Genomic DNA, 57671 nt, shown 5'->3' with positions numbered 1-57671 from the left:
ATTCCGATGCTGGAATTGGGCTTTTGGGAGAGCGCCTTGGTAGGGTGCTCACTCATGTCAATTACATCGTCGGCATTTACCAACTCAATACTGGTAAGTGCGCGGGCGTTGTGTTTTTCAAGCAGTGACTCTACAATGGTCTGCTTCCCGATCAACACAATAGCCACATCCTCCGGCAATTCAGCAGCGGCCTGAATTACTCCTTCCACAATTGCTTCGGGGGCAAAATCGCCACCCATTGCGTCCACTGCAATTTTCATTGACTCGGTTTGTTCAATACTTCCCTGTTCGTCGGGGTTGTAAATTAAGGGCCTGTCAGTAGGCAATTATAGCCTATAATCAATTGATAGTAAACGACTAGCGCTTCCTGGCAATGCCTGACACAAATTGCCTGCCTACTTATCTATGCGTAAAAATAGGCAGGTGACAGGCAATAAAAAAGTATTTCGCGTTCATCTTCGGAAAGACGTCGGCGAAATACTCTTCATAAATGGTCAAGATTTAAGCCGTTTTGGCGTAATTCTCGACAATCATTTGTCCTTTATAGAACAGATTGCCTTCAAAAACGTGAGCGTGGTGGCGCTGATGCACTTCGCCAGTTTGAGCGTCGGTCGAGAGCGCTACTGGCGTGGCAACGTAGTGTGTTCTGCGCTTATCGCGTCGGGTGCTTGAGTGGCGTCGTTTGGGGTGTGCCATTGTCTTGTTTTACAGTTTGAAGTTCGCAGTTTGAGGCTCGTAGTTCAGAGGATACCTTAAAAACTACTCACCTGGTACCAGTTTAGTTATCGTTTAATTTTCGTAGAGCTGCCCAGCGAGGGTCAATATCCTGCTGTTGTTCATCTACGTCGTCAGCTTCGGCATCCGTGCGGTAAATTACTTTACCATTCTGATCGTCATCGTCTGAATCCTCTTCGGTCCGGAAACGCGGATGCAGGCGTTTCATAGGAAGAGACAGGCTAATGAACTCAAAGATGTAACGGGCTACGTTAATTGTGGCCGTATGTCGCTCAATAAGTTCAATCTCGTCGGTCAGCTCTTCGTTATGATCACCAAATTTCAGCAGCATGGTATGCCGTATGTCCACTGGCTCATCATAGTCGTCGAGGCAGCGGTCGCAGACTTGCCCGACGGTGCCTTTGATCTGAAAATCGAGCCGAATCATGGTTTCCGATTTGTCCAGCAGCAAATGCGTATGTACATTTCCTTTCTCGATCAAATCCTGATCCAGCGCAGCAAAAAACGCATCGTCCGACGTGAAGTCGTATTCGTGTCGTTTGTTGTCCAGACCGACAATATGAATGTCGTATGCGCGTAATGCGTTCACCTTTCGTGTCTCCTCTCCAAAAATAGGAGCGCAAAGGTACGAAATATTTGTGAATCAGGAAAGTGAATAGCGAAAAAAAGCTGTGAGACAATCGACTTGCGGGTGGGTTCGTAACAGAATGCGCTACAGCAAGGAAGCGAAAAGACGAATGGCTACGATGATCTGTGTTTCGTTTGTGTTAATGAACTCGGCTGCTACTCATGGTTACGATTACTTCTCTGGCCGTTCTGGTGCGTATACTTGCCAATCCACTTTCGAACGTGTTTCAAAAGCAGTTGACACAACGTGCCACCGACCCTTTGTTCGTTATCTCGGCTACGTATGGCTTCCTGTCGTTAGTTTGCCTGTGTTTCTGGTCTCAGCTACGCTTTCAGGGTCTATCTTCTGAGTTTTGGTTGAATATGTTGTTCACCAGCGTATTGGCTGTGTTTGGCAATGTGTTTCTGGTAAAGGCCCTGCAAATTGGCGACTTGTCTGTTCTGGGGCCGATCAATGCCTATAAATCGGTGGTTGGGTTGATAGCAGGCGTATTTTTATTGCAGGAAATTCCAGGTTGGTGGGGATTGGCAGGCATCGTACTCATCATTACCGGGAGTTATATCGTACTGGCTGACAAACAGGAGCGTAGAGGGTTTTCGTGGCAGATGTTTCAACGTCCTGAAGTGAAATTACGACTCGCGGCACTGGTTTTTTCCGCTATCGATGGCGTATTTTTAAAGAGAGCTATTTTAGTATCAACGCCTACCATCGCGTTTTTTTACTGGTGCCTGTTAGGCTTTGGCTGTACGTTGGTCTGGATTGTGCTAACCATGCGAAAGCAGTGGCAGGAGCAGGTGAAGCTGCTGGCGAATCAACGGTTTATTTTTATGGCGCTATGCCTTTCGGTTGGGCTTACCCAGGTTGCGAGTAATATAGCGCTGGCTAGCATGCCTGTGGGCTATGCATTAGCCCTGTTTCAAACGTCGGCCCTGTTAAGCGTGTTGTTCGGCTACCAGTTTTTTCGCGAGCAGGGGATTGCTCGTAAACTGATCGGAGCCGGAGTTATGGTAACAGGGGCTATATTGATTACCATTCTAGGATAATACTTGATTGGTCATGGTATTGGACTGCGACAGCCCAGGAGCGGTTAAACATCCTACCTTAAACCAGGTTAACGTTACTAAACTGTATGAACTACCTATGGCACACTACCAACTTGTTGAAAAACACGCTATCGAGCATCACAACGAATACTATGAGGTTCGTCCGACCCAAACCGATAATGAGCCTAAAAGCTTGTTCTTTACCACAAACGAAGAAAATCTGGAAGAAGTAGCAGCAGCTATTGTCAGCGAACATATGCCAGGTGTGAAGCACTGGGCAGTAATCCCTCACCGAAAGGATAGTTAATAAATTAGTAACTAAATCGATGAATTATGCTGTTTAAAGGGGCATAGGCAAAATTTTAAAGAAGTTTTAAACAAATTTCATTGATTCTAGTTACGTCTGATCGTATCTTCACTTAACGAATGATACGGTCAGAAGTAGGCCGTCGTCTACCGTAACTTGGATCGATGAGGATTGGCCGAATTCTGCTTGCAGCGAGCATTTTACTCCACTTTTGTAATCACGTAGCCACCGCTCAGGAGCTTACCCCTGCTCAGGCCCGGGCTGATATTTCGTATTTAAAACATAAACTCGACGGCCTGCATCCGGGAATGGGGTTTTACACATCGCAGACCCGGATGGAGCAACTCTACGACTCGTTGTACAATAGGCTGACGGCCCCGATGAGTTATCTGTCGTTTTATCATCACGTAAGCCCGTTAGTCGCTGCTCTGAAAGATGGGCATACCAATCTGAATCACCGTCGGAACTACATTGGTAAGCAAACCCGCTATTTACCATTTTACATTCGGCCCGTCGATAATCGGTATTTTATCAGTCATAATGTCTCCTCGGATACGTCGCTTCAGCGGGGAACCGAATTGCTGATGATCAATGGACGGGCAGTGGCTGATCTGCATCATGAACTGATGGAGGCCGATCGCTCGGGCTCTGATGGCGATAATCTGACGGGACGCCGATTCTGGAGCACAGTGCAGTTTGCCGATTACTATGCAGCCTGGTTTGGCTCGGCCGATTCGGTTCGGATTACCTATCGGCTGGCTACGGATACGTTGACTCGAGAGGAGCGAATCGCCTGTTTGTCGCTGCAGGATTTTCGGCGGACGATCCAGCGCCGGTATGGTGTCGATATTGATCGACGCCCGAATCTTTCCGTCAACGTTGTGGATACCCTCACCCGTACGGCTGTATTGCGCGTTTCCTCATTCATGGGGTTAAAGAAGAAAGATCCGTTTCAATTGGCATTCAAGCGACGACTGAAGCGAGCTTTCAAACAGATTAAGGAAGAGAATATCAAAAACCTGGTTGTGGATATGCAGGGCAACGGTGGCGGCATCGTACTTAACTCAGCCCGATTGCTACGCTACTGGATGCCTAAATCGTTCCGAATGATGGAACACGAGGATATGAAACGGGCTGTCAGAGCCGAACTGGTAACCCCCTGGAACCCTTTTTCGGCCCTTAATTTCAGTTTACAATACAGATCAGAAAAAGGGGGGGGATTTACGAGTCGCTCGTTCCGGCATAAATACCGCCCACGGCATAAAGATGCGTTTACGGGGAATTTGTATTTTCTGTTGAACGGGGCCTCTTTTTCCGCCACAACTACTGTACTGGCCAAAACGCTCGATGCGGGTATGGGTACGTTTGTTGGCGAACCCAGCGGGAGCGCGTACTGGGGCGATTTTGCCGGGCATTTTAAAACGATTGTACTGCCCAATTCACGGATTCAGGTTCGTATTCCACTCAAAAAGCTAACCCATGCTGTGAATGCCGACCGATCAAACGGGTTTACGGTAGAGCCCGACTTCACGGTTTCGCGCAGTTACAACGATTTAATGAACAACCGGGATTATATTCTGGACTATACCCTCCAACTGATTCGACAGGGCGTAGTGGCGCGTAGACCCGTTCAAACGCAGCCGCTCCAAGTGTCAGCATTGCAGGAATAATGGATTTCACGAAGTCAATGGCGAACTGATTATTGGCTATTCGCTGTTGACGGGGTAACTGATAACGAATGTTCTGTGTATTGTATCGTCGACGTTGAAACAACTGGGGGTATAAATGGCCCTACTCGTCTTACTGAAATTGCCATCTTTCGTCACGACGGCCAGCAGGTTGTTGATTCGTTTCATTCACTTCTGAATCCGGGTTGCCCCATTCCGCCATTTATTCAGTATCTGACGGGTATTTCAGATGAAATGGTTCAGGAGGCCCCAACGTTTGCCGATATTGCTGAGTCGGTATTGCGAATTACCGAGGACGCCATTTTTGTGGCTCACAACGTTAGTTTCGACTTTAACTTCGTCAAAAAAGAGTTAAACTGGCTGGGGTACGATTACTATCGGCGTACACTCTGTACGGTCCGTACCAGTCGGAAAGTGATTCCCGGCTATCCTTCCTATAGTCTCGGAAAGCTCTGTAAGTCGCTGGGTATTCCGTTGCATGGACGGCACCGGGCACAAGGCGATGCCGCGGCTACCGTTCTTTTATTCGAGATGCTGCTTCAGTATGATTCGCGTGGAGTGATTCCCCGTGTAGCACCCCCTATGGAGTTTCCTAACTAATTGGCATGGGGCTGTTTCATCAGCACTTTGTAAATAGGCTGATGGCCGAACGGGTCGGTCGGAATTTCGATAGTAACTTTTACACCAAAACCTGGCTTGCTTTCCCAGGTAATGCGTCCTCCAAGTAAAGCCACCCGCGATTCGATATTTCCCATGCCCAGGCCAGATGCTTTGCCGCGTATCTGATCGTAGTTAAAGCCCAAGCCGTCGTCCTGATAAACCAGGTTTAGCTGATCTTGTTGAGGTTCTAGGTGTAAACCGATGCGTCGGGGACTAGCATGCTTAAGCGAATTGCTAACCAGTTCCTGCGTGATTCGGTAAAGCATTACTTCGGTTTCGGCAGGGAGCCGATTATTGTTTTCCAGGGTTTCGCCCCCATCGAATTGAGCAATGATACCGCCACTGGCACCAATTCGGGAGAACAACTCATCGACAGCCGCCACGTAGCCATGTCGTTCCAGTGTCTGTGGGTTCAACTTTCGGAGCAGATTCCGTACATCACTGATCGTATCGTTAATTAACTGGTTCACCGTCGATTTGAGGGAAACTATTTTTGGGGTTTCACCGGCCTGCTGGGTAAGTTGATTGGTATACAGTTTGATGGTTGCCAGGCGTGTGCCGATCTCATCGTGTAAGTCACGGGCAATGTCTTTTTTAACCTGCTCCTGAATATCGTAGGCTAGCCGCAGTCGATCAATCTGCTGTTGGCGGATACTGTTCTCCCGACGGCGTATCCAGAACCAAACCACAACCACCAATAATAAAACGACACTTAGTACAAATGGGATTGTTTTCCAGAAGGGGGGCTCGATGTAGATAACTAATTTCCGAATCCGATGGCTCCAGTGTCCATCCTGATTGGCTGCCTTAACCTGAAAGGTATAATTGCCAGGGGGTAAGTTGGCATAACGTACGTAGTTCCGCTCTCCGGCCATAACCCAGTGATCGTCGTAGCCTGTAAGTTGGTACTGGTACGTATTATGACCGTTGCTAAAAAAGTCAAGAGCCGCAAATTCAAGGGCTAATGTATTCTGGGAGTGATCCAGATGGATTTCTTTCGTTTCGCCAACATAGGTCTCGGACCGATACGGTTGTTCGTTGATACTAAGCGAGTAGATATATACGAATGGATTGAAGGTACTGCTTCGAAAAGCATCGGGCCGGAAACGGTTGAACCCATTGACACCCCCAAAATAAAGCTCACCATTGGCCGCCCGCATAAAAGCATTGCCATTGAACTCATATCCCTGGAGCCCATCTTTCGGGGTAAAGTTTTTGATAACCTGCGTTTCGGGGGCCAGCCTTGAAATGCCTCGGTTCGTGCTCATCCAGAGGTTGTGCTGAACATCGCTAATTGTGCCATAGACAAATGAGTTGGCCAAGCCCTGTTGTTCGGTATAAAGTCGAAATAGACTGGTATTAGCCTTCAGGGCTACTAACCCCCGGTCGCACGAAAGCCAGATTGTTTGCAGGCTGGCATCGGGTCGAATATGTAGAACCATAAACCCTTTCAGACCAGAGCGAAGGAAGTGCCAGTTGAGGGGTTTGTGGCCCGCTGGCTGATCGAGTTGATAGCAGTAATAGCCGTTTAGATAGGTACCGACCCAGAGTTGATGCGCTTGGGTATCGTACCAGATACTGAATATATTCTGGCCATCCAGTACGGGGGCTTTTGACCAGTTGTGTGTTATGGTGTTCAGCAAATAGAGGCCATCTTCTGTACCTGCCAGTAGCAAGCTATCGCTGATACTGACCATATTGCGCACATAATTACTGCCAACAAGGTGGGTCGAGTTCGAAAAAGGAATTGATGTAAACGTTCTGGCTTTCGAGTCAAATGCCAGTACGCCACCAACATGCCCTACCCAGATACGGCGTTGTGGATCACGGTATAAACTTTTAGGGACAATCGGAGGGCGCCCATCCTGGGCTGACGGTGACGTAAAATAGCGTTCGGTTATTTGGTTGGTACGTGGGTCGAGTACGTTGATGCCTGCCTGGGTGAGTACCCATAGCCGATCGAAACGTTCCTCCAGAAAGCCCCGAATGGTATAATTGGTCAGTTTCTGACTGGCAGGCAACCCATCATTGGCCGGGCTCTTCACAAAACCGCCAAACAAAAAAGCGTCGGGCACAATGCGGGCCACACCGTCGGGGTCTGTATTGGCCCAAACGATCCCCGTGTTATCTACGTATACCTTGCTGATTCTAAACTCGCTCAACTGACGGGTTGCTTTCAGAAAATCGGTTACCTGTCCAAACAAGCGGGAACGCTTATCAAAATACAAAACACCATCCTGCTGTGTGCCGAGCCAAAGGCGGCCACGGTCGTCGGCGGCCAGACTATGGATTGAACTAATCGGATGATTGCCGACCACATCATACGTTTGAAAAGTGCCTTTCCGGTAATTGAACCGAATCAGGCCTTTTGGGGTACCAAGCCAGGCGATGCTATCTTCAATAAAAAAGGACGAAACCGCCTGGGCTGATCCTGCCAGATTGTGGGGATGGTTGCTAAAATAACGGGATAGTTTATGCGTTTGGGGATCATAGCGTTGAATGCCCGTAGAGCCATGCAGCCAGATGTCGCCCGCAGGCGTCTTAACCGCAGAGCTTTGCAGATCGTACTCGTGGGTCGGGTGCAGATTGGCCGCTAATATGGTTTTGCGCAACGTCCGGTAATTAAACTGTACCAGTCCTTCTGCATCGCTCAGATAAATTAGATTGGTCTGGTCAATAGCAAAAGGCATGGTGCGGCTTGTGAGTCGAGAACGCCCTGGCTTTGAGCCGTTTACAAAAAAGCAATCGAAACGGTCATGCCGGCGGTCGTAGCGGTTCAGCCCTACTTCTGTACCTATCCATAGGTTCCCATCGGTATCTTCTACAATGCCAAATATGTTAATTCCCCGAATGGTGCCCGGCTGTACGATACCATCTTTTGTCAGGGCAGGCCGATAGGTTTGAAAATGATGGCCATCGTAGCGGTTCAACCCATCCTGGGTGCCGAACCACAGAAAGCCGCGGCTGTCTTTGTGCAGGTAATAAACTGAACCCTGGGTAAGTCCGTCACTAACGCCAATATGATCGACCCGAAAAACAGGTGTACCTGTCAATTGCGCCCAAGCAGGCCGAAACCACACGCTCCAGAAAAGCACAACTATGTACAGATAGCCAGAGCGTATCATCGAGACAAAGAATGGTGGTTGAGGAAGCCTTTGTAAATGAGCTATTTATTTGGTAAATATCCAAGTTTATGAGCTAATAAATACAGTTGAGGTGCACTAATGTTGACATAAGCTATAAATAGGAAACCTTTTGTAAAACAGAGTAAATACCAAACAATTGGTGTTTCTGCGATTTCAAGTCGAAATTCGTAGCCTATTACGATTCTTACCACTTATCATCAGCCAAACCATGCGTTATTTGGGGGTTATTCATGTATGTTTTATGCTAAGTTCACTGGGAGTACAGGGGCAGGCCACGCAGCCGCTTACCTATCCGCACGCCCGTAAGACCGATCAGGTCGATTCGTATCATGGTACACAGGTAGCCGATCCGTACCGTTGGCTCGAAGACGACCGCTCGGCTGAAACGGCCGAATGGGTCAAAGCCGAAAATAAGGTTACATTCGATTATCTGGCGCAGATACCCTATCGCAAACAGCTCCAGAATCGGCTGGAACAGGTCTATAATTACCCGAAGTATTCGGCACCGAGCCGGAAAGGTGAGTGGTTCTATTTCTCGAAAAATGATGGACTGCAAAACCAGGCGGTTCTGTATCGTCAAAAAGGGCTCGATGGTAAACCCGAACTGGTCCTGGACCCGAACAAACTGTCGACCGATGGGACTACCCGGCTGGGCGCTTTCTCGTTATCAAAAGATGGTAAGTACGCCGTAGTCGGCCTGTCGAAAGGCGGTTCCGACTGGCAGGAGTACCAGATTATGGACCTCGCTACAAAGCAATACTTACCCGAAAAAATTGAATGGGTGAAGGTATCAGGAGCGGCCTGGCAGGGTGACGGGTTTTACTATAGTCGATACCCTAAACCCGAAGGGAGCGCGTTGGCTGCTAAAAACGAAAACCATCAGGTATTTTATCATAAACTCAATACCCCACAGTCGGCCGACAAGCTGGTATATGAAGATGCCAAAAATCCGCAACGGTTCCACATTCTGCGGACTACGGATGATGAACGATTTGCCCTATTATCGGTAAGCGACCGGGGCAAAGGGAAAGACGGGAATGCGCTCTTTTTTCTGGATGCTAAAGCCGGGAGTAAGACTTTCGCACCTGTAGTGGCCGATATTACCGATTTTAGTTATGATGTGGTGGATAATGATGGCGATCGGTTGTTGATCCTGACCAACGATAAAGCCCCAAACAGCAAAGTCGTTGCCTTCGATACCAGGAAAAAAACGCTTGCTGACCTTATCCCCGAAAAGCCCGAACCGATTGCCGAAGGAAGTGTACAGGCCGCTGGTGGCAAACTGTTTGTAGAATACAGTAAAGACGTTGTCTCAAAAATTGACGTATACGATTATGCTGGCAAATGGGAAAGCGAAGTAAAGTTACCGGCTTTAGGGTCGGCAGGTGGATTTGGGGGTGAGAAAGACGACAAATTCGTATTCTACACCTTCACCTCGTTCACATTCCCACCTACCATTTATCGGTACGACATTGCCACACGGAAAAGTACCGTTTTCAGAGCGCCCGAAGTTGATTTTAAACCCGATGCTTACGAAACAAAACAGGTGTTTTACACCAGTAAAGATGGTACCAAAGTGCCCATGTTCCTTACCTATCGGAAGGGGCTGAAACTGGACGGCACAAACCCAACCCTGCTTTACGGATATGGCGGGTTTAATGTCAGCTTACCACCTTCCTTCAGTCCATTTCGGATTCCCTTTCTCGAACAGGGTGGAGTATATGCTCAGGCCAACCTGCGTGGGGGCAGCGAATATGGCGAAAAATGGCATGAGCAGGGAATGAAGCTGAAAAAGCAGAATGTGTTCGACGATTTTATTGCTGCAGCCGAATACCTCATTGCCCAGAAATACACCAGCCCGGCTAAGCTGGCTATTCAGGGTGGTTCGAATGGGGGCTTGCTGGTGGGGGCCGTTATGAATCAACGTCCCGAACTGTTTCGGGTTGCCATTCCGCAGGTAGGGGTGATGGACATGCTACGGTTCCATAAATTCACCATCGGCTGGAACTGGATTGCCGACTATGGCAGCAGCGATAATCCCGACGAGTTTAAGGCTTTGTATGCCTATTCGCCCATTCAGAACATCAAGCCCGGCCTGAATTATCCCGCCACGCTGATCACAACAGCCGATCACGACGACCGGGTTGTACCCGCGCATTCGTTCAAGTATGCGGCTACGCTTCAGGAGGTGTATAAAGGAAACAATCCTGTTTTGATTCGGATCGACACGAACTCAGGTCACGGAGCGAGTAATACGAAAAAGAACATCGAAATGACGGCTGATATCTACTCGTTTATTTTCTGGAATATGGGGATCGCCAGCCTGAAAGAAGTTGCTGGTAAGTAGGTTTTATATAGCCTTTTGTAGAAAATGAGATATTTTTGATGATTTTTTTATCAAAAATATCTCATTTTTGTTTCAAAATATATCAAATACGTATGTATAGGCGAGCTATTTATGATGAGCTGGAAGAGCATCTTACACGCAAACAGGTGACGGTTATTACGGGCATGCGCCGGGTTGGTAAATCAACGGCGGCCAAGTATCTGATGGCGCAGGTGAATCATGAAAACAAAGTATATCTCGACTTTGAGAAGGCAAACAATCGATTCATTTTTAATCAGTCGTCATATACGGATATTGAAATCAACCTTCAGGTAGAAGGCATTGACTTTACAAAACCTTCGGTTATTGTTTTAGATGAGATTCAGTTAGTGCCTAATAGCACCAGTGTTATAAAATATCTATATGATACGTATGCTGTTAAATTTATTGTAACGGGTTCCAGCTCGTTTTATCTACGAAATCATTTTACGGAGAGCCTGGCGGGGCGAAAGACTATTTTTGAAATGGCTCCATTGTCATTTGCTGAATTTCTTCAATTCCATGAAATCGATTCGAGCCGAGTCAGTCCGTTCGCACGTAAGCTTTATCAACCCGCATTTTACGACAGATACCATGCCCTATACGAGCAATACATTCGGTATGGTGGGTTTCCGGAAGTAGTATTGACGGATACTGAAAAAGAGAAGCAGCGATACCTTGACGATATCGTTAATGCGCATATCGAATTGGATATTCGGTTGCTATCAGACTTTTCAGTGAGCGATGACCTGTTCAAATTGATGAGGCTACTGGCAAATCGTGTAGGGAGTAAGCTTGATTACAGTAAGATCAGCTCCCTACTCGGGATAAGTCGGTTTAAGGTAAAAGATTATATCTCGCTGTTACAATACACCTATTTTGTTCGTATTGTTGAATCATACACGAGCAATCCAGATCGTGCTATTGCTCATCAGCCTAAATTATATATCAGTGACAGTGGTTTACTGAATCGACTGGCCCAGGTAAGTAGCGGTACACTCTTCGAAAACACAATAGCCGTGCAGTTAGGTCAATTGGGCTCCCTACAATATTACCAGACCGGTCGGTCAGGTTCTGAAATAGATTTTATTCTAAATGGGAATCAGGCTTTGGAAGTAAAGGAGACACCAACAGAACAGGATTTGCTAGCATTACAATACCGGGCTCAACTGGCAAACGTACCGACAACTTCGCTGATTGGCCGATATATACCTGCGTCAGGTTTTAGAGAGTTTATATGGGGAGGAAACCTATATTAGCTCAGGTTACGGAGCGAGTAATACGAAAAAGAACATCGAAATGACGGCCGACATTTATTCCTTTATTCTCTGGAATATGGGTATTGCCAGCCTCAAAGAAGTGGCTGGTAAATAGTATTTGAAAACAGAAAGGCACAAAAAAAGGCAACCGTATTCGGTTGCCTTTTTTTGTGAAAAATTGGTTTACAGGCCGAAGGTGATACCCAGCATAAGCGGGGCAATACCTGTTCCTAATTCACCGAATGCACCTACTTTCTCGCTGAAGAAGTAACGGCCACCCAGGTGAATTGGCAGATAAATACCACTACCAAATGTGTTAAAGCCGCTACCGAAACTTGAGCTATAAGTTACGCTCTCATAACCTAAACCGATACCTGCATACAGATCAGCTTTGTCTGTACTTAAGTTCAGCAATTCGTTGAAGTGATACGAGCCCCGAGCTGCAAAATATAGGTAGTTGATTTTATCGTTGTAACCGAGGTAACCATAGTTAAAGCTACGATAAGCTACTTGGCCACCAACCGTGATGTTTGGCGCAACACCGAAGTCGGCAGAGGCACCAAAAGCGATACCACCTACGCTAGCATAGCCACCTACACCAATGCCAAGGTTAATCAATTTGGTTCCTTTGTCAATTTTATATTGAGCAAATGATTGGGTGCCGACTAACAGACCAAGAACCAGTAAAATAGAAAAGTGGATTTTTTTCATTTGACGAAACTGATTTGTGTTAAAATTTTAGACAAAGTAAAAGCGAATCTGTGGGCCTCACAAACGCCAAAACAGACCACTTATTATTCGGTCAATATTGACTTTGTGACAAACATAGCAAACAAGGATTTATAACCTATAGCGATTTGTGAAATAAATTGTTTAAATACCTAGCCTTCAATAGGTTGCTCTTAAGTAAGTCTAAGTCTAGTACGCTGAATAAATAAAAAGCTCCTCAAATTGAGGAGCTTAACTAATAAAATTTTAATGGTGCCTACTACGAATGATTTAAATCAGGTTTTAATTTTTCTTTAAAAACTTTCCTGAATTTATCTACTTTCGGAGCTACCACAAAAGCGCAGTAACCCTGATTTGGATTATTGGCAAAATAGCTTTGGTGATACGCTTCGGCTTCATAAAAGGTGCTGACCGGGCTGATTTCCGTAACAATGGGACTATCATAGGCTCCCGACTTATCCAGCTCGGCTTTGGCCGTTTCGGCGAGTTGTTTCTGTTCATCGTTGTGGTAGAAAATGACCGATCGGTATTGCGTACCGATGTCATTACCCTGTCGATTCAGCGATGTTGGGTCGTGGCTCCGGAAAAAGGCTTCCAGCAATTCCTGATACGTAATTTGTGTAGGGTCATACGTCACCTCTACACATTCAGCATGACCAGTTGTACCCGTACAAACCTCTTTATAGGTCGGGTTCTCCTTGTGGCCACCTTCGTAACCCGATACAGCCGAAATAACTCCTCTAAGTGATTCGTAAACGGCTTCGGTACACCAGAAACAGCCCGTGCCAAAGGTCGCTTTTGCCAAAGCGCCTGATTCATTTGTTGCCATATAATTTGTTTCGACAAACCTGTTGAGTTCCTGAAACCTTATAGGTTTTATTCGGTTAATTTGCCTAATGACTTAACAGAACTTCGCAACGTAAAGTTTACCCTTCATTACCGTGACTGATTTCAACACTGACCGCTTCCGTTACGACGGAGAGAAGTCCTTAAAAATTAAAAAAGCACCTACCAAAGTTGATGATCTTTATGAAGATGATGCCCATTACGAAGCTATACTTCGGCAGCAGGCGGCAGAAATCGACAAGTGGCAGGAGCGGATGTTTGCGCATAACCGATACGGGTTGCTGACGGTGTTTCAGGCATTGGATGCCGCCGGAAAAGACGGTACCATTCAACATGTATTTACCGGAACCAATCCGGCAGGGGTACGGGTGTACTCTTTCAAACGCCCGACGGACCAGGAATTGGATCATGATTTTCTGTGGCGAAGCTGGCGCGAACTCCCCGAACGGGGTACGATCGGTATATTTAATCGTTCATACTACGAAGAGGTCTTGGTCGTGAAAGTCCATCCAGAGATTCTTACCCAAAGCCAGCGCCTTCCCGAAAAAACAACAGAAGATCTGGATAAGCTATTTAAACATCGTTATGAAGCCATTCGGGATATGGAAACATTCCTGCACCGTAATGGTTTTCCGACTGTTAAATTCTACCTGCACGTTTCTAAGCAGGAGCAGGCCGATCGGTTGATTGCCCGGATTGAGGATGTCGAAAAAAACTGGAAATTCGAGGAGGGCGATGTAAAAGAAAGGGATTTCTGGGACGACTATCAGGAGGCCTACGAAACCTGTATCAACGAAACGGCTACCGACAAAGCGCCCTGGTACGTGATTCCGGCCGATGACAAGAAAAATATGAGGCTACTGGTCGGCCGAATTATTATCGACGAGTTGAAAAAGTTGCCCATTGAAAACCCTGAACCTGACGAAAAGCGATTTAAGGAATTACAGAAGCTGATTTCTGTGATTAAGGCTCAGTAACTGCCGGGGGCCAGTTGGCAGATTGGCCCCCGAGCAGTTGGCTCCATTCTGGTTTTTCCGGTTACTGTATGGCTGTTTATTGGTTTTGTCCTGTGTGGAAGGCCGTTCAGCCTCGTTTTTAGCAGGTTTATCTAATTTTAGCTGAGCTCTAGGTTAGGAGCGATACCTTTGCGTTCTGATTCGAACAACCTGACGTATCCATCCCATCGGATACCCATTATCGATAACGCAATGAAACACAGCTTACCCGTTTGGCTATGCTGCCTTCTTCTCTGGTTGCTTCCCGAGCAATTCAGTAAGGCCCAGGCCCCATCCACAATAAATAATCTTGGAAATGCCTCCGAAAAGCCAGCTCGAACGGCAGGCTTAACCATCAGTGGGTATATAAAAGATGCTGCCAATGGCGAAGGTCTTATTGGGGTATCCGTGTATGTGAAAGAAACCAGTACGGGGGCCGTAACGAACAGTTATGGCTTCTATGCCATTACTCTGCCACCTGGTGGTTATAATTTGGTGATCAGCTACATTGGATACGCCAAGCAGACCCGAACGGTTGAGCTTACGGATAAAAACGTACGGCTCGACCTCGAACTAAAACAGGAAGGCAAAGACCTTCAGGAAGTGGTCGTTTCGGCCAATCGGGAAGATGACAACGTCAAAAACATCGAGATGAGTGTCAACCGGATCGATGTGAAAACCTTGCAGCGTATTCCCGCACTACTTGGTGAGGTCGATGTGATTCGGAGCATTCAATTGCTACCAGGGGTGACAACCGTTGGCGAAGGCGCAACGGGCTTCAACGTTCGGGGGGGGAGTATCGACCAGAATCTGGTACTGCTCGACGAAGCACCCGTTTATAACTCCTCTCACCTGTTTGGCTTCTTTTCGGTATTCAATCCCGATGCCGTCAAGGATGTAAAGCTCATCAAAGGCGGTATTCCTTCCAACTACGGCGGGCGGATCGCGTCGATTCTGGATGTTCGATTAAAAGAAGGTAATGCCAAAAAGCCTGAACTGAATGGGGGCATTGGGCTGATATTCAGTCGCCTGTCGTACGAGCGGCCTTTATTTAAAGGCAAAGGATCGTTCATTGTGGCGGCTCGTCGTTCGTATGCCGATATTCTGGCTCAGCCCTTCCTAAACAGTGATCTGAAAGGAGCCAAGTTCTACTTTTACGATCTGACGGCGAAAGGGAATTATCGGATCAACGACAAAAATACCGTATTCCTGTCGGGCTATTTAGGACGGGATGTGTTTGGGTCGGATTTTGGGTTCAACTGGGGGAATGCCACGGTATCGGCCCGCTGGAACCATATTTTTAGTGAACGGTTATTCCTGAATACGACAGCCTATTATAGCAATTACGATTATTCGCTGAATACCGACTTAAAGCAGAAGAATCCCAATGATTTCTTCCGTACCGATTCGCGCATTGTCGATTATAGCATTAAACCCGATTTTTCGCTGGCGCTGGGCAAAAATCTGATTACGTTTGGTGGGCAAGCCATTGTGCATGATTTTCAGCCGGGTACGGCTACGGCTGCCAGCGCCGGGGCTGTCCGCTCGTTCGGTATAGAGAATAAACATGCGCTCGAAACGGCAGTATATATTGGGAACGAGCAACAGGTTACTCCTCAGCTTCAGTTACAGTATGGTCTTCGTTACTCCCTATTCAACTATACCGGGCCGGGTGAAGCGTATACATTCCAGACCGACGTGCCGCTGGGTACCCGACGGGAAGTGCTCACAACCGTAGCCTATAAAGGGGGGAGTACGATTCAAACCTATGGCAACTGGGAACCCCGTTTGGCAGCTAAGTATGAACTGTCGGGCAATAGCTCTCTCAAACTTAGTTACAATCGGCTGGCGCAGTATATTCACCTGATTTCGAACACAACAGCTTCTACTCCGCTCGACATCTGGACACCATCGACCAATAACATAAAACCGCAGATTGCCGATCAGGTTGCAGCGGGCTATTTCAAGAATTTCGGTCGTAGTGGCCGGGAGTTCGAAGCATCGGTAGAGGTGTATTACAAATGGTTGCAGAATCAGATCGATTATATCGACGGAGCCAGCCTGATTTTGAACAAGTACCTCGAAGGCGATTTGCTCAATGGAAAAGGGCGGGCATATGGAGCCGAATTTTTCGTAAAACGAAACACGGGGGTGGTGAATGGCTGGATCAGTTATACACTGGCTAAAACTGAACGGCAGGTAGCTGGCATTAACAACGGCGATTGGTACCCAACCCGTTTCGATAAACGCCATACACTGACGTCGGTACTGCTTTTCGATCCGCCACAAGCCAAGCGTTGGAATTTCTCAGCTACGTTTACGCTGGCTAGTGGTACACCCGGTACCTTTCCAACAAATCGCTTCGAATATGAAGGGTTCGTAGCGCCGATCATCAATGGGCGCAATAATTACCGGATTCCGGCCTATCATCGGCTTGATCTGGCTGCTACCCTACAGGGACGTAAACGGCCGGGTAAACGCAAGGAAGACAACTGGGTGTTCTCTGTATACAACGTATATGCCCGTAAAAATCCGTTTTCGGTGTACTTCCAGCCCAACGCCGATAATCCGCGTGTGACCGAAGCCATTAAGTATTCGGTTTTTGCGACCATTATCCCATCGGTAACCTACAATTTCAAGTTCTAAAACAACAAAGCTGTAGCCAAACGCCATCTCAAAAGGGCCATTACTACAATGAAACGACTTTCAATTTTATTCGCTTTACTGGGTACTGTTGTGCTGCTTGACAGTTGCACAACGGTCATTGATGCTAAACTGGATACGGGGCCAACGCAGCTTTCGGTCGATGCTGTACTGACCGATCAGCCAGGGGCTCAAACCATTCGACTTACGCAGACAGCCGCGTATTTTAATAACAGTACACCACCAGCCGCGACCAGTGCTACCGTTACGGTTACGGACAATGCCGGAAAGAGTTATACGTTTTTGGACCCTGATAATGACGGCTACTATGTTTGGCAGCCGACAGGCAATGATACCCTGGGGCATATTGGACGAACCTATCAGCTTAGCATTGGATTTCAGGGTGAAACCTATCGGGCTGTGTCAAAGATGAACCGGGTGCCACCCATTGATTCACTCATTTTTGTGAAACGAAAACTAAATCCTTTTTCGAAAAATGAAGGGTATCGGGCCGAATTTTACGCCGTGGATATTCCTAACCAGACGGATTACTATCGGGTACGTTTTTTCCGAAATGGCGAGTTGCAGAACAAGCCCAACAACATTGTTACGTCGCAGGATGGAGGATTTCGTAGTGGTACTTCCGTCACCGACGGACTGATGTTTATTGTGCCCATCCGGCGGTCCATCAATGTCGATAGTTTGTATGCGATGAACGATGTGGTGAAAGTGGAGTTGCAATCGCTTACATCGGAGGCTTTCGACTTCTGGCAGCAATTTCGAACACAGATTACCAATGGGGGCTTGTTTGCGACGCCACCAGCCAATATTCCTACCAACATCAGCAACACCAACCCATCGGGACGAGGAGCTGTGGGGTTTTTTATCACATCGGCCGTTCGGAGCCGGACAGCTACAGTAAATCAAACCAATATCCGGGTTCGGGAGGATTGATTCCAGGTCACTCTGACGGCAACGGCCGACCGTCTCAATCCCGCTCCTCAATGGGGCGGGGTTTTTCGTATCTGATGCTTTCTCTCCGTGAACTATTCCGCCATAAGATAAGCTGCTTACGCTTTCTTTGGGGGAAATGGGGCGGCAAACACAAAAGTGGCCTGTGAAGTCACAGGCCACGGAGAAGCTATTTTTTTGTCTCTACTTTTTTTCGATCTGTTCGCCGGGGAGTAGCCAGACCCCCCGAGCCGATTGCCCATAGAAAGTAGTGCCGAATGGAATTTCCTGCCGGCGCGTTTTGCCATTTTTCAGCCGAAGCGATACCGCTGTGGTTTTGGCATCGACGGGCGTAAATGTTTGGGGCTGCTGAATGGAAAATAGCCGTAATGGCCCCCGATTCTCTGTAATGGCAATCCGGCAATGTCCCTGTGCATCAGGTAGGTTCACCAACGCTCTGGCATTGCCCGGAACGTAGAAGCCGCTTTGAGCAATAGTGACCGGTTGGAAACCGCCCTTTCCATCACCTTTCAGGACAAGCCCATTAAAAGCGTCCATCCGACCAGCTACCAGATCGCTACCGTGTTCATTCCCGACCAATACGGCATCCAGATTGCCATCACCATCGACATCCTGAGCCAGCATACCGAAAACAGGAGCTGCCTGAGCCATAACGGGTAAGGGCCTAACCTCAAACTTTCCGTTGCCTTTATTTTCGATATAGCTGGTTGACAGGTAGTTTGCCGAAAGCTTTAAGGCCTGATTGCGTTCTTCGTCGGTCAGAATCTGATTAATGGTTGCTTCGCCAAAGGGGGCGTATTTGATGTAGCGTTTTTTGATACCGATCATCTGCTTCACCATATCGTCCCAGCCAAAATAGGGGTATTCTTCATACTGACCTTTGGCATTTTTGAAGTACACGGTTGGAAAAGCGTCGTAAAAACCATTGTTATCGAAGTCGCCCGCATAAATCCGAGTAGGTCGATCGGGTGTGGCGCGGAGCAGGTTGTTCAACCCCAGGTTCCCGGCCAGATAATCGATGTCGCCATCGTTGTCGAAATCGCCAGGCGTTAACGAGTTCCAGAAGCCTGACTTATCGCTTAACCCGCTGTTGTCTAGGGGCTTAAGCATCCCTTTTTCATTGTGCAGCATGGTAAGGGGAGCCCACTCACTGGCCAACAGCAAATCGACATAGCCATCCTTGTCATAATCGGTCCAGAGCGCATCGCAGGTCAGGCTTTGCTTCGTGAGTACCGGGGCAATCTGGGCTGTCGCATCCGTAAAATGCGGTTTGTCTTTTGTACTGCCATCGTTTCGGAGTAGGTAACTACGTACGCCCATTGGGTATTTGTAAGGCTCCACACGGCCCCCTACAAACAGATCGAGGTCGCCATCGCGGTCAAAATCAGCGGCTTTAACGCACGAACTGTTCAGCCAGAAATTAGGTAATGCATTGGCATCCAACGTGAAATTGCCTTTGCCATCATTAACATAGAGGTGATGGTGAAGCGCTTCTTCCAACTGATTTTGACCAACCTCCGGGCTTCCACTGGCTGCGTACAGATCGAGGTCACCATCTGCATCCGCGTCGAAGAGGAGTATACCGGCATCCTCCGATAATTTGGTTGGAAACGATTTGCGTGTGAAATGACCATTGGCCTGCTGAAGCAGTAAGTCGGTCGAAAATTTGGAGCTGCCGCCCACTACCATATCCATAAACCCGTCGCCATTTACATCGCCAACGGCCAACGCCGGGCCATACTCGGTCAGTTTATGCAGCAGGGTTTTCTGGAGGTTGAAGTCGATAATGTCGGTTTCTTCATGCCGATAGGTAATGCCGAGTGAAGACGTTACATCGGTCATCAATGGGTTTACCACAGACTTTGGCTCCGTAACTGAGGGGCCAGGTTGGGCGTTAGCTGCTTTCAGGACCAATGTCTGGTCAGCATTTACGGATGGGATAATCTGCACTCGGCCACCCGGCCAGGTCACTTTCAGGTTTTTGATGGTTTTCTCCTTCCCCAAACCAAAATGAGCAATCGGATCTACACTCGACAGGAAACCGCGATACAGCGTATGCTCATAAAACTCTTTTCGACCATCGGGAAGGTCGTACTCGACCAGAGCACCCAAGCCCATACGATTGGCACCATCGCCCTCAAACTGAATGCGGAGATAATGGGCATTTTCGGGCTTACGGTCGTTCAGGTTATTGCGATAAACAAAAGCTTCGTCGTTGATATTATTGATTACGTAATCGAGGTCGCCATCGCCGTCGAAATCGGCATAAGCTGCTCCGTTCGAGAAACTGGGTTCGGCCATGCCCCAGAGGTTGGTCACGTTCTCGAAAGCGGGCGTTCCTGAGCTGCCCCGATTGCGAAACGCATAGTTGCTCACCTTTACCTGGGGAATTTTATCGGTTAATTCTTTCCGTAATGCATCACTCAGGTAGGTATTGACGGAGCTATAATAAACGGTAAAGTCGCGGTCGGTAACGTCGCGGGGAAATCCGTTGGTAACGAGCAGATCACGGTAGCCGTCGTGGTCCAGATCGACCAGTAGGGGCGACCAGCTCCACTCGGTTTCGGCCACCCCCGCCAGCATACTGATCTCGCTGAAAACCGGCATGTTGGCATGAGTTTTTGAAGTATCTGTAGGCCGAACGCCCTGATTGAGCTGAAGCGTATTACGAGCGTATTGGTGCTCATACCCCAGGCGGTCCCACTCCTGATAAGCAAAATAACTGCTGGGACCCATCAGGCTCTTTTTGCGAAGGTTATCTTCGGGTAGCATATCCATGCATATAATGTCGGCCAGACCGTCGCCATTGATGTCGGCCACATCATTGCCCATTGCTGATGAACTGGTATGCTTAAACGAGTCGTGGGAGCGATTCGTAAACGTACCATCATGGTTGTTGATGTAGAGGACATCGTTGCTCGCGAAGTCGTTGGTAACGTAAATATCTTTCCAGCCATCGCGGTTAATATCACATATATTTAGCCCCAGACCAAAGCCTTCAGCGACAACGCCCGCTTGTTTGGTAACGTCGGTAAAGTAGGCATGGCCCCGCTTCGCGTCGAAATCATTGCGGTACAGTCGGTCCGTATTGGGCGAGGTTCCGTCGTCGATGCGGACTTTCAGATAACCCGGATTTTTGGGGTCGGCAATCTGATCGACCAGTACAAACAGGTCTAAATCGCCATCGTTGTCATAATCGAAAAAGGCCGAGTGAGTTGAGTAGGTCGTATCAGCAATCCCATAATCAACGGCCATTTCCCGAAATTTTGGGTTGCCATCGGTGTCGTTCCCCTGATTGACATACAGCAGATTGGCCCGTTGAGCGCCTTTCTTATGGAGTGTATTGGATACGTATACGTCGAGTTTACCATCGGCGTTTATATCGACTACCGACACCCCCGAGCACCAGCGGCCGCCACCACTTACTCCTGCCGATTCCGTTGCGTCTTTGAAATGAAGGTTACCGCCACCCGTTTCGGTTTCGTTGATATACAGTCGGTTGGATACCTGATTCCCGGCGAAGAAAACATCAGGCTTCTGGTCGCCGTTGAAATCACCGACCCCTACGCCCCCGCCATTGTAGATATATTGATAATTGAGGATGTTGAGTGTATCGCTATCGGTAATCGTGTTGGCAAATGAGATGCCGGTATCGGATGAGTCGAGCCGCTCAAACAAGGGTTTTTCACGGCAGGAACAAAGAGCGAACAGACAGATTACGGGCAGTAACCAGGCCCCACGGAAAAAACAGAATTTCATGGATAAGTACACGCCGTTTTGGGTGGCAGAGGAAACAAATTATCTTCAAATTTACCTATAAAAGCACCGATTAGTACACTATAGGGATTTTTACTGAAAATTTAACGACTTACTAAAACTTTAGAATTTAGTTGGAATGACAAAAAGGCTCCATTTATACTTCTTTATAGAATCTTGGACAATTTTTAAAACCTATTTTCTGCCATTTGGGTCAGAGTTGCTCTTCTCCTGGAAATACCTGTTCAGATTCGCTGGGTAATTTGGGTGTCTTAGGCGTTTGCTTTCTAATACGGGCCAGTACCGGTTGAAAGGTATCGCGCTCAATCACCGCAATTACTCCTAAAAACAGCCCAAACAGTCCAATATGGACAGGCACCGATACCCATAAATTAGCAATTGGAAATTGCCAGGACAGGTAAATCAATAGACCGGCCCCCACTATATAGCCCAACGCAGAGCCTACCTGATAGGGAACAGGGTAATACTTCTCGCCCAGCAAGTAGCAGATCGCCATCATGACGAAGCTGGAAACCAGAAAGGCTACCGCACAACCCATATACCCCATCACGGGAATTAGAAGAATATTGCCCAGGATTGTTATGGCAGCGCCCGTAATAGTAATAATGGTACCAAACTTTGTTTTATCGCTGAGCTTAAACCAGAAAGATATATTATAATAGACACCCATAAATAAATAGGCGAGTAATAATATAGGCACAATATCCAGACCGACGCGATATCGCTTGGAAACTAATAACCCTAGTAGATCAAGATTTAGACTTACACCTACCCAGATCAAAACACATACAATTAGAAACCATTTGGTTGCTATAGCTAACAGATCAGGTGCATTTTTATCTTCTGCTTTTGAAAAGAAAAATGGGTCGGCTGCGAACTTAAACGAATTTATAGCCAGCGCCATAAATACAGATAGTTTATAACAATTACCGTATATCCCTAGCACATCAGCAGAGCTTAGGCTGGTATAGAACCCTTCTGGTAAAAAATGTCGTAGAAAAATTCGGTCGGTTGTGTTATTGATCAAACCTGCCAAATTGGTGAGCATTAATGGAAATGCATACACCAACAAGGCTTTAATCTCCTGTTGGTTAATTCGAAATTGAAAGTCTCTGAACGTATTTCGAATAAGTACAAAATAAGAAGCATTAGCTAGCAAATTTGCTAGAAAGATATAACCAGGGCCAATGGCTGGATTGTAAATGAGTCTAACGGCTGGTTGTAGAAACTGGGCATATTTACCAGCCGAAATGTCTCTGCAAACAATCAAAAAGAAAACATTAAGGAGAACGACAAGCCCTATGTTGATAAGTTTGGCTAGTACAAAGTGACGAGCTTTGTTCTCTACCCGTAGCCGGGCAAATGGGATAGCGACTATAGCATCAATAGCAATCAGTAAGGCTACCCATATGATAGATGACTGTTGGCCTGGATAATTCAGCCAAACGACCAATTGAGGAGTTAAACCTATAATTAATGCAGATGCAAGCGTGCTAATAATGACAACAATGCTAAGGGTGTCATTAAAAATTCGCTGGCGTTCTGCTTGATTATCTTTAGCACGGGCAGCAAAACGAAAAAAAGCAGTTTCTAGGCCTAATGTGTATAAGGTAAGTAGGACGGCTACATAGCTGTACAATTCGACGTTAGATGATAATTCACCTGGCTTCTTGAATACATAGGTGTGTAAAGGAACTAAAGCAAAATAGATTAGTCGCCCTAGAATAGTACTAACACCATAAAGTGCCGTATCGCTCGCTAATTTTTTAAATGTGCTCATGTATCGAAAGAACGCTGGAATGTGTGGACTTAGTCGCCAACCTACTCCAGAGTTTGCCTTGCCGACTGCAAAGTTAAGAGCTTTGGTTATCTTTGTGGCTCAGGCCGAAACAGGCTCCCGGCTGTTTCGGATTACTTGCCATTTAGCTACTGAAACAGCCGGAGCCTGTTTCGGCCATATTCATGTCTCTGAAAATCTCCTCTGCTTTAATCTCCGTTTATTATAAAGACGGTTTAGAGCCTTTAGTTCGGTTATTGCACCAGCAAAACGTCAAACTGTATTCGACGGGTGGTACACAGGCATTCATTGAACAACTGGGAATTCCGGTTACGGCCGTTGAAGACCTTACAGGTTATCCATCTATTTTTGGCGGTCGGGTAAAAACATTGCATCCTGCCGTAATGGGAGGCATTCTGTACCGGCGCGACGTGCCCGAAGATCTGGCCCAGGCCGAACGGCACCGGATTCCGCCGATTGATCTGGTTGTCGTAGACCTGTATCCGTTTGAAGAAACCGTGGCTTCGGGAGCATCGGATGAAGACATCATCGAGAAAATAGATATTGGTGGTATCTCGCTGATTCGGGCGGCCGCTAAAAATTACAACGATGTACTGATCGTGTCGTCGCGGAGCCAGTATGCCGGAGTGGTTGAACTGCTGACCGAAAAATCGGGAACTACTGCGTTAACAGATCGGCGTCGGTATGCGGGCGAAGCCTTTGCCGTTACGTCGCATTATGATACGGCCATCCAGGCGTATTTTGCCGGTGAACAGCCGCAGGGAACGGGTTACGAAGGGGCTATTTATGACTTCAAGGCATTGCCTGCCAATCACCTTCGCTATGGCGAAAACCCGCATCAGCAGGCCAGTTTCTATGGTGATCTGGACGCTATGTTCGATAAGCTGCATGGTAAGGAATTGTCGTACAACAACCTGGTCGATGTAGATGCCTGCGTTGGCCTGATCGACGAATTTCCGGCGACCGACAGTTCAGCGGCTTTTGCCATTATCAAGCATACCAACGCCTGTGGGATTGCTACGGCACCTACAGCTAAAGAAGCGTATCTGAACGCGCTGGCTTGTGACCCGGTATCGGCCTTCGGGGGTGTTGTGATTACAAACGTTCCCGTCGATCTGGCTACGGCCGAGGAGTTGAATAAGCTCTTCATGGAGATTTTGATCGCGCCCGACTATGCACCCGAAGCCTTACAACTGTTGAAATCGAAGAAGAACCGTATTCTGCTGAAGCGGAATGCAGTTGAACTGCCGCCGGTGATGTTCAAAACCATTCTGAACGGGGTGCTGGAACAGGATAAAGATAATGTAGCTGAAACCGCCAGCCAGTTTAAGACCGTTACGGAAAAGGCTCCTACCGAAAGCGAAGTTCGTGCGCTGGAGTTTGCCCTGAAAGTGTGTAAACATACCAAGTCGAACACAATTGTGCTGGCGAAGGAAGGCCAATTGCTGGCAAGTGGTGTAGGGCAAACCTCGCGGGTAGACGCGCTTCGGCAAGCTATTGAAAAAGCACATTCGTTTGGCTTCGACCTGAACGGGTCTGTAATGGCTTCGGATGCCTTTTTCCCATTCCCCGACTGCGTAGAAATTGCCAGCAAGGCTGGAGTGACTGCCGTTGTACAGCCCGGAGGTTCTATTCGGGATCAGGATTCAATCGATTATTGTAATCAGCACGGTCTGGCGATGGTCACGACGGGTGTGCGCCATTTTAAACACTAAATCAGAACCGGGATTTATTTGATTTAACTGACCGACTTCTATTAGGCTTTCAAAGAAAGCTGGCAATTGCAAATCAAAGTCAGTCAGTTAAATCAAATAAATCCCGGTTCAGAAACTATGCGACTACTTTACACAATCTGGTGCGCTATTTGGTTCGTGGCATTGTACCTCGTACTGTTTCCGTTTCAGTTTGTGTTTCTGCAACGGGAAAACTGGAAGCCACTTGCTCATAAAGTCAATTATGTCTGGGGCATGTTGTTTTTCATCGGGGCTGGTATGCCTGTGCGTGTCGAAAGGCGGTTTCGGCCCGACCCTAAAAAGGTCTATGTGTTTTGTGCGAACCATTTTTCGTACCTCGACATTGCGGCAATGGGCGTGATTGTCAGAAACTACTACGCCTTTGTAGGTAAAAGCGAGGTGAAACATATTCCGTTGCTGGGCTATATGTTTGCCAAACTGCACGTACAAGTCGATCGCAGTCAGCCGAATAGCCGGGCCTACTCGCTGGCAAAGTCGATACGAACGCTGGCGTCAGGGCGAAGTATTATGATTTTTCCGGAAGGGGGGATCAAGGCCACTGAGCCACCGCAAATGGTGCCCTTTCGGGATGGTGCGTTTACAATGGCGATTCAGCAGCAGGTGCCTATTGTGCCGGTGACCCTGTTGAATAATGATCAGATTTTGCCCGATAGAAGCCCAATTCGCTTTCATTGGCATCCCTTACGGGCTGTCATCCATCCGCCCATCGAAACAAAAGGCATGACTCAGGACGACCTGGAGCGGCTCAAAGAAGAAACGTATAAAATTATTGACGCAGAATTAAATAAAGAGCGAAAGAGCGAAAGAGTGAAAGAGTGAGAACTGACCAGCCTGACTCACTCTTTCGCTCTTTCGCTCTTTCGCTCTTTCACTCGTTCACTCTTTGATTATGAAAGTAGATCAGGAAACACTCTACAAAATAGCTCATCTGGCGCGTCTGGAAGTTCGGCCAGAGGAGGAAGCGGAGTTATTGAACAGCCTGAATGGCGTATTGACCTGGATGGAGCAACTGAATGAAGTTGACACGACGGGTGTGGAACCCCTAACGCATATTTCGGATGAAACCAATGTTCTCCGCGACGACGTAGTGGGTAATCACCTCCCCCGCGAACAGGCTCTCGCCAACGCCCCTCAGCACGACGAGCAATTCTTCGAAGTACCGAAAGTGCTCTGAACCGGGATTTTTATGATTTGATTGACCGACTATGATTTTATTCACGCGTTTCGAAGAAACGAAATGCAAAATCAAAGTCAGTCAGTTAAATCATAAAAATCCTGGTTCAGAATCAGGCTAGTACTGGTTTAATTACTTTCCCGGCTACATCGGTCAGGCGGAAGGGGCGGCCCTGAAACTGATAGGTTAATTTGGTGTGATCGAAACCAAGCAGGTGTAGGATCGTAGCCTGAAGGTCGTGAATGTGAGTTTTATCTTTCACGCCATAATAGCCAATGTCGTCAGTTTCGCCGTACGAAAATCCTTGTTTTACGCCACCCCCGGCCATCCAGACCGTAAACGCTTCGAGGTGATGGTCGCGGCCCATAAACGGTAGCGTTTGTCCATCCCGGTTTTCCTGCATGGGTGTTCGGCCAAATTCTCCGCCCCAAACCACCAGGGTATCGTCTAACAGCCCACGCTGTTTAAGGTCTTTCAGAAGGGCAGCTACTGCCTGGTCCGATTCCTTGCATTTGTTTCGAAGTCCGATTTCGATGGCTCCGTCGGCACTGGTGCCATGCGTATCCCAGCCCCAGTCGAATAACTGAATAAACCGTACCCCTCGTTCGGCAAGCCGACGGGCCAGCAGGCAGTTGCGGGCAAATGAACCTTTGGCTGGATCGACGCCGTAGCTGTCCAGAATGTACTGGGGCTCGCTTTTAATATCCATCGCATCGGGAACCGACATCTGCATACGGAAAGCGAGTTCGTACTGCGCAATGCGAGTCAGGATTTCAGGGTCTTTTACGTCATTATACTGTTGCTGATTGATCTGGCTGATGGCGTCGATGGTTTGCTTGCGGATGTTCCGATCCATGCCATTGGGGTTCGACGCATAGAGTACCGGGTCGCCATCGGTTCGGCACTGAACACCCTGATAAACCGTTGGCAGGAAGCCGCTCCCCCAGACCGATTTACCCGCGTCGGGTTGTTTGCCACCAGATGCCAGTACGATATATCCCGGTAGATTATCATTCTCCGTACCTAATCCGTAGGTCACCCACGAACCCAGGCTCGGACGACCCAGCCGGGCACTGCCTGTATGCATGAGCAGTTGGGCAGGAGCATGGTTGAACTGATCGGTATACATGGCTTTCAGAAACGAAACCTCATCGACAACCCCCTGCAAATGGGGTAGATAATCCGATAGCCACGCTCCCGACTGACCATATTGCGCAAATTTTCCCTGTGGCCCTAGCATTTTCGGTGTTCCCCGGATAAAGGCAAATTTCTTGCCTTCGAGTAATGCCTGAGGACAGTCCTTCCCATTGTATTTGGCAAGTTCTGGCTTGTAGTCGAATAGCTCCAGTTGGCTCGGTGAACCCGCCATGTGGATATAAATGACCCGTTGGGCCTTAGGCAAATACTGAGAGGGATGCGGTGCGGTTGGTTCCGAACTTAGCGAGGCTGCGCCAACGTCGTTATTCTTCGACGACTCTTTACTGAAAAAGCCGCAACTACCCAAAATGGAACTTAGGGCCATCGCACCAAGCCCTGTAGAGCAGGTATGTAAAAAGTGCCGTCGGGTTTCACTTTCGGCAGCTGCCTGTTGGAGTTCGTTTCGTAGCTTGTTCATATCGGTTGACCCCACCCCTGGCCCCTCCCCTGATTTCAGGGGAGGGGGATTGGAAGAGTACTTCAGTTGCTAAAATAAGACTTGATTTTAATGAGTACAGATTCTACATCTGTCTCAATTTCTTCGTTGCTAATCCGAAGAGTTGTGATTCGTAAATGAGCTAACGTGCGATCTCGTTCCTGATCATTAATTATGTTTTCAGGAGTGTTATGAATACTTCCATCGACTTCAATTGCTAATCGCTCAGCAGGACAATAGAAATCGAGTATATACGCACCTATGCTATGCTGACGACGAAATTTTCGTCCTTCTAATTGACTCCCGCGTAGCCTTTCCCAGAGTAATGTTTCGGATGATGTAGGACTTTTGCGCAGCTCGCGCCGAAATTCCTCCATCACTTTTCGATTATGAATGAATTGGCTCATTATAAACACCAGTAGAAATTAGCCCCTCCCCTGAAATCAGGGGAGGGGTTGGGGTGGGGTTTATGCTATTCTTTTGTAATCACCTCATCCAGATTCAGTAAGGTATTGGCCGTAACCGTCAAGGCCGCCAATTGCGGTGAGACGGTCGAGCAGTCCAGGCCGGGACGATCCAGTAAGTTTTCGGCCTGACCGGGCTGTTTTTGGTAATAGTGTTCTGTGGTTGTATACAGATTGACCAGAACCGCCAGTTTTTTAGGCGACAAATCACGGAGCATAACCCGCCGGAAACCCGCCTGAATCTGCTGGCTCGGCGACGAGCCGTGCTGACGCATATAATCGGCTAAGTGCTGGGCAGCCTCTATATAAACCGGGTCGTTCAGGGTTACCAAAGCCTGTAGGGGCGTGTTGGTGCGAAGGCGACGAAGCTGGCAGAATTCGCGGCTGGGGCTGTCGAACGTGACCATCGATGGATACGGCGCTGTTCGTTTCCAATAGGTATACAAGGCCCGGCGGTGCAGGTCTTCGCCCGTACTTTGTTTCCAGGTATCGCCGTCGTAAGGTGATTGCCAGATGCCATCGGGTTGAACGGGCATCACGCTGGGACCATATAATTTGTGACTAAGTAAGCCACTAACCGCTAAGGCTTGATCGTGTACCGCTTCCGCAGAAAGCCTGACCCGTGGCCCGCGAGCCAGAAGTTTATTGTATGGATCTTTTGCCAGCAGTTCGGGTGAGGCTGTAGATTGTTGCCGATACGTAGCGGACATTACCATTTTTTTGAGCAACTTCTTGACGCTCCAATGGTCGGTATCCATGAACTCGGCTGCCAGATAATCGAGCAGTTCGCGGTGCGTAGGCGGAATGCCCTGCGTACCCATATCCTCAACGGTTTCTACGATTCCCGTACCGAATAGTTGTTCCCAAAACCGATTGACGGCGACTCGGGCCGTCAGTGGCTGCTCACGACTAACCATCCAGCGAGCTAGTCCCAGCCGATTTTTGGGCAGGCTATCGGCCATATTGGGCAACGATTTCGGAACGTCGGGTGTTACCAGCTTTCCTTTCACCAGCCAGTTTCCCCGTTCAAATACATGCGTTTCGCGGAACAGGTCACCAGAGCCGTCGAGCATAATTGGTGTCTGTTCAGCATCCGCATTTAGCAGGTCGGTCAGGAGTTTATCCTGGTCACCCGTTGCATTTTGAGGCTGACCGGGCAGAACAGGCGCAAAGGCAACCCATTTTATCTGTACCCACTCCTTCGGCTTTTTGGTGCTGTTTAATGACAGGTACAAGTTGTGGCGTCCCTGAATAGCGGGGAGCGGAATCATCTGCACCGTGTCTTTACCCGGTTTCGGGGTTGGAATCGTTGCCAGAACGGGGCCATCCAGTCGGTCCTGATGAACAGTAACCGTCGCATTTTCGGCCTTCGTACCCCAGCGAATCAGCATTCGTGGTCGGCCGGTGAGCGTAACATTTTTGATGCGGCAGGAGCCTTTATCCTGAAATCCAAAATACTTGGCATCCAATAAGGACGCATTGACGTATTGGTCGAAATCGTGTGAATTGATTTTCGGTTCAATGGTCCGAATCAGATGCGTGACCTGCTCGACTGTAGCCTGCGCCTGACGTGGATTGGCTACCGAGCGCCGAATGAATTGCTGGAGTGTGACAAGTTTGGTCGAATCGGCGGGTTTAAGAAAGCGAAGCGTAGGCGTGTCGCTGGTTACGTCTTCGTCGCGGGTATTGTTGAAGAAAGCCAGGTATTTGTAGTACTCCTCATTCGTAAATGGGTCGTAAGGGTGGCTATGGCATTGTACGCAGCCAAAGGTGGTTCCCTGAAATACATCCCAGGTGGTGTTGACCCGGTCAATGACCGCGGCCGTCCGAAATTCCTCATCCTGCGTGCCCCCCTCGTCGTTGGTCATCGTATTCCGATGGAAACCAGTGGCTACAAATTTATCGTCGTTGGCAGGATCGCCGTTGCGATTCGGCAGTAAATCGCCCGCGAGTTGTTCAACCGTGAACTGGTCGAAGGGCTTATCGGCATTAAATGCTTTGATGAGCCAGTCCCGGTATCGCCAGATTTTTCGACCGGGGTCACGCTCATACCCTTTTGTATCGGCATAACGGGCCAGATCGAGCCACATACCCGTCCAGCGTTCGCCATAGGCAGGTGATTTCAGCAGTCGGTCTACCACTTTTTCAAACGCATTGGACGATGGGTCATTCACAAAGTCCGCTACTTCTTTCTCGGTTGGTGGTAAACCCGTCAGGTCAAGTGATACCCGCCGGATAAGCGTAGGTCGGTCGGCTTCAGGAGAGGGCTTTAGCTCGTTCTCATTTAGTTTGGCGAGAACAAAGTGGTCAATTTCGTTTTTGGCCCAATCGGTTTCATCGTTGGCGGTAATACCCAGTCGACTCAGGAAGGTGCCAATTTGGGGTACGTCGGGTTTCTGAACAGGCTGATAGGCCCAGTGGTCGCCCCATTCGGCACCCTGATCGATCCAGTTACGAAGCAATTCGATTTCATCAGGTTTCAGAGCGGGATGGTCGAGCGGCATTCGCTCATCGGGATCGGTTAGGGTAAGCCGCCGAATCATTTCACTGGCATCGGCATCGCCCGGAATAATAGCGGGTTTGCCCGATTTGGCCGGGGCCAGCGCTTCCTGCTTGAACAGAAGAGAAAAGCCCGACGCTTTTTTGACACCACCGTGGCAGGCAATGCAGTTTTTATTGAGCAAGGGTTTAACCTGCGTGTTATAGTCGACCCGTTTCTCAAAAATGCCCAGAAATGACGATAGCGTGAAGGCTAATCCAGTTCCTACCAAGCTAACAAGTATCCATTGCGTTTTCATAAATCGATACGGACAAACATCACTTCATCCTAAAAGCAAGTGATTCGCTATTTGTACTATGAAAATCGCTGATTGCTATAATTTTAACGTAGAAGAGTGATAGAAAAGTTTTCGGCAGGCTTCACCAGACGAACATGACTGCTACGAATACAGCCTATTTGTCTTGTAAAGCCTGCCGAACATTACCGGACTCGTATATCGACTTGCGCTGTATCGTCTTCGCCGTTGGCTGTGCCATTGTTGGAGGTTGAGTCGGGATCGGCAACGCTGGATGCGGTCAGTTGAGCTTTGCAAGTGCCGATTCCTGAAGCGGTGGCTCGTGACCGGAAGATAAGCGTAACACTACTGCCAGCCGCCAGACTGCTTACACCACTAACCAGATTACCACCCGACGCGCCAAAGTCATCGCCTGAAATAAACGCCTGACCGGTTGGCAGCGTAGCCGCTACACTTAGGCCTGTAGCCGATAAGCCACCTGCATTGGAAATAGTCAGTGAATAACTGATAATATCATTGATAGAGGGGGTTCGGGTATTGGTGACTAGTCGAATACTAATATCGGCTTTATTGGGATCGGGCGCGGGCTGGTTACTAACAACGGGTGGTAGTGGAACCTGGTTTGGATTGGGTGAGGTAAAAAAGCCTGCCCCTGATTGAGCCGTTCGGAAATCTACCAGAGCCGCGTCGTCCTGTCCATCGCCCGTGCCCGAGTTGGGCTGACTGTCTGGGTCAGAGCTGGTTGCCTGAGCGATCTCGGCTGCATTCTGGTAGCTTCCCAGGGCGGTTGGCTGTGCAACAAAACGCATGGTCTGGGTTGACCCCGTTGCCAGATTAATGGCTGAACTGGTCAGGATGCCACTACTAACAGAAAAATCGGCAGACGAAACAAATGCCAGATTGGTAGGAAGCCGGTTCCTGACCACAATATTGGTAGCCTGCCCCGGTCCATCATTACGAACCGTCAGGCTGAAGGTGACAGGGCTGCTAAGTGCCGGGGTTCGGGAGCTAAGGGCCATACTCAGACTGACATCAGCCTGCGTTTGGGTTGTAATTTGAAAAACATTGGAAGGCACTGCCGGGATGCCAGGTGAGGTGGCCACTACCCGAATCCGGTAATAACCGCTTGTCAGTGAACTGGGTAAGGTGACCTGTATTGGACTGGTGGTTCCGCTGCCCAGGGCGCTTTTATACTGCCCCAGCGAATCAAGAAGTTGTACCTGCCATTGATTGCCATTATTAAAAGTACCTAATGTGGCAAACGATACACTGATACTCGCGCCCGGTAACACGGTGCTGGCCAGATTACCCGTTGCGGCAAACTGAGTAGGGGTAATGGGCTGTGCATTCTGGAAAAAAGAATTGCTCAGACTATTATTCCAGTTCCGCGCCAGGTGCGACAGACCCATGTTGGTCGGGATCGATCCCGTATTCAGGTAGTACTGAGGATTGGGAGAGGGGCGCTGGATATTCCGAAAATGGCCGCCATTTTCCCCGGCATTTCGTAGCGGAATGGTATCGGTAAGTGGGCCCTGAAATATATTCAGGCCGGGGGTATTGATGACCTGTAGTTGTTTGTCGATAACCGGCTGACGAACGGGGTTGACGGGATCACCATCGAACGAAACCCGGGCTACCATCCAGGCAATATTACGATTGGCGAAATCCTGTCGTGATTTCTGAATCAGGTTGGTCAGGTTGGTAGCATAAGCTGGAATACTACCCGTGTTGGCATCACCGTATTCGGCTTCGCCCTGATGCCAGAGGATGGCCCGTACACCCGCCATCGACAGGTAATAGTTCATCACGTTCTTCAGATTGGTGTACGGTTGCAGATTGGGCCAGTTTTCGACGCACCAGTACCGATTACAGGCCGGAATGCCATTGGCACTATTGATCCAGTTTTCGACGGTGGAGCTATCCCAGCCCGTTATGTAGAAGGCTACTGGCACGTTGTATCGATTCACGATGTAGTCGCCCAGTTCGCCCCAGCACCACGAACTTTCGGCCATTGGAAAGATGCGCCTTCCGGCCGTGAGTGGTTTGTAGACAGGTACGGGAAGGGGATCGCCCGACGAATACAGCGCCTGCGCACCCGGCGGATAGTAATGGTTGATGGAATCGATGGTGCTTACCCGGTCGGTAAACGAGCCTAGATCATTATCGCCGATGCCTAGTCCGCGCGAATTAGACTGCCCTGCCGAAACAAAAATCTCACCGATGCCTACAGGTTGTATACTGGTTTGATTGATAACCGCATTATTCACAATAGTGCGGACGGTTAGGTTGTACCAACCGCCCGCACCTGTGATGTAGCCTAAGAAAATATTATTGGTTGGGCTGGTTTGTATCGTTTGCCAGCCTGTTGCGGTTCCCTGTCCAGTCACCACGGGGGTGAGCTGGGCCTCCACCCGATCAACTGTGCCTGTAAATCGACCCGCTATATACAGTCGCCCATTGCCATCCAGCCCTCGTTGTACTACAAATCGCGCCATAGGATGCGAAATCTGGAGTTGGGCAAGAGCCAGCAATGGACAAAACGCGAGGAAAAGAAACCATTTTATAAATGATAACATGAACGATTGATCCGATAATCTGGCAAAGATACAGACAAGTCGGCTTATCGTTAGTTATTCATACCGCTATAATCAGTAATTCACCGCTGTCGAATACGCCGTTATACTTTTCCCCGCAAATACTCTGCCGTATAATTACCGTCCGTGAGCTTTACCATCTCTTCGGGAGTTCCGGTAAAAGTCACATAGCCGCCCGTTTCGCCCCCTTCGGGCCCTAAATCAATGATATGGTCGGCATTTTTGATGACTTCCATGTTATGCTCGATGATAATAACCGAATCACCCTGATCGACCAGTGCATTGATCGCCGAAAGTAATTTGCGAATATCATGAAAATGCAGCCCTGTAGTCGGCTCATCGAAGATGAAAAGGGTGCCGCCTTTGTTCGGATTTCCCTTCCCCAAAAACGATGCCAGTTTCACCCGTTGAGCTTCGCCACCCGACAGGGTATTGGCCGACTGTCCAAGCCCAATGTAGCCCAGGCCCACATCCTGCAACGGCTGCAATTTATCGGCCATTTTGGGGTCAACCTCCCGGAAGAACGCAACGGCTTCGTCGACAGTCATATCCAGAATGTCCGATACGTTTTTGTCGCGCAGCGTCACTTCCAATACTTCCTGCTTGAACCGCTTACCACCACAGCCTTCGCATTTGAGATAAATATCGGCCATGAACTGCATCTCGATTTTTACCTCTCCTTCGCCCTGACAAACTTCGCAGCGCCCGCCATCGACGTTGAAAGAGAAGTGGCTGGGCTTGTAACCCCGCGATTTTGATACGGGCTGATCGGCCATTACGGTCCGCAGGTAATCGTAGGCTTTGATGTACGTGACGGGGTTAGATCGACTCGACTTACCGATTGGATTCTGGTCGATCATTTCAATGGATGTAATCCGGTTCAATGAGCCTGTCAGCGATTCGTATTTGCCCGCTTCTTCGGCGGCTTCGCCTTTTTCACGCATCAGGGCCGGGTAAAGCACTTTTCGGATCAGTGTACTCTTGCCAGAACCCGATACCCCCGTTACCACCGTCAGTGTATTTAGCGGAAAACGCACATCCACATTTTTAAGATTGTTTTCGCGGGCACCTTTCAGTTCAATAAAGTTGGTGGCTTTCCGGCGAAAGGGAGGCACGGGCACAGTTTCCAGCCCGGTCAGAAAGTCGATCGTGTGGGAGGGCATAGGGGATGAGGCATAGGGGTTAGGAGGTGTTGGTTCACTAGCCCCATGCCCTTTGCCCTCGGCTCCATGCTCCTTAATTTCATCCCAGGTTCCCTGAAATACCAGATGCCCACCCAGCGAACCAGCATCGGGGCCAATGTCGATAAGTTGGTCGGCGGCTCGCATGACTTCTTCTTCGTGCTCTACCACGATTACTGTATTCCCCATATCCCGCAGCGACTCCAGCACACTAACCAGTCGTTTGGTATCGCGGGGGTGAAGCCCGATACTGGGTTCGTCCAGAATATACATCGACCCGACCAGGGCTGATCCGAGCGATGTAGCCAGTTTAATGCGCTGATATTCACCGCCCGACAGTGTATTCGTCAGGCGATTCAGGGTTAGATACCCCAGGCCGACCCGCTCCATGTAGTCCAGTCGGTTTCGAATCTCGATCAGAATCCGGTTGGCCACCTGTTGCTGTTGAGCCGGTAGCTCAAGGTTGTGGAAAAATTCGGTAACCTGTGTAATCGACATCAGGACAAGATCGGTGATCGACTTGCCGCCTACTTTTACATAGCTTGCATCTTTCCGTAACCGCGATCCCCGACATTCAGGACAGTTTGTTTTACCCCGATAACGCGACAGCATGACCCGATACTGCACTTTGAAGGTCTGGCTTTCGACATAATTGAAAAAGGCATTCAACCCATCGAAGTAGTTGTTGCCCGTCCAGAGAAGTTCCTGTTCGGCAGGTGTCAGGTCTTTATACGGGCGGTGGATCGGAAAGTCGAAGCGAATACCATTTTTGAGGAGGGGTCGCAAAAACTCCTCGCTCATTTTTTCGCTCCGCCAGGGGGCAATGGCGCCTTCAAAGACAGACAGGTTTTTATCCGGAATAACCAGGTCAGGGTCGATGCCTAGTACTTTCCCGAATCCATCGCACCGTCGGCAGGCGCCGTAAGGGTTATTGAAGGTGAACAGGTTGACACTAGGCTCCTCGAACGCAAGGCCATCCAGCTCAAATTTATCGGAAAAGGTACGCGATTCCTGCCCGACAATATCCACCCGACAGGTGCCTTCCCCTTCATTAAAAGCCGTTTGTACCGAATCGGAGAAACGATACAGGTTATCTTCGTCGGGTTTGCCATCCGCATCGTACAGCACCGTACCCCGGTCAACGAGAATTTCCAAACCCGTATCAGGAGTGAGTAGTGAGGAGGAAGTCGTATGGTCGCTGCGAACGCTAACCTGGCTGGCTCCTTGCTCAGCACTATTCTCCAAAACATCTTCAATCTGCAACACCTGGCCGTCGGCAACGATCCGGGTATAGCCTTTCTGAAGCAGGATATTCAGTTCATAGGCTAGCGTGCGCCCTTCGCGTATGCGTAGGGGAGCCATGATCATGATGCGCTGTCCTTCTTCGAAGCTATGGATGTAGTTAACGACATCCGTAACGGTATCTTTCCGTACTTCATGGCCCGATACGGGCGAATACGTAATACCCGCCCGGGCAAACAGTAGTTTGAGATAATCGTATATTTCGGTGGAGGTGCCTACCGTAGAACGGGGGTTACGGGTCGATACTTTTTGCTCGATGGCAATAGCTGGCGATACACCCTTGATGTATTCGACCTCGGGTTTTTCCATCCGACCCAGAAATTGCCGGGCATAGCTGCTCAGGCTTTCGACATACATTCGCTGCCCTTCGGCAAAGAGGGTATCGAATGCCAGCGATGATTTGCCCGAACCCGACAGGCCCGTTAGCACCACTAGTTTGTTGCGCGGTATGGCAACGTCAATTCCTTTTAGATTATGTACTTTCGCCCCTTTAATGATAATAAACTGTTTGGGGTCGAGCTGGTCAACGGAGCGTAAGCGTCCGGTTTCCGGAGTTTGAGTCATCCTAAGCTTATGAGGTAGAACATGGGCTGGTGTCCGTCCGATCAAATCGCGTTCGGGTCCTGGCTAAATTCTGTGAAACGCTATCTATTTTTAACGGTTTATTTGAAAATATGGTTTCTCAGAATTGCCTTTCCTGGCAGTTTAATCCGAGAGGTTTCCTAAACAATTTGATTGACGAATAAAACGAATGAACTTTGCAGAAGAAGATCTGATTCGACTGGGCGTTGCCCTGATTGTCGGCGGCTTAATCGGTATTGAACGGGAGTATCACGGGAAGGCTGCTGGATTACGAACGATGATTATGATTTGCGTTGGATCAACGTTGTTCACGATTATTTCGGCCCGCATTGGCAATACCGGCGACCGCATTGCGGCTAATATTGTGAATGGCATTGGCTTTTTGGGGGCAGGTATAATTTTCAGAGAAGAGAATCGGATAAAAGGGCTTACAACGGCTGCAACGGTTTGGGCCGTTTCTGCGTTAGGAATGTCGATAGGGGCCGGGCATTACGATATTGCCCTGGTGGGGTTTGTGTTCATTTTGAGTTCGTTACTGTTGCTGGTTGGTTTTGCAGAGCGGGTTCAGCGCATGAATCAGTTCCGGGATTACAAGATCGTAACGGCTTTTCACAATAAAACCTTAAACCAATACGAACGCTTCTTCGAAGAATGTGGTCTATCACCTAAACGGGGGCAACAACAACGGATTGGTACTGAAATTATTGGTCACTGGCGTGTGTATGGCTCTGAAAGTAACCATGAAAAATGTATAAATCGGTTGTTGAATGACCCGGAAGTAAAAGAATTTACCTTCTAATTTCGTTGTTAGTATAATTTTCTTTCTTGTACAAAATACTATGAATCATATTAGAAAGCTACTGTTTATCACAGCTTTACTGAGTAGCAGTCTGGCCTTCGGACAGCTTACCGAGGATCCTGAAGATCGGCGTGACCAGGGCCGTGACCCATTGCGGACCCAAACGCCTGAGGGACGCCCTTTGCCATTTGGCCAACGGCTTCGGTTTGGGGGAGGAATCAATGGGTTTCGTTTTGGGAATCCGTTTAGCCTGGGTGTTTCGCCCGTTGTTGCCTATCAGGCCACCGAGCGCATGCTGATCGGTATTGGTGGAAGCTATACCTACACACGCTACAAGGCTTATACAAACACGGGTCAAACGGTGCCTTATCTGACCTACAACCAATACGGGGGGCGGGGCTTTGTGATGTATGAGTTTATCCCGTCAATTTTACCGAATTTATACTTGCATGGAGAAATTGAAAGTACCACCATCCAGCAAACCGAAAACCAGACGGGGGCCAAATCAAGTGCAGCGCTGACCGCACCGCTGGTTGGGGTTACTTATTCGCAGCCCATTTCCCGTCGATTTGGGGTTAATCTGACGGCGTTGTATAATCTTAATTACAACGATAACTCATTAGCCCGGACCATTTACGGTAGTCCCTTTGTACTACGGCTCTCGTTCTTTTAAAGGGCAAACCAGAGGAAATCCTGAGATTTTGAACGCTGCTGATCGACAATACATCGTTGTATTGTCAATCAGCAGCGTTTTAGGTTTTGTCATGTAGCATTAAATCGGCTGCTTTTTCGGCAATCATAATCACGGGGGCATTGGTGTTGCCCGACACAATCGTTGGCATGATCGAGGCATCAACTACGCGCAGGCCTTCCAATCCGTGCACACGTAGGGTAGGATCGACAACAGCCAGCTCATCCGTTCCCATTTTGCAGGTACCAACCGGATGGTAAACCGTCTCCATAAACGTTTGAATGTGTGCCCATAGCGCATCGTCAGAGCTGAAATCCAGCGGAATGTTGATGCCCTTACTATAGGTGCCAAATGCATCAGCCTGCATTACATCAATCGCTTTTCGTATTCCGCTGATCAACACCAGCCGATCGGCTTCTTCGGTCATATAGTTGGGTTGAATGATCGGGGCAGCGAGAGGATTCTTCGATGACAGGCCGACATACCCACGACTTTTAGGCTTCAATAGGGTTGGCAGAACCGTATACCCATCTGTAAACGGGTAAGTACTCAAATCATAAAAGTCTGTAGTACCGTCGTTGCCAAAATGGACAGGAGCGAAATGCAATTGCAGGTCTACAGCATCAGGGGGTGACTGGGCAGACAGATATTCGGTTTTCAGAAAAGCCACCGCTTCGAGTGGGCTGCTGGTCATGGGTCCTTTGTGAGTAAGAAAAAACTGAGCCAGTGCTTTCAATTGATTCAAAGGCTTCAGGTGGAAATTGGCCGATGCCCCTCGCTGGCCGCATAAACTGCTAACCCCCGTAAATAAGTGATCCTGTAAATTTTGGCCAACGCCAGGAAGTTCTTTTTTTATCGAAATTCCTAGCGAACGCAGCGTATCGGCCTGACCGATACCCGACAACATCAGCAGTTGGGGTGATTGAAAAGCTCCTGCTGAGAGAATGACCTCTTTTCGGGCATTGGCCTGTTGTGTCTGAGCCTTTCCGGTCTTAAACTCGATACCGATGGCTCGGTCATTCCTTAAAAGAATCTGTTGGGTGTGAGCATGGGTAATTACGGTCAGATTAGGTCGGTTCAGGGCAGGCTTTAAAAAGGCCGTAGCCGTACTATGTCGTTGCCCATTCCTGATTGTAAACTGGAAGAAACCCGTTCCTGCCTGTTGAGACCCATTATAGTCTGAATTGCGTTTGATGCCAGTCTGCATGCAGGCTTCCACAAAGGCACTGGCCAGTGGTGTCTGGAATCGGGTAGCGTAGGTAACGTTTAGAGGACCGCTGTTGCCGTGATAAGTTGGATCGAGCTGGTCATACTGTTCATTGTGTTCTGAACGGATGAAGTAGGGCAGAATATCGTCGTAGCCCCACCCCTTATTACCCAGGGCTGCCCATTCGTCATAATCGAGCCGATTGCCGCGAACATACGCCATCGCATTGGTCGATGAACAACCACCGAGCGTTTTGCCACGGGGCTGATACATGCGCCGGTTATTCAAGGCTTTCTGAGGCTCGGTCCAGAATCCCCAGTCGACGGATGAGCCATGAAGTTTGGTATAGGCTGCCGGAATATGTATTTCTAGTTTGGTATCGGCCCCGCCCGCTTCCAGCAGTAGCACGGATACGGACGGATCGGCCGATAAGCGATTGGCTAGCACGCAACCTGCCGAACCAGCACCGATGATGATGTAATCGTATGTCATACCAGCTTGAAATAAAAAGAGATGGGTAAATTAATTCTAAAAATAATTAAAAAATTGTGGATAGATGGCGGATGAAAAGATGGCAATTTTCGACGCGCAGAATAAGCTTTGTAAACAAAAATTGCCCGACACGTATTCTACTGAGTGATCAGCATTCATACACTACTCAAGTGCCTTTGCGGCCTATATTTTGACTAAAATTCAGTGACTCAACGGTATGAAGTATGGATCAGATACGTGTATTAGCAGACGGCCTGCGTTTTCCGGAAGGACCTACTTTCGATGATGCGGGCAATCTGTGGTGTGTGGAGCAAAAAGGAGAGGGGCTATTTTGTCGGTACACGAATGGTGACACCAAACGGGTTAAAACGGGAGGACAACCGAATTCCCTGATTTGCAATCGGGGGGACCTTTGGTTCTGTGATTCAGGCCAAAATTCAATCAGGTGTTTGCGTACCGCTACCGGAGCGATCGAAACGGTGATCAAAGAACTAAGCGGGCAGCCGCTTAATATGCCTAACGACTTGATTTTTGATGATCAGAATAATCTGATTATTACCTGTCCGGGGCCGTCAGAACCAGGCCAGCAAGGCTATGTCGTGGTTTACTCATCAACGGGTTCGATCGACGTTATTGCAGAAGGATTGCTGTATCCGAATGGCCTGGTTTTCTACCCTGACAACCAGACGCTGTTGATTGCGGAAACGCACCAGCAGCGTATTTGGGGTGGGTATTGGGATATCGCTGACTTAAGTTGGGAGAACATCACCGTTTGGGCTACCGTTGTCGACGCTCCGCCCGGTGCTGCCATTCCCGGACCGGATGGGATGACAATAGGGGCCGATGGCAATTTGTATGTAGCCGTGTTTGGCGCGGGTATTATACGGGTGTTTTCGCCAGATGGAGCCTTCGTTCGTGATATTCAGCTACCAGGCCAAAATCCGTCCAACTGTGCTTACGACCCGTCGGGGGAATTAGGCCTGATCGTGACCGAAACAGAAAATGGGCAATTGTTGAGTATTAGATAGAGGGGCAGATACAGAAAATGGGTTGACGATGTAAGGGTATTGGTAGGTTAAACCAGCACGTTTACATCGCCAACCCATTTGGGTTATACGGAGCTATTTCAATTCAGCCAGCACCGTGACGCCCCCTCGGGTTACATCACCGATGGCTACTTTAATGTCTGCATCAAGTGGTAAAAAAACGTCGACACGGGAGCCAAATTTAATGAAGCCAAATTCTTCGCCCTGTTTAACGGGCTGGCCTTCTTTCACGTACCAGATAATTCGGCGGGCAACAGCACCGGCAATTTGCCGCAAAAGGACCTGAACACCGTTGGCGGTTTCGATCACAACGGTGGTGCGTTCGTTTTCCGTACTGGACTTCGGATGCCAGGCTACAAGGTATTTTCCCGGAAAATATTTGAAGTATCGTACAATGCCCGACACCGGGTTTCGGTTGACGTGAACGTTCAGGGGCGACATAAATATGGATACCTGACGTCGACGGTCGTTAAAATACTCACTTTCGGTTGTCTCCTCGATCACAACGACCTTGCCATCGGCTGGTGCAATGACTTGGGTATCGCCTACTGTCAATAACCGATTGGGGACCCGGAAAAACTGTACTACCAGGATAAACAGAACCAAACTAACCAGAGCTAGTAGGAGGATGGCCGTTGAGTTATCGGAGAAAAGGTAGAAATAAGCGAGTAGGTTCAGGGCTAGTAAGACCAACCCTGTAGTAATCATGATCGTTGTTCCTTCGCGGTGTAAGCGCATGAATTTGTTATACTATTAAGTTATATGATGTATGATATATAAACACCTGAATAGCAAAATTAGCCATCATATACCATACATCATACATACTTTTAATATCCGCCCCGGTATTTGTAGGTGCTGGCTACTTTGTCGATCGCTACCATGTAGGCAGCCAGACGCATAGGCACCTTGAACTTTTGCGAGGTTTCAAATACCCGATCGAAGGCGTCTTTCATGGCCCGGTCGGCCCGGCGATTGATACGATCGAGCGTCCATTTATACCCAATACGGTTTTGAACCCATTCAAAATACGAAACGGTTACGCCACCGGCGTTGGCCAGAATGTCCGGTACAACCAGAATGCCTTTGCTATTGATGATTTCATCGGCGCTGGCTGAGGTTGGACCGTTGGCGCCTTCCACAATCATTTTAGCCTGAATCGAACCGGCATTGTCATCCGTAATAACATCTTCTTTGGCGGCAGGAACCAGTACGTCGACGGCCAGCGAGAGCAACTCTTCATTCGTGATTTTTTCGGCTCCCGTAAACCCTTCGAGCGTGCCTTTGTTGGTATTTCGGTAATTGACTGCTGCTGTAATGTCGATGCCGTTTTTGTTATAGTACCCCCCCGAAATATCGCTGACCGCTACTACAGTAACACCCCGCTCGTGAAGAAGCTCAGCGGCAAAAGAGCCGACATTGCCAAATCCCTGTACGGCAGCCGTAGCCCGGTAGGGGTTCATCCGTAATTTATCCATCGCAGCCAGCGCAGCCACAGTTACCCCCCGGCCAGTGGCCTCGGTTCGGCCAAGTGAACCACCCAAAACGAGCGGCTTGCCTGTAACGACGCCGTTGACGGTCATTCCTTTTGCCTTAGAATATTCATCCACGATCCAGGCCATTTCGCGGGGGCCGGTGCCCATATCAGGCGCTGGAATGTCGCGGTCGGGGCCAATAACATCGAGCATGGCAACGGTGTATTGCCGGATTAAGCGTTCAATCTCGCCCGCCGACATTTCGCGGGGATTACAGGCAATTCCCCCCTTGGCACCACCGTAAGGAATATCGACAACGGCACACTTCCAGGTCATCCAGGCAGCCAGTGCACGAACTTCATCCAGATGAACGGCCGGATCGAGTCGGATACCGCCTTTGGCTGGGCCCAGAATGTTGGAATGGATGACCCGGTATCCTTCGAAAACTTTGATAGCGCCGTTATCCATGGTAACGGGTAAGCCAACAATGACCTGACGGGCGGGTACTTTCAGGATGTCATACATTTCGTCGGAGATGCCCACCAGTTTGGCGGCAGCGTCAAAACGCGACATCATCGACTCAAGCGGATTCTCTTTATCTTTTATTGGAGCTGGTTCAATGTAGGCCATGACTTTGTGTTTGCTTCCTTTTAAACAAATATGCTAATGAAGTGGTCCACAAACTTAATAAATCGTTAGTTATATTGTGAAAGGTCTATTTTTTCTAGAATTAATATAATATTAAAACTGCCGTAGAATTATTTACGTTCGCTGTTTTTGCCGAAACAGGCTACCAGCAAAGGGTATATTAACCGAATATTCATTTGTAAAAATGAGAATTCTCAATTTGATAAAATTCCACTAAAATTAGATTATGTTCGAAGAATCGTTGAAATACCGGATACAAACCATTAATTTTGTGGCTGAAAAAATGAGGCACACCATCTAACGAAAGTTTAACATTGAATTAGCTATGGTTCAGGAAGAAAAAAAGCGATACTCAGAAGAAGAACTTAAGGAGTTTGAAGAGCTGATCGGGCAAAAACTGGATGCGACGCGCAGCGAACTTAACTACATTAAAGAAACACTGAGTAAACGGAACGATAGCGGTACGGACAATACATCGGGGAATTCAAAACTGCTCGAAGATGGTGCCGATACTAGCGAACGTGAAAATTTAAGTCAACTGGCAGCTCGTCTGCAAAAGTTTATCCAGCAATTGGACGCGGCTATGGTCCGTATCAAAAATGGTACCTACGGTATTTGTAAAGATACAGGCAAACTGATTCCGAAAGAGCGGCTTCGGGCAGTTCCTCATACGCAGCAAACGATTGAGGCCAAATTGCGCCAATCGCGTTAATGCGATAAGCCGATAAAACCTCTAGTCTTACCTAAAAAATCGGGGTATTCTGCCCGCCTTTATGACTGAGCCTGTCGTCTGACCAGCGATCTGTACCCATGTACTACTGGCTCCAAGAGAATAGAGGGCAGGTCGCCGATGGCTCATCAACAACGATACATCATTTACAAACAGCTTCACATCCTGCATGTTGAAGCTGTTTTTTTATTTCCTCACTTTTTTAAAACAAATTGAGCCAATATTTGTAAATACCGCAGAAGGAAATCAATTATACAAACCATGCTGGAACATCTGGAAGAAATCCGGGAGAACATATTCCGTTATCTGGAAGCCCGTATTGAGCTGTTTACGCTGGAGAGTCGGGGCAAACTCGAAGAAGGAGTTGTGATCGGCATTCATGGCATCGTACTCGCTCTACTTAGTACCATGACCCTTCTTTTTTTGTTTATTCTGCTCGCTGCTTATTTAAATAAAGTAACCGATAGCCAATACCTCGGCTTTTTGATCGTGGCCGGTTTTTTTCTGGTGCTGACCTTACTCTGGTTATTTGCCAAAGATTTTTTTAAGACAAAAATTCGGGTGATGGCCTATAGCGCTATTAAAAAGAGCCAGGAGAAAAAAATAGAAGAGAAAACAGAAGCGGTTGAAGAACTGATGGCACAGACCCGTTCGGCAATGACCAACTCAGGTACGCCATTGAAGTAACGCATAACTATTTCAGAAACTCTGGTAAACAGTTACTTACTCGTTTTATCGTTTGCATGCAAACGCTTTTTCTACTACACAAAATGGAAGACCCTAAAGTACCATTTGCGGATACAACAGCTCGGCGGGCCGAACTGATGGCAGCTACTGAACGCCTGAAATCATCCATCTCAAACGGTGTTGAAACCATAAAAGAAGATGCTACGGAGCTTGGCAAAACAACCTTGTTTGTCGCGGGTGCTGCTTTAGCCGTATATTTGGTTGTAAATGCCGTTCTGCCCAAATCGGAGGAGTATCGCTATGCCGAAAAATATGGCGAGCCCGACGAGGAGGAGTATGATAGCGATTATGATGATGACGAATCGGACGATGTGTCGTCAAAGCATAGAGTTGTCAGAAGCCAGGCACCAACAGTAGAAAAAACGGCAGCCGTGAGTGGCTTAATCAGTGGTATTTTGACCACCGTATTAACAAACATCGCTCGCGAGCAGCTAACTGGATTTTTAGCCCGCATACGTTCAAATAATGCCATCAATCCAACTGCCGAACCAACAGACTATCACGAACAGGCATCAACCCAGCCTGTTGACTATACTCCGTAATAACCGGCTGTCTGGTCGGAAAGCTATTGCCGTCCTGCTCGATCCTGATAAACTCGAGCAGGACGGTCTGATTCACTTACTTAACCGTACGGTTGAGCATCCCATTGATTTTTTTCTGGTAGGAGGAAGTTTGGTGACCAATTATGTACATAAAGAGGTCATCGAAACCATCAGGCGTCATACGTCCATACCAATCATTCTTTTTCCAGGCAATCCCCTCCATATTGAGCCATCGGCCGACGCTATTTTATTTTTGTCGCTGATTTCGGGTCGCAATCCTGAGTTTTTAATAGGTCAACATGTTATTGCCGCTCCGCTACTGAAAAAGAGTGGCCTGGAAATTTTGCCCACGGGCTATATGCTGGTCGATAGTGGCACGCAAACCACTGTTTCCTACGTTAGTAACACAATGCCATTGCCCCATGATAAACCAGGAGTGGCAGCCTGTACGGCTATGGCTGGCGAAATGCTGGGTTTGCAGTTAATGTACCTGGATGCGGGTAGCGGTGCACGTCGGCCCGTATCGCCTGAAATGATCGCGGCTGTCCGGGCTGCTGTTGACCTGCCTGTGATCGTTGGTGGAGGAATCAATTCGGGAGAACGGGCGTATGAAGCTTTGAAAGCGGGCGCTGATCTGATTGTGATCGGAAATGGTATCGAACAGGACCCTGATCTGCTACCTCAATTGTCGACTGTCGTTCAGGAATTTAATCAATCTGTTGTTCGCGCTTAACTCATGAAACGGTTTTCTTTTTTGACTTTCTGCCTAACCGCATCCTTTTACCTGGGCTTATGCGCTGGAACAGACGTATTGGCGCAACCGCAGACCAAGATTGATAAAGTATATACAGTAGCTGAGCGGGAGCCAGAGTTTCCGGGCGGTACAGCAGCCTTGAGCCGCTACCTGGCTGAGAACATCGTGGTTCCTAATGCTTTGGTTCGGAAACGGTACGATACCGGACCAGTGGCGGCCAAATTCATCATCGATGAACTAGGCTATATTCATGATATTCGGGTGCAAACGAAGCCGCTCGACAAAAAAGGCCGTAAAGGAATGGAAGCATTTATGGCTAATATTATTGCCGCTGTCGAAAAAATGCCTCGCTGGACACCCGGCGAAGTAGGCGGTAGGCCTGTTCCGGTCTATTTCACGCTCCCTATCGAGATAACAATGCAATAAAAGGAAAAAGGAGGAAAGGGACGAAAGGAGAAAGGATTTGCCCACAGCATTTACCTTTCTCCTTTCGTCCCTTTCGCCTTGTTTATACATTCATCAGCGATTCCCGACGGCGCATTTTACCGGCTGGAATGCCAAACATCATCTTGAATCGGCGGCAGAAGTAAGCGGTATCTTTATAACCCACTTCCGATCCAATAGCGCGAATGCTCTTTTTACTGGTACGCAACAGCCCTACAGCCGCTTCCATGCGTTGGTATTCGATGTAATCCTGCGGGTTGATGCCCGTGAGCATTTTAAAGTACTGCCCGACATAATCTTCCGAAACATTAGCCACGTTGGCCAATACTTTGTTTGACAGATCACCACCCAGGTTTTCTTTGATGTAAGCAAAGATGTCGATCAGACGAGGGTCTTTGAAGTAGGTGCTATTGGTAACCAACTGTTCAACAAACAGGTGATTTTTCAGAATATACCGAACTACTTCAATAACGATTTCCTCCGTTTTTATCTTGATAATACGGCCTTTACCTGCCAGATCGGTCATTTCTTCGGCCAGAATCTGATCGATGGTATTGGCTAAGTGATCTTCGCGTTTGATAATGAAGGGCGGAACGTCCAGTGAGTTAAAGAAATTCACCGAATCGAACACTTTAGCTTCAAATGACACATAGCCGAATGAGTTGGGTAAATGACCGATCAGCTTCGGATCATGATTGCCCTCCCAATACGACTCCCGATGGGTCATGAACTCTTCATTCGAGACAACTTTGGGGTTTGTGGGGTCACCATACGTAACCGTAACGTGTTTACCGCCCGGTATGAACAACATATCGCCAACTTCCACCTTTATTTTTTCGTCGCCAATCGATACTTCACCGTTATATAAAATCAATAACGTGTTCTCAACATCATAGAAGTTCCTGATGGTGATAGGCTGCAGAATCCGAATGTTGCGGGCCTTGATAAACTTCACGCCCAGTGATTCGATTATTTTATTATAGTCTTCCATAGATGAAAGGTGCGTGTTGCCGAAGTTGTATTGCGCTCAAAGTTGCACAAAACTAATAATTTGTACAAAACTAATACAAGTATAAAAGTTTCCAAAAAATAAAAAAAATAATGCGTATTCAGGCAGAACACGCATTATCGAATGATAAAAATTCAATTTTAGATGTAATTACTTCATCGAATTAGCTCTCGGGCTATCACTAATTTTTGTATTTCGGATGTACCTTCATATATCTGAGTAATTTTAGCATCCCGCATCAGGCGCTCCACGTGGAATTCTTTTACATAGCCATATCCCCCATGGATCTGTACGGCTTCGGTGGTGGCCCACATCGCTATCTCAGAAGCAAATAATTTGGCCATAGCGGCTGCCTGAACGTAGTCTTTATGTTCGTCTTTCAGTCGGGCTGCCTTATAGACCAGGAGTCGCGCTGCTTCAATTTTTGTGGCCATTTCGGCCAGTTTGAACTGAATGGCCTGATGGTCAAAGATTTGCTTGCCAAACGAACGGCGTTCCTGACTATACTTTAACGCAAGTTCATAAGCTCCGGCAGCAATACCCAACGCCTGTGCCGCAATACCGATACGGCCTCCGTTTAAGGTCGACATGGCGAATTTAAACCCAAAGCCATCTTCCCCGATCCGATTTTCTTTAGGCACTTTTACATCCGTAAACAGCAACGAGTGGGTATCTGAGGCTCGAATTCCCATTTTGTCTTCTTTTTTACCGACCACAAATCCGGGAGTCCCCTTTTCAATGATGAGGCAATTGATGCCCCGGTGTTTCTTCTCACGGTCGGTTTGCGCAATTACCAGGCATACACCCGAAGAGTTGCCATTGGTAATCCAGTTTTTTGTCCCGTTCACTACATAATAATCCCCTTTATCCTCGGCGGTAGTGCTTTGTGAGGTAGCATCCGAACCCGCTTCAGGCTCCGACAGGCAGAAGGCACCCAGTATTTCGCCAGTTGCCAGCCGGGTGAGGTAGTTTTGCTTCTGCTCTTCGGTACCATACGCTTCCAGGCCGTAGCATACCAGCGAGTTATTGACCGACATAATGACGGAAGCGGATGCATCGATTTTCGAAATCTCTTCCATAGCCAGTACATACGAAACCGTATCCATACCTCCTCCACCATAGTCAGGCGATACCATCATGCCCAAAAAACCAAGTTCACCCATTCGCCTGACCTGTTCGGTAGGGAAACGAGCTTCGTTATCGCGTTCAACAATGCCGGGAAGCAGTTCATTCTGAGCGAAATCTCGGGCGGCTTCCTTCACCGCCAGGTGTTCTTCCGATAAATTAAAATTTAATCCCTGTAATTCCAGCGATTCTGTTGCCATCTGAATTGCGTGGTTTAGTTTGCGACTGTGTAATGAGAAAGGTAAAGATAAGCAATTGCCCTTTAAATTAGTATGCAAGCATACTAATCACTCAAATAGCAACGTGATCAATTCAGCGATACAGGCGGGTTTGGGCTGGTTCTCGATCTCAAAAATACATTCCATGCTAACGCGGTACCCAATAGCCTGCGGCTCCACGCTAATCAATCGGGTATTCATTCGTAGCTTGCTGCCAACCGGTACGGCATTGGTAAATCGGATTTTATTGGCTCCGTAATTTATGCCCATTCGTACCGACTCGACCCGATAAAGCTGGGCCATAAGTTGCGGAGCCAGCGAGAGGGTAAGAAAACCGTGGGCAATCGTCGTCTTATAAGGCGATTCATTGGCGGCTCGTTTGGGGTCGGTGTGTATCCATTGGTAATCGCCGGTGGCTTCGGCAAATCGGTCGACCATTTCCTGCGTGATCGGTATATAATCGGTAGTACCCAGCGATTGGCCAGCAAGGGTTGCCAGCTCAGTAAGATTTTTGACGGTTAACATAGGCATTCGGGTTTTTCGCAACTTTGTTGGTATGAGCGAAGCCAAGGTCCAAAAAATTGAGGTAGAAGGCAACCAGCTTGCCTACCAGACAATCGGAAATGGCCCGGCCATTCTACTGGCTTTTCACGGTTTTGGACAAAGCAGTCAGGTGTTCAGGGGGTTGGAGGGTACACTGGGAGGCCAATATACCCTTTTCGCGGTGGATTTATTTTTTCATGGTGAAAGTAAGTACCAAGGCAGCCATCTCTTGACGAAAGCGGTCTGGCAGGGGCTTATCGGTGCTTTTTTACAGGAAAAAAATATCGAACGATTTGGGTTGATGGGGTACAGTTTAGGAGGGCGTTTCGCATTGGCCACGGTCGAAGCGTTTGCCGACCGGATAGATCAGTTGATCTTAATAGCCCCCGATGGTATTACCCGCAGTAGTTGGTATCAACTGGCAACGGGCTCAAGCGCAGGTCGATGGTTGTTTCGGTATTTTCTATGGCATTTAACGGCTTTAAATCGGTTCGGGCATCTATTGACCCGACTGGGGTTACTTAATCGAACCGCCATGCGATTTGCCGAATTGTCGCTCGGTACGCCCGAACAGCGCAAACGGGTTTACCAAAGCTGGACGCAGTTTCGACTCATTTCGCCCGATCTGATTCGCATTGCCGCATGGTTAAATACCCATCCGGTCCGGGTGCGTTTTTTTACGGGGGCTTTCGACCGGATTGTTCCTGGTTCGTACGTCTTTCCGCTCACCAAACAACTTCGGCATTATGAGCTGACCGTTTTACGAACAGGGCATAATCGACTGATCGAACTGGTGGCCGACCAATTGCGAGAATAAGGTTAGGCTTTATTTTATGGGGATATAATGACCATAGCTTTTAGAGTAAAGTACTGCCTGTCAGGTGTATATTCATGCGTTATTTTTTGAGTGATTTTTGAATGGTGCGCCACAGACCAGCTATCGAAACAATGATCAGGGCAACGACGATGATCTGTGTCCAGGAGCCTTGATTGGGGTTGTCGAGCAGGGTTTTTATGGCATGAGCTTCGTGTCCCGACCAGACTGCCAGAATGGTTCGGGGCGTCATACCCAGAAACCCACCCAGCAGAATATTTTTTAGCCGGGCTCCCGATAGAGCAAACATTAGATTGGTCAATCCAAACGGGAGAATAGGGGAGAGCTTGGCGAAAAAGATAACTTCCAGCTCATTATTCAGAATACGATCCAGTACCGATTGGGCTTTCGGATTTCGTCGGATGAAGCCCAGAACCCGGTCGTGGTCGAGCCAGCGAACGATCAGATTGATGAACAAGATACCTCCAAAGTTGATGACAAACATCGGTAGAACGGCGTTCCAGCCCAGAAAATAACCGAAAATCAGCGCCAGCATCGTCGGGGGGGTAAGTCCCGCCGACGTTACAGCGCAGGTTAGGGTGATGCCTATCCATTGCCAGGTCGAAAAGCCAGCGATGACTGGTTCATAGACAATGGCATAGTAGGTCAGTACAGAAGTAAAGACAATTGGTGTTACCGAGAGGATAAGTCCGGCAATGGCGGGGCCAGTTATGTTTTTAGGAATAGTGGTTTTCACTTCGTATCAAACTACAAGACGGGCACTGTGGTTTTGGTAACCATTGAGGTTGTCCAATCACGTTACAAACTTCGTTACTTTTGAGTATGAAATTCGGAACCAAAGCCATCCATGCCGGTATTGAGCCGGACCCAACAACGGGGGCCATTATGACGCCCATTTACCAGACCTCAACTTACGTACAGGAATCGCCAGGCAAACATAAGGGGTATGAATATGCGCGTACGCAAAACCCTACCCGAACGGTGCTGCAAAACAACCTGGCCGCGCTTGAAAATGGCAAACATGGGATTTGTTTTTCGTCGGGGTTAGGGGCTACCGATGCCATTCTGAAACTATTCAAACCGGGCGACGAGATTATTGCCAGTAATGACCTCTATGGCGGTACCTATCGGATTATGGTTCGGGTGTTTCAGGAGTTTGGCCTGACGTTTAAGTTTGTCGGGCTAGACAATCCGGCCAATCTGGAAGCGGCCATTACACCCGCTACCAAAATGGTCTGGATCGAAACGCCAACCAATCCACTGCTACGCTTAGTGGATATTGCCGCTATTTCGGCCATTACCCAACAGCACAACATTCAATTGGTCGTCGACAACACGTTTGCCTCGCCCTATCTTCAAAATCCACTCGATCTGGGGGCCGATATAGTGATGCATTCCGTGACCAAATACCTTGGTGGACACTCCGACACGGTGATGGGGGCTATCATCCTGAACGACGACGAAACGGCTCAGCGGCTGGCCTTTATTCAGAATGCCTGCGGAGCCGTGCCGGGGCCACAGGACTGCTTTCTGGTACTGAGAGGAATCAAAACGCTGCATGTTCGGATGCAACGGCACTGCGAAAATGCCCTGAAGGTAGCCCGTTATTTACAACAGCACCCCAAAGTGAGTCAGGTGCATTATCCGGGGCTGGAGTCGCATGGTGGCCATGAACTGGCCAAAACGCAGATGCGTGATTTTGGGGGTATGTTGTCTTTTGAACTCAAAGGCGATTCGATGCCCGAAGCCGTGCGGGTCATGGAAAGTTTTGAGGTGTTTTCATTAGGCGAATCGCTGGGTGGTGTCGAGTCGCTCTGCACGCATCCGGCTAGTATGACCCATGCCAGTATTCCGAAAGAAGAGCGGGAGCGAAACGGTCTGAAAGACACGCTTATTCGACTCAGTGTAGGGATTGAGGATGTAGATGATCTGATTCAGGACCTGGAGCGGGCAATCGGCTGATCGTTAGATGTGACCATAAAATTAGAATTTAGTCATATTAATGTGGTCTCATGAACGAAATATGAGAAAACATTAACTTAACTGTCTATTTATATTGGTCTGATGCGATTCATTTATACGGTCTTACTGATTGGTTTGCTGAAATCGGCGTTTGCCCAACTGCCGAGTGGGTTTGTGGAGAAACAGGTTGCCCGTAATCTGAACCCGACAGGTCTTGCCTTTGCGCCCGATGGGCGGCTTTTTGTGATCGAAAAAGATGGGAAAATCCGGGAGGTTGTCAAGGATGTGCTTTCGCCCGATCCGTTCATGACGGTTACTAATATCGATGTTACCAATGAGCGGGGGCTGTCTGGCCTTTGTTTTCACCCGGATTTTCCGCGAACACCCTATTTCTACGTTTATTACACCGTAAACGGCCAGAATCATAACCGACTAAGCCGTTTTCGGGCGCCTAATGGTGTGGCTGATCCGGCTAGCGAAACTGTATTGATCGATTTTGACCCGCTATTAGCCACCGTTCATAATGCTGGGGTAATGCGGTTTGGCCCTGATCGAAAGCTATATATTGCCACCGGAGAAGGAACCAACGCGTCGGCGGCCCAAAATCTTAATAGCCTGCTCGGAAAAGTTTTGCGGCTAAATGACGATGGCAGTATTCCAGCCGATAACCCGTTTATCGGTCAGCTACAAGGTAAATACCAGGCTATTTACGCGCTGGGTTTACGGAATCCATTCAGTATGGATATTGACCCAGTATCCGGACGGATTCTGGTGGGCGATGTAGGCGATGCCAGTTTTGAAGAAATCAATGAGATTCGGGCTGGTAAAAACTACGGCTGGCCGCTTATTGAAGGGCGTCGTACCAACCAGGATGCCCCTGAGAATTATGCCGACCCGCTTCAGGTGTATGACCATAATACCGGCTGTGCCATAACCGGTATGGCCATGTATAACCCGCCTACGCTTCGCTTCCCCACCGAGTATAAAGGCAAAGCATTTTTTGCAGACTACTGCAATGGCACCATCTATACGCTTGATCCGGCCAATGGTCAGATCATTGGTTCATTTGTAACGAATGTTGACCGTCCTGTGGGGATAGCGACCAGTCCTGATGGGTACTTGTATTATCTGGCCCGATCTGGGCTTGGGGGCGGTACCCAGCAAGACAATACTTCAACCTGGAATGGCTCCCTGCATAAAGTATCATTTTTCGATTCGGGGCTGCCGTATATCAGTAGCCAGTCGCCTAATGCCTTTGTGCCCGTTGGGGAGTCAATTACATTTAGTGTCAATGCGGTTGGGCAGAAGCCACTGATGTACAAATGGTATCAGAATGGAAAGCTGATTGCTGGAGCCGATCAGAGCCAATACACCATCAGTAGTCCTACACTGGCCAACAATGGAACTACCGTTTACTGTATTGTGTCAAATGCCTTAGGGGCCGATACGTCAGACGTGATGTCGTTGCGGGTAGTGCAGGCACAGCGGCCCGTAGCGCGTATCCAGCAGCCCATAACTAACAAAACATACCGGGCGGGCGATGTGCTCACCTTCGCAGGCGATGCGGTGAGTGCCAATCAGCAACCTTTATCGAATGCTAAGCTGACCTGGTGGATCGATTTTCACCATGACGATCACGTTCATCCTGCCCTTGACCCTGTTTCGGGCATCACGACAGGTACGTTTAAAATTCCGCGTGTGGGCGAGACGTCTACCGAAGTCTGGTATCGTGTACATCTACTGGCAACCGATGTGTCGGGCTTAACCAACGAAACGTTCGTGGATATAAAACCTGAGCTTGCTACCGTCACGATTGCCAGTAGTGTTACGGGAGTGCGAGTGTATCTGGATGGAGAGCCTCGGCAACCCGATATGACGTTTCAATCGGTAGTAGGCATGCTGCGTAGTCTGGAAACAAAACCCTATACGGCTACATCGGATGGTTTCTATAAATTTATAGGCTGGGGTAATGGTCAGAATGCGCCGTTGGTCACCTATGAAGTGCAGCCCGGAAGCCCAACGCTGACAATGCAATATCAGGCTTTACCCCCTTCGTCGGGCAATGGCTTATTTGCTGAATACTACAGCAATACCGACCAGATTGCAGGAACGCCAGCCTATAGCCGAACGGACGAAACGATCAATTTTGACTGGGGTGAAGGAGAACCGGCGCCAAATGTAGGGGCCGATCATTTTGTGGTGCGCTGGACGGGAAAAATTCAGGTGCCTTTCAACGATACCTATACGTTTTACACCCAAACCGACGATGGCGTTCGCCTTTCGGTAAATAACAAACTACTGATCGATAAGTGGGAGGCTCAGCCGTCGCTCGAGTGGTTAGGAAAGCTTGATCTGGTAGCTGGTCAGTCCTACACCATTCAGATGGACTTTTTAGAAAGCCAGGGCTATGCAACGTCGAAACTGTTCTGGAGTTCGCCCCAGTTTGAGAAAGCAATCATCAGCAAGCCATACCTGTTCAGTAGTCAGGTTTTGACCGCTACAGAGCCCGAACTGGAAACCAAACTACGTGTATTTCCATCGCCTGCCCGAGAGCAAATCACCATTCGGTATGAAGCTACATTACCGGGTGCTGCCCAGCTTCGGGTTTCTGACCTGATGGGTCGCCCGATCTATGAGCGCTCGATCCGATACATAGCGGGCCCGAATACGTATGGCGTTTCGGTAGCAGACTGGCCAGCCGGGTTGTATCAGGTTACGATTTACCCAACTGGCCAGCCAGCTATACATCAGCGGCTATTGGTACACTAAAACCGTAACCGGACACCTGCCAGAAAATTCCGCCCTGCCTGTGGATAATAGGCATTATCAGCATACACTTTCCCTTCCGAAATATAGGCATACGTATACCCGTTCGATTCATAAAGTTCATTCAGCATGTTGTTGAAAAGTAACGTGAAGGCAATTTCCTGAGCGAACTTTGGTTTAAGGGTATAAATCAGCCGAACATCGTTGGTAAAGTAGGGGTTCAGCTTTCGACTTTCGTTCGACGTGTTGTCCAGATATTGCTTTCCGACATACTTTGATAAAAGACCCAACTCCAGCCCTTTGGCAGGTGTAAATAGTAGCTGTGAACCTGCAATTACATTGGGCGAAAATGAAATGTCGGTCTGGCTGTACTGACGGGCTTCCTGAAGTCCGTTGTCGTAATTGTCGAGGTATTCGGTAAAATTTTTGACCTTGTTCTGGCTGAAGGTGGCGTTCACATTCCAGCGGAGTTGTTTGGCCAGCCGGGCCCCAGCTTCCAGTTCCAGGCCAGCGCGATAACTAACGGGGATATTGACCCGGTTGTAAGCCCCTACATCGTTCAACTGGCCCGATAACACCAATTGATTTTTATAATCCATGTAATACACATTAGCCGTAAAGGCTAGCCCTTCCGTTTGAAGTTTATACCCAGCTTCGTAATCGATAAGCTGCTCGGATTTGGGTCGGCTGGCGGGCGTCGATTGGGTGTAATCATCGCGATTGGGCTCGCGGTGGCCTACACCTACCGAGCCATAAAACGTGCTCTGGTCGTTGAGTGTATAGGTCAGACCCGCTTTGGGATTGAAAAATGTCAGGTTGGCGTTTTGCTGTACATTCTGCAATTGGCTGTTGAACCCTAAGAACGAATACCCAACCGTTCGGACCTGCAAATCCAGAAACCCGTTGAGCCGATTACTGAACTGGTAAAAAGCTTTCGCATACACGTTGAAATCGGTTTTGATCGCATCGTCGTTGTAGTAACGCTCCCGTATGTTGGTATTGCCTGCTACACGGGCCCAGATGATTTCACCGTAGTGAGCACCCTGATACTGGTTCCAGCCCCCCCCAATGTTTGCCGTCAGTTTCCCGAAGCTGTTATAATCGAACGAGAATACAGTCCCATAAAAATCATTATCCAGCCATTTGCGTCGGATAATGTCGGTTTTGGTGATCACAGAATCGCCAATGGTTACGTTGGGTAATCCATATTTGCTGAAACTGTCATTGGGCTTGAACTCTTCGTAATAGCCTTTCCCCTTTGTATAGAAAAATGAAAGGTTAGCCCGCCAATTTTTGCTGAGTTCATACGAGCTGATAAGCTGGTAATTATCCTGCTGGTAGTTATCAGTCTGATTGTCGTATGTAAAGGCGTTATACGTCCGATTTGTCTTCAGAATATCTTCCGGTATACCATTCCAGGCCTGGTAGGTCTGCTCCTGACCCGAAAAAGCGTTCAGCCGGATAAAGCCCTTTTTCCCATAATAGCCCCCCGACAGATAAAAGGATTTGAGGTTCGAAAACGCCCGGTCAATAAATCCATCGGAGTGAATGGTCGATAAGCGGGCATCTACGGCAAAATGGCCGTTGAGCAGCCCTGTACCAGCCAGCACGTTCAGTTTACGAGTGCCAAATGAACCAGCCGACAGGTTGGTTTCAGCGTAGGGGTTTGTTTCCAGCTTGTTGGTCTGGATGTTCACCGATGCGCCAAAAGCGCCTGCCCCGTTGGTCGATGTTCCAACACCCCGCTGAATCTGGATACTACTTACCGAAGAGGCAAAGTCGGGCATATCGACAAAAAATGTTCCCTGCGACTCAGCATCGTTGTAAGGTATACCATTCAAGGTCACATTGACCCGCGTGGCATCCGATCCCCGAATGCGGATGCCTGTATAGCCCACGCCTGCACCCGCATCGGACGTGGTGACGATGGAAGGCGTAAAGTTGAGTAACTGCGGAATATCCTGCCCCAGATTTAGCTTGTCCAGGTCCCGACGGGAAACATTGCTATACGCAATGGCTGATTTCTGATTGGCCCGCGTGGCACTGACCACAACTTCATCGACGGCAACCGCTGTTTTGGTTAATTTAAAGTCGATGGTCGTATTCTGGGTCAGCGATATGGTTTGTGTTTGTGGTTCGTACCCTAACAATGAAATTTTTACGGATACGGAGCCCGGCTTCAAATTGGTAAGCTGGAAGTTTCCGGCAGCGTCGGTATAAGTACCTTTATAGGTGCCTTCCAGAACAACGGCGGCACCAGGTAGCGTACCGCCTTCAGCATCAGCTACTTTACCTGAAATGGAAACTTGCGCCCATACGGGCAGATTGATTAGCAGCAAGGCTACTAAGCGGACGAGATTGGTAAGATAGGTCGTACCTTTTTTCATGACTGAAAATGGTTACGATAGGCTAGGGGCCAAACCTACCTTGTTATTGGTATGATATTTGTAAAAACGCTTATAGACGTAGCCTATGAGCACATTTCCCTTCACAGCATTACCTGCGCAGGTTCAATGGGTATAATCTCAGCCCGTTAGTTAGGGCACCCCTGGAAGATTAGCACGGCAA

44 protein-coding genes (1 of these 44 only partly in view) are annotated in these 57671 nt (G+C 48.4%); 23 read left to right on the top strand and 21 right to left on the bottom strand.

Going from position 1 to position 57671, the window contains the following annotated elements:
* The 3 genes from plsX to B153_RS0108915 all read right to left on the bottom strand — a co-directional run.
* Window positions 1-260, bottom strand: the 5' end (the start) of a protein-coding gene (gene plsX / locus B153_RS0108925) for a phosphate acyltransferase PlsX (RefSeq protein ID WP_020596352.1). 682 nt of this gene lie to the left of the window's left edge; only the first 260 of its 942 coding nucleotides appear in the window; it begins with the start codon at window positions 258-260; its stop codon lies off the left edge, out of view.
* Between the two features lie 241 nt (window positions 261-501).
* Window positions 502-696 (bottom strand): 50S ribosomal protein L32, encoded by a 195-nt coding sequence (gene rpmF, locus B153_RS37215; RefSeq protein WP_080059596.1) that lies wholly within the window; start codon window positions 694-696, stop codon window positions 502-504.
* 82 nt (window positions 697-778) lie between these two features.
* Window positions 779-1324 carry a YceD family protein gene (locus tag B153_RS0108915; RefSeq protein ID WP_020596350.1) on the bottom strand — a complete coding sequence of 182 codons (546 nt, stop codon included), beginning with the start codon at window positions 1322-1324 and terminating at the stop codon, window positions 779-781.
* A gap of 200 nt (window positions 1325-1524) precedes the next feature.
* Here B153_RS0108915 and B153_RS0108910 point away from each other — a divergent pair, with 200 nt between their 5' ends.
* From B153_RS0108910 to B153_RS0108895, 4 genes are all read left to right on the top strand, one after another.
* Complete coding sequence (locus tag B153_RS0108910) at window positions 1525-2406, top strand: DMT family transporter (RefSeq protein ID WP_020596349.1); 882 nt, start codon at window positions 1525-1527, stop codon at window positions 2404-2406.
* Between the two features lie 97 nt (window positions 2407-2503).
* Window positions 2504-2713 (top strand): hypothetical protein, encoded by a 210-nt coding sequence (locus tag B153_RS0108905; RefSeq protein ID WP_026262010.1) that lies wholly within the window; start codon window positions 2504-2506, stop codon window positions 2711-2713.
* A 164-nt stretch (window positions 2714-2877) separates the two neighbouring features.
* The gene (locus tag B153_RS0108900; RefSeq protein WP_020596347.1) at window positions 2878-4383 is read left to right on the top strand and encodes a S41 family peptidase; all 1506 of its coding nucleotides are present in this window, start codon (window positions 2878-2880) and stop codon (window positions 4381-4383) included.
* 75 nt (window positions 4384-4458) lie between these two features.
* On the top strand, window positions 4459-5001 hold the full coding sequence (locus B153_RS0108895) for a 3'-5' exonuclease (protein ID WP_020596346.1): 543 nt from the start codon (window positions 4459-4461) through the stop codon (window positions 4999-5001).
* Here B153_RS0108895 and B153_RS0108890 read toward each other — a convergent pair.
* Window positions 4998-8186, bottom strand: a complete 3189-nt coding sequence (locus tag B153_RS0108890) for a sensor histidine kinase (protein ID WP_020596345.1) — start codon at window positions 8184-8186, stop codon at window positions 4998-5000. The two genes, B153_RS0108895 and B153_RS0108890, sit on opposite strands and share 4 nt — an antisense overlap.
* A gap of 262 nt (window positions 8187-8448) precedes the next feature.
* Between B153_RS0108890 and B153_RS0108885 the strand changes: the two genes are divergently transcribed.
* The gene (locus tag B153_RS0108885; protein WP_020596344.1) at window positions 8449-10554 is read left to right on the top strand and encodes a prolyl oligopeptidase family serine peptidase; all 2106 of its coding nucleotides are present in this window, start codon (window positions 8449-8451) and stop codon (window positions 10552-10554) included.
* Between the two features lie 92 nt (window positions 10555-10646).
* Window positions 10647-11831 (top strand): ATP-binding protein, encoded by a 1185-nt coding sequence (locus B153_RS0108880; protein WP_020596343.1) that lies wholly within the window; start codon window positions 10647-10649, stop codon window positions 11829-11831.
* A gap of 183 nt (window positions 11832-12014) precedes the next feature.
* Here B153_RS0108880 and B153_RS0108875 read toward each other — a convergent pair whose 3' ends face one another.
* Window positions 12015-12542 (bottom strand): hypothetical protein, encoded by a 528-nt coding sequence (locus tag B153_RS0108875; RefSeq protein WP_020596342.1) that lies wholly within the window; start codon window positions 12540-12542, stop codon window positions 12015-12017.
* 277 nt (window positions 12543-12819) lie between these two features.
* Window positions 12820-13389 carry a peptide-methionine (S)-S-oxide reductase MsrA gene (gene msrA / locus B153_RS0108870; RefSeq protein WP_020596341.1) on the bottom strand — a complete coding sequence of 190 codons (570 nt, stop codon included), beginning with the start codon at window positions 13387-13389 and terminating at the stop codon, window positions 12820-12822.
* A 112-nt stretch (window positions 13390-13501) separates the two neighbouring features.
* Between msrA and B153_RS0108865 the strand changes: the two genes are divergently transcribed.
* The 3 genes from B153_RS0108865 (at window position 13502) to B153_RS0108855 (ending at window position 17998) form a co-directional block, all read left to right on the top strand.
* On the top strand, window positions 13502-14383 hold the full coding sequence (locus tag B153_RS0108865; protein ID WP_020596340.1) for a PPK2 family polyphosphate kinase: 882 nt from the start codon (window positions 13502-13504) through the stop codon (window positions 14381-14383).
* Window positions 14384-14614: 231 nt separating this feature from the next.
* The gene (locus B153_RS0108860) at window positions 14615-17047 is read left to right on the top strand and encodes a TonB-dependent receptor (protein WP_020596339.1); all 2433 of its coding nucleotides are present in this window, start codon (window positions 14615-14617) and stop codon (window positions 17045-17047) included.
* Between the two features lie 48 nt (window positions 17048-17095).
* A complete protein-coding gene (locus tag B153_RS0108855; RefSeq protein WP_020596338.1) occupies window positions 17096-17998 on the top strand; it encodes a DUF4249 domain-containing protein in 903 nt (300 codons plus the stop codon).
* Between the two features lie 201 nt (window positions 17999-18199).
* Here the strand turns inward: B153_RS0108855 and B153_RS0108850 are convergent, their stop codons facing one another.
* The gene (locus B153_RS0108850) at window positions 18200-21775 is read right to left on the bottom strand and encodes a CRTAC1 family protein (RefSeq protein WP_020596337.1); all 3576 of its coding nucleotides are present in this window, start codon (window positions 21773-21775) and stop codon (window positions 18200-18202) included.
* A 211-nt stretch (window positions 21776-21986) separates the two neighbouring features.
* Entirely contained in the window at window positions 21987-23573 is a 1587-nt protein-coding gene (locus tag B153_RS0108845; protein WP_020596336.1) for a lipopolysaccharide biosynthesis protein, read from the bottom strand.
* Between the two features lie 182 nt (window positions 23574-23755).
* On the opposite strand from B153_RS0108845, the gene purH reads away from it, so the two are divergent.
* From purH to gatC, 3 genes are all read left to right on the top strand, one after another.
* Window positions 23756-25306, top strand: a complete 1551-nt coding sequence (purH, locus tag B153_RS0108840) for a bifunctional phosphoribosylaminoimidazolecarboxamide formyltransferase/IMP cyclohydrolase (protein ID WP_020596335.1) — start codon at window positions 23756-23758, stop codon at window positions 25304-25306.
* A 117-nt stretch (window positions 25307-25423) separates the two neighbouring features.
* The gene (locus B153_RS0108835) at window positions 25424-26164 is read left to right on the top strand and encodes a lysophospholipid acyltransferase family protein (protein WP_020596334.1); all 741 of its coding nucleotides are present in this window, start codon (window positions 25424-25426) and stop codon (window positions 26162-26164) included.
* A gap of 70 nt (window positions 26165-26234) precedes the next feature.
* The gene (gatC, locus tag B153_RS0108830) at window positions 26235-26519 is read left to right on the top strand and encodes an Asp-tRNA(Asn)/Glu-tRNA(Gln) amidotransferase subunit GatC (RefSeq protein WP_020596333.1); all 285 of its coding nucleotides are present in this window, start codon (window positions 26235-26237) and stop codon (window positions 26517-26519) included.
* 112 nt (window positions 26520-26631) lie between these two features.
* On the opposite strand, the gene B153_RS0108825 is transcribed toward gatC, so the two are convergent.
* The 5 genes from B153_RS0108825 to uvrA form a co-directional block, all read right to left on the bottom strand.
* Entirely contained in the window at window positions 26632-28134 is a 1503-nt protein-coding gene (locus B153_RS0108825; RefSeq protein WP_020596332.1) for a DUF1501 domain-containing protein, read from the bottom strand.
* A gap of 62 nt (window positions 28135-28196) precedes the next feature.
* Window positions 28197-28529, bottom strand: coding sequence for an endonuclease domain-containing protein (locus tag B153_RS0108820; protein WP_020596331.1), 333 nt, complete (start codon window positions 28527-28529; stop codon window positions 28197-28199).
* 95 nt (window positions 28530-28624) lie between these two features.
* Window positions 28625-31414, bottom strand: coding sequence for a DUF1553 domain-containing protein (locus tag B153_RS0108815; protein ID WP_020596330.1), 2790 nt, complete (start codon window positions 31412-31414; stop codon window positions 28625-28627).
* Window positions 31415-31596: 182 nt separating this feature from the next.
* Window positions 31597-33906: a sialate O-acetylesterase gene (locus B153_RS0108810; RefSeq protein WP_245564854.1), complete on the bottom strand. Its 2310-nt coding sequence runs from the start codon at window positions 33904-33906 to the stop codon at window positions 31597-31599.
* A 182-nt stretch (window positions 33907-34088) separates the two neighbouring features.
* Complete coding sequence (gene uvrA, locus B153_RS0108805) at window positions 34089-37052, bottom strand: excinuclease ABC subunit UvrA (RefSeq protein WP_020596328.1); 2964 nt, start codon at window positions 37050-37052, stop codon at window positions 34089-34091.
* A 187-nt stretch (window positions 37053-37239) separates the two neighbouring features.
* Here uvrA and B153_RS0108800 point away from each other — a divergent pair, with 187 nt between their 5' ends.
* Together B153_RS0108800 and B153_RS0108795 are read left to right on the top strand one after the other, a co-directional pair.
* On the top strand, window positions 37240-37869 hold the full coding sequence (locus tag B153_RS0108800; RefSeq protein WP_020596327.1) for an MgtC/SapB family protein: 630 nt from the start codon (window positions 37240-37242) through the stop codon (window positions 37867-37869).
* A gap of 40 nt (window positions 37870-37909) precedes the next feature.
* The gene (locus B153_RS0108795) at window positions 37910-38542 is read left to right on the top strand and encodes a hypothetical protein (protein WP_020596326.1); all 633 of its coding nucleotides are present in this window, start codon (window positions 37910-37912) and stop codon (window positions 38540-38542) included.
* Window positions 38543-38621: 79 nt separating this feature from the next.
* Here the strand turns inward: B153_RS0108795 and B153_RS0108790 are convergent, their stop codons facing one another.
* A complete protein-coding gene (locus B153_RS0108790; RefSeq protein WP_020596325.1) occupies window positions 38622-40259 on the bottom strand; it encodes a GMC family oxidoreductase in 1638 nt (545 codons plus the stop codon).
* A 224-nt stretch (window positions 40260-40483) separates the two neighbouring features.
* Between B153_RS0108790 and B153_RS0108780 the strand changes: the two genes are divergently transcribed.
* Entirely contained in the window at window positions 40484-41287 is an 804-nt protein-coding gene (locus B153_RS0108780; RefSeq protein WP_020596324.1) for an SMP-30/gluconolactonase/LRE family protein, read from the top strand.
* A gap of 93 nt (window positions 41288-41380) precedes the next feature.
* Here the strand turns inward: B153_RS0108780 and B153_RS0108775 are convergent, their stop codons facing one another.
* Window positions 41381-42043: a phosphatidylserine decarboxylase family protein gene (locus B153_RS0108775; RefSeq protein ID WP_020596323.1), complete on the bottom strand. Its 663-nt coding sequence runs from the start codon at window positions 42041-42043 to the stop codon at window positions 41381-41383.
* A gap of 92 nt (window positions 42044-42135) precedes the next feature.
* Window positions 42136-43410, bottom strand: a complete 1275-nt coding sequence (locus tag B153_RS0108770; protein ID WP_020596322.1) for a Glu/Leu/Phe/Val family dehydrogenase — start codon at window positions 43408-43410, stop codon at window positions 42136-42138.
* Window positions 43411-43753: 343 nt separating this feature from the next.
* Here B153_RS0108770 and B153_RS0108765 point away from each other — a divergent pair, with 343 nt between their 5' ends.
* From B153_RS0108765 to B153_RS0108745, 5 genes are all read left to right on the top strand, one after another.
* On the top strand, window positions 43754-44140 hold the full coding sequence (locus tag B153_RS0108765) for a TraR/DksA family transcriptional regulator (protein WP_020596321.1): 387 nt from the start codon (window positions 43754-43756) through the stop codon (window positions 44138-44140).
* A gap of 279 nt (window positions 44141-44419) precedes the next feature.
* A complete protein-coding gene (locus B153_RS0108760; protein ID WP_020596320.1) occupies window positions 44420-44845 on the top strand; it encodes a phage holin family protein in 426 nt (141 codons plus the stop codon).
* A 56-nt stretch (window positions 44846-44901) separates the two neighbouring features.
* Window positions 44902-45447, top strand: coding sequence for a hypothetical protein (locus tag B153_RS0108755; RefSeq protein ID WP_020596319.1), 546 nt, complete (start codon window positions 44902-44904; stop codon window positions 45445-45447).
* Window positions 45431-46180 carry a phosphoglycerol geranylgeranyltransferase gene (locus B153_RS0108750; protein WP_020596318.1) on the top strand — a complete coding sequence of 250 codons (750 nt, stop codon included), beginning with the start codon at window positions 45431-45433 and terminating at the stop codon, window positions 46178-46180. The genes B153_RS0108755 and B153_RS0108750 overlap by 17 nt, the downstream gene beginning before the upstream one ends.
* 3 nt (window positions 46181-46183) lie before the next feature.
* Window positions 46184-46627 (top strand): energy transducer TonB, encoded by a 444-nt coding sequence (locus B153_RS0108745; protein WP_020596317.1) that lies wholly within the window; start codon window positions 46184-46186, stop codon window positions 46625-46627.
* An 82-nt stretch (window positions 46628-46709) separates the two neighbouring features.
* Here B153_RS0108745 and B153_RS0108740 read toward each other — a convergent pair whose 3' ends face one another.
* The 3 genes from B153_RS0108740 to B153_RS0108730 form a co-directional block, all read right to left on the bottom strand.
* Window positions 46710-47636, bottom strand: coding sequence for an AraC family transcriptional regulator (locus tag B153_RS0108740; RefSeq protein WP_020596316.1), 927 nt, complete (start codon window positions 47634-47636; stop codon window positions 46710-46712).
* A 173-nt stretch (window positions 47637-47809) separates the two neighbouring features.
* Window positions 47810-48979, bottom strand: a complete 1170-nt coding sequence (locus B153_RS0108735) for an acyl-CoA dehydrogenase (protein ID WP_020596315.1) — start codon at window positions 48977-48979, stop codon at window positions 47810-47812.
* A gap of 87 nt (window positions 48980-49066) precedes the next feature.
* Window positions 49067-49522 (bottom strand): MaoC family dehydratase, encoded by a 456-nt coding sequence (locus B153_RS0108730; protein WP_020596314.1) that lies wholly within the window; start codon window positions 49520-49522, stop codon window positions 49067-49069.
* A gap of 31 nt (window positions 49523-49553) precedes the next feature.
* Here B153_RS0108730 and B153_RS0108725 point away from each other — a divergent pair, with 31 nt between their 5' ends.
* Window positions 49554-50357, top strand: coding sequence for an alpha/beta fold hydrolase (locus B153_RS0108725; protein WP_020596313.1), 804 nt, complete (start codon window positions 49554-49556; stop codon window positions 50355-50357).
* Between the two features lie 79 nt (window positions 50358-50436).
* Here the strand turns inward: B153_RS0108725 and B153_RS0108720 are convergent, their stop codons facing one another.
* Complete coding sequence (locus B153_RS0108720; protein WP_020596312.1) at window positions 50437-51111, bottom strand: TVP38/TMEM64 family protein; 675 nt, start codon at window positions 51109-51111, stop codon at window positions 50437-50439.
* Window positions 51112-51197: 86 nt separating this feature from the next.
* On the opposite strand from B153_RS0108720, the gene B153_RS0108715 reads away from it, so the two are divergent.
* Window positions 51198-52337 (top strand): cystathionine gamma-synthase, encoded by a 1140-nt coding sequence (locus B153_RS0108715; RefSeq protein WP_020596311.1) that lies wholly within the window; start codon window positions 51198-51200, stop codon window positions 52335-52337.
* A gap of 102 nt (window positions 52338-52439) precedes the next feature.
* Window positions 52440-55106, top strand: a complete 2667-nt coding sequence (locus B153_RS0108710; RefSeq protein ID WP_051097244.1) for a PQQ-dependent sugar dehydrogenase — start codon at window positions 52440-52442, stop codon at window positions 55104-55106.
* Here B153_RS0108710 and B153_RS0108705 read toward each other — a convergent pair.
* Window positions 55103-57490, bottom strand: coding sequence for a TonB-dependent receptor (locus B153_RS0108705; RefSeq protein WP_020596310.1), 2388 nt, complete (start codon window positions 57488-57490; stop codon window positions 55103-55105). The genes B153_RS0108710 and B153_RS0108705 overlap by 4 nt on opposite strands.
* Window positions 57491-57671: the final 181 nt, after the last annotated feature.

This window comes from Spirosoma panaciterrae DSM 21099 (assembly GCF_000374025.1).
Lineage (GTDB): Bacteria > Bacteroidota > Bacteroidia > Cytophagales > Spirosomataceae > Spirosoma > Spirosoma panaciterrae.
Note: the sequence above shows the minus strand (reverse complement) of the source record. Positions and strands in the feature narration are given on the sequence as shown.

Excerpts from the sequence above, each read along its gene's own strand:
- rpmF (WP_080059596.1), bottom strand. The coding sequence starts at position 696 with ATGGCACACCCCAAACGACGCCACTCAAGCACCCGACGCGATAAGCGC.
- B153_RS0108910 (WP_020596349.1), top strand. The coding sequence starts at position 1,525 with ATGGTTACGATTACTTCTCTGGCCGTTCTGGTGCGTATACTTGCCAAT.
- B153_RS0108905 (WP_026262010.1), top strand. The coding sequence starts at position 2,504 with ATGGCACACTACCAACTTGTTGAAAAACACGCTATCGAGCATCACAAC.
- B153_RS0108900 (WP_020596347.1), top strand. The coding sequence starts at position 2,878 with ATGAGGATTGGCCGAATTCTGCTTGCAGCGAGCATTTTACTCCACTTT.
- B153_RS0108890 (WP_020596345.1), bottom strand. The coding sequence starts at position 8,186 with ATGATACGCTCTGGCTATCTGTACATAGTTGTGCTTTTCTGGAGCGTG.
- B153_RS0108885 (WP_020596344.1), top strand. The coding sequence starts at position 8,449 with ATGCTAAGTTCACTGGGAGTACAGGGGCAGGCCACGCAGCCGCTTACC.
- B153_RS0108880 (WP_020596343.1), top strand. The coding sequence starts at position 10,647 with ATGTATAGGCGAGCTATTTATGATGAGCTGGAAGAGCATCTTACACGC.
- B153_RS0108875 (WP_020596342.1), bottom strand. The coding sequence starts at position 12,542 with ATGAAAAAAATCCACTTTTCTATTTTACTGGTTCTTGGTCTGTTAGTC.
- msrA (WP_020596341.1), bottom strand. The coding sequence starts at position 13,389 with ATGGCAACAAATGAATCAGGCGCTTTGGCAAAAGCGACCTTTGGCACG.
- B153_RS0108860 (WP_020596339.1), top strand. The coding sequence starts at position 14,615 with ATGAAACACAGCTTACCCGTTTGGCTATGCTGCCTTCTTCTCTGGTTG.
- B153_RS0108855 (WP_020596338.1), top strand. The coding sequence starts at position 17,096 with ATGAAACGACTTTCAATTTTATTCGCTTTACTGGGTACTGTTGTGCTG.
- B153_RS0108850 (WP_020596337.1), bottom strand. The coding sequence starts at position 21,775 with ATGAAATTCTGTTTTTTCCGTGGGGCCTGGTTACTGCCCGTAATCTGT.
- B153_RS0108845 (WP_020596336.1), bottom strand. The coding sequence starts at position 23,573 with ATGAGCACATTTAAAAAATTAGCGAGCGATACGGCACTTTATGGTGTT.
- purH (WP_020596335.1), top strand. The coding sequence starts at position 23,756 with ATGTCTCTGAAAATCTCCTCTGCTTTAATCTCCGTTTATTATAAAGAC.
- B153_RS0108835 (WP_020596334.1), top strand. The coding sequence starts at position 25,424 with ATGCGACTACTTTACACAATCTGGTGCGCTATTTGGTTCGTGGCATTG.
- gatC (WP_020596333.1), top strand. The coding sequence starts at position 26,235 with ATGAAAGTAGATCAGGAAACACTCTACAAAATAGCTCATCTGGCGCGT.
- B153_RS0108825 (WP_020596332.1), bottom strand. The coding sequence starts at position 28,134 with ATGAACAAGCTACGAAACGAACTCCAACAGGCAGCTGCCGAAAGTGAA.
- B153_RS0108820 (WP_020596331.1), bottom strand. The coding sequence starts at position 28,529 with ATGGAGGAATTTCGGCGCGAGCTGCGCAAAAGTCCTACATCATCCGAA.
- B153_RS0108815 (WP_020596330.1), bottom strand. The coding sequence starts at position 31,414 with ATGAAAACGCAATGGATACTTGTTAGCTTGGTAGGAACTGGATTAGCC.
- B153_RS0108810 (WP_245564854.1), bottom strand. The coding sequence starts at position 33,906 with ATGGCGCGATTTGTAGTACAACGAGGGCTGGATGGCAATGGGCGACTG.
- uvrA (WP_020596328.1), bottom strand. The coding sequence starts at position 37,052 with ATGACTCAAACTCCGGAAACCGGACGCTTACGCTCCGTTGACCAGCTC.
- B153_RS0108800 (WP_020596327.1), top strand. The coding sequence starts at position 37,240 with ATGAACTTTGCAGAAGAAGATCTGATTCGACTGGGCGTTGCCCTGATT.
- B153_RS0108795 (WP_020596326.1), top strand. The coding sequence starts at position 37,910 with ATGAATCATATTAGAAAGCTACTGTTTATCACAGCTTTACTGAGTAGC.
- B153_RS0108790 (WP_020596325.1), bottom strand. The coding sequence starts at position 40,259 with ATGACATACGATTACATCATCATCGGTGCTGGTTCGGCAGGTTGCGTG.
- B153_RS0108780 (WP_020596324.1), top strand. The coding sequence starts at position 40,484 with ATGGATCAGATACGTGTATTAGCAGACGGCCTGCGTTTTCCGGAAGGA.
- B153_RS0108775 (WP_020596323.1), bottom strand. The coding sequence starts at position 42,043 with ATGCGCTTACACCGCGAAGGAACAACGATCATGATTACTACAGGGTTG.
- B153_RS0108770 (WP_020596322.1), bottom strand. The coding sequence starts at position 43,410 with ATGGCCTACATTGAACCAGCTCCAATAAAAGATAAAGAGAATCCGCTT.
- B153_RS0108765 (WP_020596321.1), top strand. The coding sequence starts at position 43,754 with ATGGTTCAGGAAGAAAAAAAGCGATACTCAGAAGAAGAACTTAAGGAG.
- B153_RS0108760 (WP_020596320.1), top strand. The coding sequence starts at position 44,420 with ATGCTGGAACATCTGGAAGAAATCCGGGAGAACATATTCCGTTATCTG.
- B153_RS0108755 (WP_020596319.1), top strand. The coding sequence starts at position 44,902 with ATGCAAACGCTTTTTCTACTACACAAAATGGAAGACCCTAAAGTACCA.
- B153_RS0108745 (WP_020596317.1), top strand. The coding sequence starts at position 46,184 with ATGAAACGGTTTTCTTTTTTGACTTTCTGCCTAACCGCATCCTTTTAC.
- B153_RS0108740 (WP_020596316.1), bottom strand. The coding sequence starts at position 47,636 with ATGGAAGACTATAATAAAATAATCGAATCACTGGGCGTGAAGTTTATC.
- B153_RS0108735 (WP_020596315.1), bottom strand. The coding sequence starts at position 48,979 with ATGGCAACAGAATCGCTGGAATTACAGGGATTAAATTTTAATTTATCG.
- B153_RS0108730 (WP_020596314.1), bottom strand. The coding sequence starts at position 49,522 with ATGTTAACCGTCAAAAATCTTACTGAGCTGGCAACCCTTGCTGGCCAA.
- B153_RS0108725 (WP_020596313.1), top strand. The coding sequence starts at position 49,554 with ATGAGCGAAGCCAAGGTCCAAAAAATTGAGGTAGAAGGCAACCAGCTT.
- B153_RS0108715 (WP_020596311.1), top strand. The coding sequence starts at position 51,198 with ATGAAATTCGGAACCAAAGCCATCCATGCCGGTATTGAGCCGGACCCA.
- B153_RS0108710 (WP_051097244.1), top strand. The coding sequence starts at position 52,440 with ATGCGATTCATTTATACGGTCTTACTGATTGGTTTGCTGAAATCGGCG.
- B153_RS0108705 (WP_020596310.1), bottom strand. The coding sequence starts at position 57,490 with ATGAAAAAAGGTACGACCTATCTTACCAATCTCGTCCGCTTAGTAGCC.